The following is a 57,671-nucleotide window of genomic DNA, read 5'->3' on the forward strand; positions in this document are numbered from 1 at the left end:
AGGGCGGGGTCGAGCACGACGTCGTCGCCCTGGACCGTGGGGGCCTCGGGGAAGTGGCAGGCCGTGAGGTGGCCCTCCCGGTTGCCGTTCAGCCGCACCAGCGGGGGCTCCTCGGTGGCGCACCTGTCCTGGGCCTTCCAGCAGCGGGTGCGGAACCGGCAGCCCGACGGCGGGTCGATGGGGGAGGGCACGTCGCCGGCGAGGCGGATGCGCTCCCGCTGCTCGCCGTCGAGGTCGGGCTCGGGTACGGCGGACAGCAGGGCGTGCGTGTACGGATGCCGCGGCCGTTCGTAGATCGACTCCCGGTCGCCGATCTCCACGATCTTGCCGAGGTACATCACCGCGACGCGCTGGGAGAAGTGGCGGACGACGGCGAGGTCGTGCGCGATGAACAGGAACGCGATGCCGAGATCGCGCTGCAGCTCCTGCAGCAGGTTCACGACCTGCGCCTGGATGGACACGTCGAGCGCCGACACCGGCTCGTCCGCGATGATCAGCCTGGGGTTGAGCGCCAGCGCCCGGGCGATGCCGATGCGCTGCCGCTGTCCGCCGGAGAACTCGTGCGGGAAGCGGTTGTAGTGCTCGGGGTTGAGACCGACGATCTCCAGGAGCTCCTGCACCCGCTTGCGCCGCCCGCCCGGCGGCTCGATGCCGTTGATCTCCATCGGGCCGTTGATGATCGTGCCGACGGTGTGGCGGGGGTTGAGCGAGCTGTAGGGGTCCTGGAAGATCATCTGGATCTCGGGCCTGATCGGCTTGAGCCTGCGCCGGGAGTCGTGGGAGATGTCGCGTCCCCGATAGAGGATCTTGCCCGACGTCGGCTCCAGCAGGCGGGCGGCCAGCCGTCCGGTCGTGGACTTGCCGCAGCCCGACTCGCCGACGAGGCCGACGGACTCGCCGGTCCCGACCGTGAGGTCGATCCCGTCCACCGCGTGGACGCTGCCGACCTGATGCTTGATCAGCACGCCGCCCCGGACGGGGAAGTGCTTGACCAGCCCCTGCAGCTCCAGCAGCGTCTCGCTCATGCGTGATCCTCGATCTGGGCGGTGCGGATCTCCGTCTTCTGACGGAGGCTGAGATAACAGGCGTCGCCGTGGCCGGTGGCGGGGGAGATCTCCGGCCGCTGGGTGCGGCAGAGCTCGGGCCCGGCCAGCTCCGGATAGTCGCAGCGGGGGTGGAAGGGACAGCCGGGCGGCGGGCTGAGCAGGCTCGGGGGCGTGCCGCGCACCGGCTTCAGCGGCGCGTCGACCGAGGAGGTCAGGCGGGGCATCGACGAGAGCAGCCCCCAGGTGTAGGGGTGGCGGGGCTCGGTGAGCACCTCGCGCACGGTCCCCCGCTCGACGGCCCGGCCGGCGTACATGACCAGGATGTCGTCGGCCGTGTTGGCGACCACCCCGAGGTCGTGGGTGATCAGGATGACCGCGGTGCCGGTCTGCTGCTGCAGTTCCTTGAGCAGGTCGAGGATCTGCGCCTGCACGGTCACGTCGAGGGCGGTCGTCGGCTCGTCCGCGATCACCAGGTCCGGGTCGCAGACCAGCGCCATCGCGATCATCGCGCGCTGCCGCATGCCGCCGGAGAACTCGTGCGGGTAGTGGTCGACGCGGGTGGCCGGCTGGGGGATCCCGACCCGGCTCAGCATCTCGATGGCCCGCTCGCGCGCCTCCTTCTTGCTCGCGCCGCGGTGCTTGCGGTAGACCTCGCCGATCTGCCGGCCGATCGTGTGGAACGGCGACAGCGCGGTCAGCGGGTCCTGGAAGATCATCGAGATGCGGTTGCCGCGGAGCCTCTCCATCGTGGCCCTGTCGGCGCCGGTCAGCTCCCGGTCCTCCAGCCAGATCTCCCCGCCGATCTTCGTGTGGTCGGGGTCGTGGAGTCCGAGGATCGCGAGGTTCGTGACCGACTTGCCCGACCCGGACTCTCCGACGATGCCGAGCGTGGTGCCCTTCCTCAGGTCGAAGGAGAGGCCGTCGACCGCGTGGACGATGCCGTCCTCGGTGCTGAACTCGACGCTGAGATCGCGCACGGACAGGAACGGCCCCGGGGGCGAGGTGGTCACTTGCTGCTCCAGGTTGCTCATTTGCTCGGCTCGACTCGGCTCAGCTCAGCCGTACCCGCGGGTCGATGACCGCGTAGAGCACGTCTACCACGATGTTCAGGATGACGATGGCCGTCGCGCCCACGATGGTCACGCCGAGCAGCATCGGCAGGTCGGTGTTCTGCACGGCGCGTACGGCGAGCTCGCCGATGCCGTGCAGCGTGAACGTCTGCTCGGTGATGATCGCTCCGCCCAGCAGCGCGGCGAGGTCGACGCCGAAGATCGTGACGATCGGGATCATCGCCCCGCGCCAGGCGAAGCGGAAGAACACCGTCCGGCCCGACATGCCCTTGGCCCGTGCCGTACGGACATAGTCCTCGGTGAGCTGCTCGACCATCTGCGACCGGGTCATGCGGGTGTAGTTGGCGGTGAAGATGATCGACAGCACCACCCACGGGAGCAGCAGGTGGGTGAACCAGCCCACCGGGTCCTCCGAGACGGGGACGTAGGACGGGCGCGGGATCAGCTCGAGCGTGTCCACGAGGTAGAACGCCAGCAGCGGCCCGATGAAGTAGATCTGCAGCGAGGCCCCGATCACCGACGACGAGCTGGCGATCTTGTCGAGCGGCCGCCCGACCTTCCAGGCCGCGAGCATGCCGGTGAGGATGCCGAAGGACAGGATGACCAGCGAGGCCCCGAGCGTGAGGGACAGGGTCACCGGGAAGCGGTCCAGGATGGCGCTGAACACCGGCTCCTGGGTGGCGAAGGAGTAGCCGAGGCAGGGTGCCGGACACGCGCCGAACTGGACGAACTCGCGGCCCATGAAGATGCCGGCCAGCCAGTGCCAGTACTGCACGAACAGCGGCTCGTCCATCCCCAGGTTGTGCCGGATGAGATCCAGCGTCTCCGGACGGCAGATCTTGCCGCAGAAGGCCCGGGCGGGATCGCGGGGGATGGCGTAGAAGAGATAGAACGTGACGGCACTGATGATCATCAGGATCACGAGTGCGCCGAGGATTCGGCGTACCAGAAAGCCGGCCATGGTGTCGTACCTGCTCCAGCGGGCGGATTTTCCGGGGTCGCCGCCCCCGCCGGGACGGAGGCGGCGACCGGATGACGGTTACTTGACCCAGATGTCCAGGGGGGACTGCTCGCCCCAGAGCGGGTCGAACTTGACGCCGCCGAGGCCGGAGCCGTACAGACCGAAGTAGGTCTGGTAGAACTCGGGGATGATCGCGGCCTGGTCCATGATCTTACGGTCGAGCGCGGCCCACGCCTTGCCGGCCTCGACCGGGTCGGTGATCGCGTTGGCCTTGTCGATGCCCTCGTTGATCTCCGGCACGTCGAGGTGGCTGTAGTTCGTGGCGCCGTCGGCGATCTGACGGCCGTCGAACTGCGGCTGGATCGCGGTCGAGCCGGTCGGCCAGTCGGCGGCCCAGCCACCCCAGTAGACGTCGTACTTGTTGTCGACCAGACCGATGGCGTCGTAGTAGGTCGCTGGGTTGAGCGGCTTGGCCACGACCTTGAAGCCGGCCTTGGTCAGCGCCTCCTTGATGGCGACGGTGATCTTCTCCTGGGTCGGCGTCTGGTTGTAGGCGTAGACGATGGTCGGGTTGGGGTCGCCCGACTGCGCGAGGAGCTGCTTGGCCGCCTCGGGGTCGCCCTCCGGCTTCTGCAGCTTGCCGTACAGGTCGAAGGCCTCATAGCCCATCACGGTCGGGCTCATGACGGTCGTGGCGATCTTGCCCGCCGTGACCTCGCCGCCCGCGAGCTGCTGGATCTGCTTGTTCGGCCAGGCCGTGATGAGCGCCTTGCGGACGTTGACGTCGGTGACCCGCTTGGTGTTGATGTTGTAGAAGGTGGTGAACGGGGTCAGGCCCTGCAGGGAGCGCTGCATCGCCTCGGCGTTGCCCAGCACCTCCTGCACCCGCTCCGGCGCGACCGGGTTGTGGAACGTGAACGCCTGCTTGTCCTTGCCGTTGTCGGCCAGGAAGCGCTCGGTCGTCTGCTGCGACTGGTAGCCGAACTCCATGTGCCACTTGTCCGGGTAGGCATGCCGGATCGGGTCGGTGTTCTTGTCCCAGTGCGGGTTGCGCTCAAGGTCGAGCGACTTGTCCGTGACGTGGCTCACGATCTTGTACGGCCCGGAGGAGAACGGGTGCCTGTCGTACTTCTGCTTGGTGTCGTGGGCCTTCGGCACCGCGCCGTAGCCCGTCATCGCCAGCGTGAAGTTGAAGTCGGGGTGGGCGCCGTTGAGGTGGAAGACCACCGTCTTGTCGTCGGGGGTCTCGATCGTGTCGAGTTCCTTGCCGTCGTAGGGGCCCTCGTACTGGTCGCGGAACGGCTTGTCCGCCTCCGGCACCAGCCACTGCTGGGCGTAGGTCGGGCCCTCGGTGATGAAGTCGGCGAACAGGCGCTCGAAGCTGTACTTGATGTCGGCCGAGGTGATGGGGGAGCCGTCCTCCCACTTCAGGCCGTCCTTGAGGGTGAACGTCCAGGTCTTGCCGCTGTCGGTGGTGCTGCCGGTGTCGGTGGCCAGGTCGCCCACCAGCGTGAGGGTGCCGTCGGCGTTGCGCTTGTAGTTCGTGAGCTGACGGGTGAACAGCTCCGACACCGAGGAGTTGTAGTTCAGGTAGACGCGGCCCGGGTCCAGGTGGCTGAAGTCGTCGCGGTCGAGCATGGTGACCGTGCCGCCCGTCTTGGCCTCGGCGATCTCGGGGGCGGGGCCCTTGGAGTCCTCGGCGGTGCCGACCGTGATCGCGCTGACGGCCTTGTTCTCCAGCGGCTTCTGCGAAGAGGTGCCCGCGGCGGTCTCGGGTGCGCCGCCGCCTCCGCCCTTGGCGCAGCCGGCCAGGGCCAGCGCGCCTGCCGCGAGCACGGCGGTCATCGAGGCGATTCGCCTGCTGTGCGATCTCATGTGGTCCTTCCTATGGGGATGGGCGCTGCCGGAGTCAGCGCTTGGTCTTGGGGTCGAAAGCGTCGCGGATGGAGTCTCCGAACAGGTTGAACGCGATGACGAAGATCACCATGGAGACGCCGGGGAAGATCAGGTACGTCACGTCGGAGTGGTAGACGTTGACGCCCACCTGGAACATGCGGCCCCAGTCGGGGGTGGGCTCGGTCATGCCCACACCGAGGAAGCCCAGGCCGGCCTCGGCGCCGACGAACAGCGGGAGCAGCAGCGTGCCCTGGATGATGATCGGCGTCCACAGGTTGGGCAGCAGCTCCTTGAAGATGATCCGGGCCGGCGAGGCGCCGGTCACCCGGGCCGCCTCCACGAACTCCCTCGTGCGCAGCGACAGGACCTGCGAGCGGAGCAGACGGGCGAGTGCGGCCCAGCCGAGGACGGTCAGCACGACGCAGATCGAGACGAACCTGAGCCAGACCGGGGTCTCCTCCTCCGGCAGCACGATGGCGGCCTCGACGACCGGCAGGAAGACGATGAGGAAGAGTTGCTGCGGGAAGGCCAGCAGCGTGTCGATGACCCGGCCGATCACGTAGTCGGTCTTGCCGCCGATGTATCCGGCCGTGATGCCCAGCACCACGCCGAGGACCACCGTGACCAGCGTGACGACCACGGCGATGCTCAGCGAGGTGCGGATGCCGTACACGAGTTGCATGAAGACGTCCCGGCCCAGGCCCGGCTCCAGGCCGAACCAGAATTCGCCGCTCATGCCGCCGTTGGGGGCGATCGGATATCCGAACTCGTTCAGCAGGCCCGGCCGATTCTGCCCGTAGGTGGTGTAGGGGTCCTTGCCGTAGAGCTTCGAGATGACCGGCGCGAGCAGGGCGATCAGAAAGAATGCCAGCACGACCAGGGCCGAGACGACACCGGTCCGGTCGCGCCGGAACCGCCGCCACATCAGGCGGCCGGGCGAGCGGCCGACGATGGCCGGAGCGGACCCTGCCGGATCGGCGGAACCGGCGGTGTCCTCGGTGGTTTCTGCGGCCGCCGGAGAAGGGGCCGAAGAGGGGAACGTCATGGTGCGGTGCTCCCGGGTGGGCCGTCAGCGATCGGATGGGATCTGACTGTAGGGGAACTTTCGCAACTCGATTTCCGGGAGTCAATTGGAAGTCGGGAACATTCCGTCTTTTGTCTGCATTGCTCCCTAAATTAAATCAGCTCGTGCCCTGAAACCCGTTGACCGGCGGAGATGTGTCGTCGAGAATGAGATTTGACTCTATGTATCCATGTCACGAGTTCGTGACATAATTCGGATGAGACAGAGATATCGCATTAGTTGAACGATCAATTGATTGATCGGGCGCCGCCCACCGGCCGGGCGGAGGAGAAAGACCGCCGGCGCGGGCGCCGCATAAGACGGCGACGGCCCCCGGCATGGAACGAGGCCGGGGGCCGAGGGCCGGATGACGTCATTTGACGTCAGGTGACGGCCGTGTTCACCTCGGCGAAGTGGCACGCGACCGGGTGGCCGTTGCCACGGTCGACCAGTTCGGGCTCTTCCTCGGCGCAGATCTCCCGCGCTTTCCAGCAGCGGGTGCGGAATCGGCAGCCCGAGGGCGGGTCGATGGGAGAGGGCACGTCGCCGGTGAGGATGATCCGCTCCCTGCTCCGTTCCGCCGCCGGGTCGGCCGTGGGGGCGGCCGAGAGCAACGCCTGGGTGTAGGGATGCGCGGGCCGGTCATAGAGATCGTCGCGCGGTCCGGTCTCCACGACCTTGCCCAGGTACATCACCGCGACCCGGTCGGAGATGTGCCGCACCACCGACAGATCGTGCGCGATGAACACGTAGGCCAGGCCCAGGGCATCCTGCAGGTCCTCCAGCAGGTTGACCACACCGGCCTGCACCGACACGTCCAGGGCCGACACCGGCTCGTCGAGGATCAGCAGTTTGGGCTGCAGCGCCAACGCCCTGGCGATGCCGACGCGCTGGCGCTGGCCGCCGGAGAACTCGTGCGGGTACCGGTTGCCGTGCTCGGGGCTCAGCCCGACCATGCGCAGCAGCTCGGCGACCTTCTCGCGCCCCGTGGACTTCCACAGGCCGTGGACCCTGAGCGGCTCGGCGATGATGTCGTTCACCGGCATCGTCGGGTTGAGCGACGCGTAGGGGTCCTGGAAGACGATCTGCATGTCACGCCGAACGGCCTGCATCTGTTTGGCCGTCAGCGTGGTCAGCTCCTTGCCGGCGAAGCGGACCGAGCCGGACGTGGGACGGTGGAGCTGCAGCACGGCCCGGCCCGTGGTCGACTTGCCGCAGCCGGACTCGCCGACGACCCCGAGCGTCTCGCCCTTGTCGACATGCAGCGACACCCCGCTGACCGCCTGGATCCGCCCGACGGTCCTGCGCACGATGCCGCCCTTGATGGGGAAGTTCACCACGAGGTCGCTGACCTCGAGCAGTGGCCCATTCTCGGTCAGCACATTCTCGGTCATGAGGCCTCGCCGTTCGTCTTGAACAGTGCTGTCGGGTCGGAGTGCGCGGCCAGCCGGCGCCAGTGATGGCAGGCCGCGTAGTGCCCGCCGATGTCCGTCTCCTCCAGCACCGGCTCGGCCGTCCGGCAGCGCTCGTCGGCGAGCGGGCAGCGCGGGGAGAACGGGCAGCCGGGCGGCAGATTGATCAGTGAGGGCGGTGATCCCTTGATCGGTCGCAGCCGGCCGCCGGACGACCCCGTCGTGGGGATCGAGCCGAGCAGGCCCGCGGTGTACGGCATGCGGGGCGAGGCGAACGTGCGGTCGACGTCGCCGATCTCCACCGGCTTGCCGGCGTACATCACCAGGACGCGGTGGGCCATGCCCGCGATGACGCCGAGGTCGTGCGTGATCAGCACGATCGCGGCGTCCACCGCGTCCTTGACCTCCAGGAGCTTCTCCAGGATCTGGGCCTGGACGGTCACGTCCAGCGCGGTGGTCGGCTCGTCCGCGATGATCACGTCCGGATTGTTGATGACCGCCATGGCGATCATCGCGCGCTGCCGCATGCCGCCGGAGAACTCGTGCGGATAGGCGCGCAGCCGGGCTCCGGCCTGCGGGATGCCGACCAGGTCGAGCATCTCCCTGGCCCGGGCCAGCGCATCCTTCCGGGGGACCAGCTCATGGGCGAGCACCGCCTCGGCGAGCTGGTCGCCGATGGTGTGCACCGGGTTGAGCGCGGTCATCGGATCTTGGAAGATCATGGCGATCCTGCGCCCACGCAGACCGCGGCGCCTGCGCTCCGTCATCTTCAGCATGTCGTCGCCGCGGTAGTGGATGCTGCCGGTGATCCTCGCGCTCTTGGGCAGCAGGCCCATGACCGCCATCGAGGAGACCGACTTGCCGGACCCGGACTCGCCGACGATGCCGAGCACCTCGCGCTCGTGCACGGTGTAGGACACGCCGCGTACGGCCCGCACGAGACCGTCGTCGGTGGGGAAGGAGACCTGCAGGTTCTCCACCTTCAGGATCTCGGCCTCGCCCGGGCGCTTGGAGTCCGACAGGCGCCTGGCGATGTGCGCGCCCTGGGTGTTGGTCGTCGTCATCAGTCACGCACCCGGTTCTGTCGAGGGTCGAAGGCGTCGCGCAGGCCGTCGCCGATGAAGTTGACCGACAGCGCGATCACGACGATGAAGATGCCGGGCCACCAGAACAGCCACGGCCGGGTCACCATCGCGCTGCGGTAGGTCTCGATGAGCAGGCCGAGCGACGTGTCCGGGGGCTTGACGCCGAATCCCAGGAACGACAGCGCCGTCTCCAGCAGGATGCCGGAGGAGATCGCCAGCGTCGCGCTCACGATGATCACACCGAGCGTGTTGGGCAGGATGTGCTTGAAGATGATCCGGGTGGCGGGGGTGCCCACGGCCCGGGCGGCCTCCACGAACTCCTTCTCCCGCAGCGACAGGAACTGGCCTCGTACGAGCCGGCCGACGCTGGTCCAGGTGATCAGGCCGAGCATCAGGGCCAGGAAGTACGGCCCCAGGTTGCCGGCCATCTGGCCGACCACGGCCCCGATGACCAGGACCGGGATCGTGATCATCACGTCGGTGAACCGCATCAGCACCGCCTCGGCCCGGCCGCGGAAGTAGCCGGCCAGGGCGCCGATCACGGTGCCCACGATGGTGGAGATCAGGCCGATGGCCAGCGCCACGATGATCGAGATCTGCGTGCCGCGCATGGTGAGCGCGAAGTAGTCCTTGCCCAGGTTGTCCTGGCCGAACGGGTGCTCGCCGAGGTGGACGCCGGTGCCGCCGAGGAACTCGGGGAGCAGGCTGAGCGTGGGACGGCCCCGGTCCACGAGGGTGCCGGTGCCCGTCCACGACTTGTCCCACCAGCCGGGGATCGGGCCGAAGCCGATCGAGGAGAAGGCCAGGACGAAGACGAAGGTGAACAGGACCAGGCCGAACAGCGCCCCCTTGTGCCGGAAGAACCTGCGGATGACGAGCTGGCGCTGGGTGCGGGCGGTGACGGTCATGCCCTGCGTCTCGACGTCGGGCTGGAGCTGCTCCGTGTTGAGTGTCATCTGTGTCTCCGCTCCGTCAGGACAGCCGGATGCGTGGGTCGAGGAACGCGTAGGCGATGTCGGCGAGCATGTTCCAGAGCACGATGGCGGCGCCCGAGACCAGGAAGAACCCCATGACCGGCATCGGGTCCACCTCTCGGAGCGCCTTGGTGAACATCGATCCCAGGCCGCGCCAGCCGAAGACGTGCTCGGTGACGACGGCGCCGCTGAAGACCGCGGCGAAGTCGAGCGCGAGGATCGTGGTGATCGGGATCAGCCCGTTGCGGAACGCGTGCTTGACGACCACCGTCCGCTCCGGCAGGCCCTTGGCCCGAGCCGTACGGACGTAGTCCTGGTTCATCACCTCGAGCATGCTCGCCCTGCTGTAGCGCGAGTGACCGGCCAGGCCGATCAGAATGAGCGCCAGCGTGGGCAGCAGCAGGTGCATCGAGGTGTCCAGCGAGATGTGCCAGAAGTCACCGGTGTAGTCGGGGGTCTGCGACCCGATCGTGGCCACCGGCCGGCCCCGCACCGAGGCGGCGTAGCTGCCCCAGGCCTGCAGGAGCCGGTCGAAGAAGATCAGCCCGCCGGTGAGCAGCCCGCTGCCGATGGCCAGCGGGACGGCCTGCCGGCTCAGCAGCCCGCCGATCTGGTGTCCCAGCGCCCAGCAGACCACGACGGTGACGGCCGCGAAGCCGAGGATGGACAGCAGGTTCGCGTCGTCCAGCATCGGCTGCAGCGGGTAGTAGAGCAGCGCGCCCACCCCCGCGGCGGCCAGCGCCGCGTACATCGGCTGGAGGTGCTCCAGGCCGGAGATCAACGCCGCCATTCCGGCAGCGGCCGCCAGCGAGACCACGAGGACGAACGGGAAGCCGAGGCCGGGGTCGGCGAACCAGCGGCTCGCGGAGAGGGCGAAGAGGATCACGGCGGTGACGGCGAAGCCGATGCCGAAGGCGGCCAGCTTGCCGCGCCGATCCCCGTGGTAGATCGAGCCCCAGACCAGTCCGGCGAGCACGGCCAGTGCCGCGATGACCCAGGCCGGGATCGTGGGGTCGCGCAGCCAGTCGTTGAACTCGATCGCCAGGTACTGCTTGAGCATCGTCGCCACCCAGAAAACCGGTAGCGAGAAGCAGACGAAAGCTGTGAAAGTAATGCCGTGGTCGAAACTGCTGTACTGACGCAGCGCCGAGATGACGCCGATGGTGACGCCGATGAACGCGCCGAGCAGCGTCGCGACGACCACGAGCTGGAGGGTGGCCGCGGTGGCCTGGCCGAGTTGGGCGGAGACCGAGCTGCCCGCCTTGTCGACGCCGAGGTCTCCATGGAGGATGAGGTCGCCGAGCCAGCCGAGATAGCGGACCGGGATCGGCACGTCGAGCCGCATCGCCTCGATGCGGGCCGCCATCTGCGCCTTGGCCTGCGGAGTCGACTGCTCGCGCAGGTCTTGGAGCGGGTCCCCGGACAGGGCGACCAGGACGAACATGATGAATGTCGCGGCGAGCAGGACGATGGCCGATATGAGCAGCCGCCGCGTGATGAACACAAGCAAGGGTCCCCGACCTCCTGCAGATGACGGGCCGGGCCCACCGGGCCGCCTGGTCAAGGCGTGAGCCGCCGGCGGGCCGGTGGTTCGTGAGGGTGGCGACGCCCGGCCCGCGGACCGGCGCGGCGTCGGCCGGCGCGGGCGCGGGCGTGGGCATCACGCGGGGCCGGGTTCATGGTCGCCCGGCCCCGCGCGTGGTCAGATGGTCACCTGACGCTTGTCACTGCATGGCCCACTGGTGCATGTTCCACGTGACGGAGGCCTGGGACGGGTTGGGCACCACGTTCTGCACCTTGTCGCTCCACGCGGTCAGCTGCGGCTGGGAGTAGAGCGGGATGGTGGCCAGGTCATCCCAGAGGATCTTCTCGACCTGCTTGGTGAGATCGAGGATCTTGGCCGAGTCGGTCTCGCCGAGGAGCTGGTCCAGCAGCTTGTCGACCTCCTTGTTGGAGTAGCAGCCGTTGTTGTTGCCCTTGGCCGAGGGGGTGCACTTGCTCGGCGTCTTGTAGGTGGAGGGCCAGCCGCTGACCAGGGACGATCCGGACCAGCCGAACAGCGCGACGTCGAAGTTGCCGGTGGCGAGGTCGCCGCCGTCGTTGAAGAACTTCTCGTTGCCGGTGTCCTCGATCTCGAACCCGGCCTGGTCGCACGAGGCCTTGATCAGCTCGACGACCTGGGTGCGGCGGGGGTTGGGCTGGTTGTAGCCGATCCGGACCTTCACCTTGGACTTGCCGGCCTCGGCGAGCAGCTTCTTGGCGCCCTCGATGTCGACGGTCTTGTACTTGTCGGCGCCGCTGAAGGCGACCGCCTCGGCGTAACCCGGCTGGAACGGCGCGAGGTTGCGCACGTCCATGGTGGTGGCGTTGGGCTGCTGCGGCTTGATCAGGTTGTCCACGATCTGCTGGCGGGGCACGCAGAGCGCGAAGGCCTGGCGCAGCTTGAAGTCGTCCTTGAACGGGCCCTTGTCGAAGTTGAAGTCCAGGTGGTCGTAGAGGAACTGCTCCCCCGTCTTGACCTGGATCCCGTCCAGGCCCTGGAGCTGGGCCAGGACGTCCGGGTTGGCCTGCGGCTCGATGATGTTGGTCTCACCGTTCTGCAGCGCCTGGACCTGCTCGTCCTGCGGGATGAACCGGATGACGACCTTGTCGGCCTTGGCCGGCTCCCCCCAGTATTTGTCGTTCCGTACCAGAGTCACCGACTGGCCCGGCGCGAAGGAGTCGATGACGTACTGACCGCTGGACGGCAGCAGCTTCTTGTCGGGCAGCGCGCCGTTGAACAGCCAGCCCTTGCTGTAGAACTCGGCGGCCTTCTTCAACTTGGCCTGGTCGCCGGCCTTGACGGCGTCGACGAACTCCTCGACCGTGAGCCCACCCTGCTCCGCGACGATGTGCGCCGGCATGGTGATCATTTCGAGGGCTTCCCAGTCGGCGAACGGGCTCTTGTACTTGAGCGTGATCTCCTTGTCGCCGACCTTGCAGTCGGGCATCTCGGCCCGGCCCCACTGATCGGTGTTGATGTAGGAGAAGTCGGGGAACTTGCCCGAGCCCGTCGCGTAGGTCAGCATCACGTCGACACAGCCGATGTCGGCGCCGTCGGACCAGACCGCCTTGGGGTTGAAGGTGTACTTCACCGTCAGCGGGTCGTCGGAGACCTTCTCGTAGGTCGCCATCTCTTCGTTGCGGCCTACCCCGCCTTCGGGACTGTAGTACCAGACGTCCTGAAGGACCCGGTTGACGACGATGTGGTTCTTCGAGGAGTACTCCTCCGGCGTGAAGCCGTTGTAGGAACTGATCTCCTGCTCGAAGGCGTGGGTGACCGTCTGGTCGCCGGCTGCCGGTGCCTCGGCCGCCGGGCTGGTCGAGTTGGCGGCCGGCTTCTCGGTGCCGCCGCAGGCCGTGAGCAGGATCGCTGCTCCCGTGGCGACCGCGAGGAACCTTACGCCCCTGTGTGCGAATGACACGGACTCACTCCTGGGGGGTCGATCTGTAAGAGCTTTGCGGTCAACTAAGCATCACTTGGCGCGGAGGTTAAGAGGGCGGACCTGAAAGTTGCTGGTCCGATGCGGGGAACATTCCGATTTGTGATCGCTTGGGATGAATTGCGGTTGTGTGTCACAACCCTGTGACGCAACCAGCACCGAATCCTGACAAGACCGATGCGAGACCGCCGCGGAGGCGGCAGTGCAATCCCTCCATAACGGTCACCGTGGCGGGCATGGCACACTGGTTGACGACAGAGCGAGCGTGCTCCGGGGTCGGTGTAATTCCGAACCGGCGGTGACACCCCGTGCGGGTGGCAGTCCGCGACCCGGCCGAAGCCATCGGCCGGTGGACCTGGTGAGATTCCAGGACCGACGGTGAAAGTCCGGATGGGAGGAAGCGCGCGAGCGGGCGACCGTGCCGAGGAGGCGCAGTCGTCCGTCGACGTGATGCGAAGCCGCATCCTCCCCGGAGCCCGCCGTGACGACGCGTCCGGCGCAGGCGGGAGGCAAGAGCGGTGGTCTCTCCTTCACCCATGCCGGGCTTCCCCCGAAGGAGAGTTCAGATGTTCACCGGAATCGTCGAGGAGCTCGGCGAGGTCGTCGCCGTCGAGCTCGGGGGCGGCGGGGGCGAAGGCCCCGGATCGAGAACAGATGGGGGCGGCGATTCGGCGCTGCTCACCGTACGCGGTGAGATCGTCACCACGGACGCCCGCCACGGCGACTCGATCGCCGTCAACGGGGTGTGTCTCACGGTGACCTCCGTCGACGGGGCCGTGTTCACCGCCGATGTGATGAAGGAGACGCTCGACCGCTCCTGCCTCGGCGCGCTGCGGCCCGGTTCCCGGGTCAACCTGGAGCGTGCCGTACGGGCCGACCAGCGCCTGGGCGGGCACATCGTGCAGGGTCACGTGGACGGCACGGGCGTGATCCTGTCCCGCGAGCCCGGCGCCAACTGGGAGACCGTACGGATCTCACTGCCCGCCGATCTCGCCCGCTACATGGTGGAGAAGGGGTCGGTCGCGGTGGACGGCGTCAGCCTGACCGTGGTCGAGGCGGCGGCCGACCGGTTCTCGGTCGGCCTCATCCCCACCACGCTCGGGCTCACCACCCTCGGCGGCAAGCAGCCGGGCGACCCGGTGAACATCGAGGTCGACGTCATCGCCAAGTATGTCGAGAAGCTGACCGCCGGGACACGGGCATGACCGGCGCCGGCTGGTACGAGGTCGGCTTCGACGTGCTGGGGCAGCGCGTGCTGTGGACCGACCTGGTGGGGAACGCCTGCGCGCTGGGGACGGTCTGGCTCGCCATCAGGAAGACGATCTGGACCTGGCCCGTGCAGCTCCTCGGCGCCGTGCTGCTGTTCGTCGCGTCGATCAGCGCGCACATCACGGGCAACGCGCTCAAGCAGGCGCTGTTCGGCGTGCTCGCCGTTTACGGATGGTTCAGGTGGTCGCGCGGCACCCGCGACGGCGCCGCGCTGCCGATCCGGTCGGCGACCGGCCGCGAGCGCACGGTGCTGCTGGCGGTGCTGATCGCCGGGACCGTCGCGGTCGCGCTGCTGTTCACGCTGCTCAACTCCAGGGGGTGGAACGTCTCCTGGGCCCCCTGGCCGGACGCCTACATCTTCGTGGGCAGCGCCGTGGCGACCTGGGCGCAGGGCAGGGCGCTGGTCGACTTCTGGCTGGTCTGGGTGGCCGTCGACGTCGTCGGCGTGCCGCTGGCCTTCCATTCCGGGCTGGTGGTCTCCGGCCTGGTCTACGGCGTGTTCTTCGTGATGGTTCTGATCGGGTTCCGTGACTGGCTGCGCCAGTCGCGCGCCGTGGCGGCGGATACGGAGGCGGTGGCGGCGTGACCGAAGACAAGATCAAGCTGGATCCGATCGAGCGGGCGATCGCCGACATCCGCGACGGCAGGCCCGTCGTGGTCGTCGACGACGAGAACCGCGAGAACGAGGGCGACCTCATCTTCGCCGCGGCCAAGGCGACGCCGGAACTGCTCGCCTTCATGATCCGGCACACCAGCGGCGTGATCTGTGTCGCGATGGAGGGCGCCGAGCTCGACAGGCTCGGCCTGCCGCTCATGGTGCGCGACAACCGCGAGCGCCTCCGTACGGCGTACACGATCAGCGTGGACGCCCGTGACGGGGTGACCACCGGCATCTCGGCGGCCGACCGGGCCAGGACGATCCGTACGCTGTGCGACTCGGCGACCGAGCCGTACGAGCTGGTGCGGCCGGGCCACATCTTCCCGCTGCGCTACCGGGAGGGCGGCGTTCTCGTGCGGCGGGGCCACACCGAGGCGGCCGTCGACCTCGCCAGGCTGGCCGGGCTGTCGGCCGGCGGCGCCCTCGCCGAGATCGTCAACGACGACGGCACGATGGCCCGCCTGCCGAGGCTGCGCGAGTTCGCCGACGAGCACGACCTCGCGCTCGTCTCGATCGAGCAACTCGTCGAGCACCGGCGGCGCTCCGAGCGGATGGTCACCCGGGTCGCCGAGACCCGGATCCCCAACCACTACGGCATGTGGCGCGCGTACGGCTTCGCGAGCGCGCTCGACGGCGGCGAGCACATGGCCCTGGTGTACGGCGATCTCGCCGACGGCGAGAACATCCTGGTGCGGGCGCACTCCGAGTGCCTCACCGGCGACGTGCTCGGCTCGCTGCGCTGCGACTGCGGCGTGCAGCTCGACAACGCGATGCGCCTGATCGCCGAAGAGGGCCGGGGAGTGATCGTCTACCTGCGCGGCCACGAGGGCCGCGGCATCGGGCTGCTGGCCAAGCTCAGGGCGTACGGCCTGCAGGACAACGGCAGCGACACCGTCGACGCCAACATCGAGCTGGGGCTGCCGGTGGACGCGCGGGAGTTCTCCAACGCCGGGCAGATGCTGGCCGACCTCGGGGTGAAGTCGGTGCGGCTGCTGACCAACAATCCGGCCAAGGTGCGCGGCATGGACGGCTACGGCATCAAGGTCCTCGGCCGCGAGCCCATGCCGGTCGCCATGAACCCGTACAACGAGACCTATCTGGCGGCCAAGCGCGAACGGCTCGGCCACCACATTCCCGAAGGAGGCGTCGGATGAGCGGAACCGGGCGTCCGGAGGCCGCGGCCGTGGACGCCGGCGGTCTGACCGTCGGCATCGTCGCGGCCCGCTGGCACGAGGAGATCACCGACAGGCTGACGGCGAGAGCGGAGCGGGCGGCCAGGGACAGCGGTGCGGTCGCGGTCACCGTGCGGGTGGCGGGCTCGCTGGAGATCCCCGTCGTGGCCCAGGCCATGGCCCGGCGCTACGACGCGGTGGTCGCGCTCGGCGCGGTGATCCGCGGGGAGACCGCGCACTTCGACTACGTGTGCGACTCCGTCACCGCCGGTCTCACCAGGGTGGCGCTGGACGAGTCGACCCCCGTAGGGAACGGGGTGCTCACATGTGACACCCTTGATCAGGCGGTCGAGCGGTCCGGCGGGCCCGGCAGCAAAGAGGACAAGGGCTACGAGGCCACTGTCGCGGCCCTGGAGACGGCCCTCGTCCTGCGCAGCCTGACTGTATGAGTGCCGTCTGAGGGAAGGTCGCGTCAATTGGTCACGTCGAAGCCGGGGAGCGGTGCCCGCGCGGCGGGCGGTGGGGCGGTCCGCGGGGTGGGCCGCCGTGGGTGAGCACGTCCCCCCGCAGCTGCCGGTGACCTGGCGTCCCCGGCGCGCCACGATAATCGCGTACGGCATGGCGGTCGTGATGGTCGTCGGCGCGGTCGTCCTGGCGATCATCATGCCGCCGGGCATGTTCAAGCTCGCCGACCGGATCGGCCTGGTGGTGTTCGGCATCCTGGTGGCCGGCCTGCTGCACCTGCTGGGCCGGCTCCGGGTCGAGGCCGACGAACGCGGCATCACGATCGTGAACGCGCTGCGGGTGCACCGCTACGAGTGGCCCGAGGTCCTGGACATCACGATGGAGGAGGGCGATCCCTGGCCGAGGATCGACCTCGCCAACGGGCTCACGGTCGGCGCCATGGGCATCCAGAGCACCGAGCGGACCCGTTCGCGCAAGGCGGTCGCCGAGCTGAGCGCCCTCATCCGCGACCGTGGCGAGGCCCCCGACCACGCCTGAGCGCCCTCATCCGCGACCGCGGCCGGCTGGGCGCCGGCGAAACCCGCCGCGGGCACTTCGGGGGCTCTCCGGTGGAATTCTCTGGCGGATTCGGCCGATGCCCCGCGATCGGCGGCGACGTAGCCTGTGCCTGTGCTGCGGCGGACAATCAAGGCATCTGACATCGAGTCGCCGGCGATGCTGGCGGAGCTCCTCGACGGGCACGACTACCTGGCGGATGAAGGGCTGTCGACCGCGGCGTTCCTGGCGCTGCGGATGGGCCGCCCGCTCTTCCTCGAGGGCGAGGCCGGCGTCGGCAAGACCGAGCTGGCCAAGACCCTGGCGGCGATCCTGGACGCGCCGCTGATCAGGTTGCAGTGCTATGAGGGGATCGACGCGGCCCAGGCGCTCTACGACTGGGACTTCGCGCGCCAGCTCCTGCACCTGAAGGCGGCGGAGGTCACCGGGGCGACCGACGCCGGAGCCCTGGAGGGCGAGATCTACGACCGGCGGTTCCTGGTCGCCCGGCCGCTGCTGCGGGCCCTGGAGACCCAGCCCAGTGTGCTGCTCGTGGACGAGATCGACCGGGCCGACGACGAGTTCGAGGCCTTTCTGCTGGAGGTCCTGTCCGACTTCACGATCTCGATCCCCGAGCTCGGCACGATCCGCGCGCAGACCCCGCCGGTCGTCGTCGTGACCTCCAACCGGACGCGTGAGGTCCACGACGCGCTCAAGCGGCGCTGTCTCTACCACTGGCTGGAGCACCCCGGCTTCGACCGCGAGGTGGCGATCCTGCTGCGGAGGCAGCCCGGCTGCACCGAGCGGCTGGCCGCCGAGGTCGCCGAGGCGGCGGCCCGGATGCGCGGGGCCGACCTGGTCAAGCCGCCGGGGGTCGCGGAGACGCTCGACTGGACCGCCGCCCTGCTCACGCTGGGCGCCACCCGCCTCGACCCCGGCCTGGCCGCCGCCTCCCTCGGCGCGCTGCTGAAGTATCGGGAGGATCAGGAGGCCGTACGGGCCGAATGGGACGGACGCCATGCCTGACATGGGGCCGCCCGTGCCTGACGCGGGGTCGGTGGCCGGGGTGGCGGCGGGGTTCGCCCGCACGCTGCGCGCCGCCGGGGTGGCGGCCGATCACCACCGGGAGCAGAGCTTCCTGCGAGCGCTCGCCCACCTGGACGTCACCAGTGAGCGGGACGTCTACTGGGCGGGCCGCGTCACGCTGTGCGCCGGCCCCGACGACCTGCCCAGGTACGACCGCTGCTTCGCCGCCTTCTTCGGCGGGCGGCGGCCGCCTCCGGCCAGGGCGGCCATGACCGTGACCGTCACCCGCACCGTCGCCCTGCCGTACGACCCGCGCGAGCCGGAGGGCGCGGGCGAGCAGAGCGCGCTGCCCGCGACGGCGAGCGAGGTCGAGGTGCTGCGCAACCGCGACGTGGCGCACCTGACCGAGGCGGAGCGGCGTGAGATCCACCGCCTGCTCGCGCTGCTGCGCGACGAGCGGGAGCGCCGCTCCTCCCGGCGGTTCCGGCCCTCGCACCGGGGCGACCTGGACGGCCGCCGCACGGTCAGGGAGGCGGTCAGGCGCGGCGGCGATGTGGCGCGGCTGCGTCTGCGCGCGCACCGGGACCGGCCGCGCCGGGTGGTCGTGGTCGTGGACGTCAGCGGGTCGATGGCCCCCTACGCCGACACGCTGCTGCGCTTCGCCCACGCGCTGGTGCGCACCGAGCCGGGGGCGACCGAGGTGTTCAGCGCGGGCACCAGGCTCACCAGGATCACCGCCGAGCTGCGGCACCGCGATCCGGATGTGGCGATGGGCGCGTGCTCGGCCGTGATCCCCGACTGGAGCGGCGGGACCCGGCTGGGGGAGGAGCTGAAGGCGCTGCTGCGGCTGCCCCACCCGCGCGGCGCCACCGTCGTGATCGCCTCCGACGGCTGGGAGCGGGGCTCGGCCGACCTGCTCGGCGCCCAGATGGCCCGCCTGTCCCGCATCGCCCATCGGGTGATCTGGGTCAACCCGCACAAGGGCGACCCGGCCTACCGGCCGCTCACGGCCGGGATGCGCGCGGCGTTGCCGTACGTCACCGACTTCGTGGCCGGGCACAGCCTGGCCGCGTACGAGAACCTGGCCGCGCTTCTGGCGGGCCGAAGCGGACGGACGGAACGGGAGGTGGCGGCCGATGCGTGACGTGCTGCCCCAGATCCTCGAATGGTGGGAGTCGGGGGAGCGGTTCGGGCTGGCCACGGTGGTCGGCACGTTCCGCAGCGCGCCGCGCCCGCCGGGCGCGGCCATGGCGGTGCTCGGCACCGAGGTGGTCGGCAGCGTGTCCGGCGGCTGCGTCGAAGGCGCGGTGTACGAGCTGGCGCGTGAGGTCGTGGCCGGCGGGGCGGCGGTGCTGCAGCGGTACGGCGTGAGCGACGACGACGCCTTCGCCGTCGGGTTGACCTGCGGGGGCATCATCGACGTGTTCGTCGAACCCGTCGGCAAGGAGACGTTTCCCGAACTGGGGGAGGTGGCCGAGTCGATCGAGGCGCGGCGTCCGGTCGCCGTGGCCACGATCGTGGCCGGGCCGGGCCCGGTCGGGGCACGGCGCGTGGTGTGGCCGGATCACGCCTCCGGGTCGCTCGGCTCGGCGCGGCTGGACGAGGCCGTGGACGACGACGTGCGCGGCATGCTGGCCCAGGGGTCGACCGGGATGCGGCGCTACGGCCCGCAGGGCGAGCGGCGGCTGGACGACCTGCAGGTGTTCGTCCACTCGTTCGCGCCGGCGCCGCGGATGCTCGTCTTCGGCGCGATCGATTTCGCCGCGGCGGTGGCCCGCGTCGGCAAGTTCCTCGGCTACCACGTCGTCGTGTGCGACGCCCGGCCGGTCTTCGCCACCGCCAAGCGCTTCCCCGAGGCGGACGAGGTGGTGGTCAGGTGGCCGCACGACTACCTGGCGGAGACCGTGGTGGACGGGCGTACGGTCATCTGCGTGCTCACCCACGATCCCAAGTTCGACGTCCCGCTGCTGGAGGTGGCCCTGCGGACGCCGGCGGCGTACATCGGGGCGATGGGCTCGCGGCGGACCCACGACGACCGGCTGGCCCGGCTGCGCGAGGCGGGCCTGTCGGAGGCCGAGCTGGCGCGGCTGCGCTCGCCGATAGGGCTCGACCTGGGGGCCCGTACGCCGGAGGAGACCGCCGTCTCGATCGCGGCCGAGCTGATCAAGCTCCGCTGGGGCGGCTCGGGCGGCTCACTCAGCGAGACGACCGGCCGGATACACGGCGACGGGTGAGGGCCATGGTGGAGGTCGCCGGACTGCTGCTGGCCGCAGGCGGCGGCACCCGGCTCGGAACGCCGAAGGCCGTGGTGGAGTTCGCCGGCGAACGGCTCGCCGAGCGTGGCGTCCGCCTCCTCGCCGAGGGCGGCTGTCATCCGGTCGTCGTCGTGCTCGGGGCCGCCGAGATCCCGGCCGGGAGGGCGGTGACCGTGCGCAACCCCGACTGGACGACCGGCATGGGCTCGTCCCTGCGCGCGGGCCTGCGGTCGCTGCCCGGCACGGCCGCCGCCGTGGTGATCGCCCTCGTGGACCAGCCGCTGGTCCGGCCGGCCGCCGTACGGCGGCTGATCGAGGCGTTCCGGTCCGGCGCCGCCGTCGCCGTGGCGACGTACGGCGGGGCGCCGCGCAACCCGGTGCTGATCGCGCGCGAACACTTCGCCGAGGTGTGCGCGCTGGCCGAGGGAGACGTCGGGGCGCGGCCGTTCCTGCGGGCGCATCCCGAGCTGGTGACCCCGGTGCCCTGTGACGACGCGGGCGATCCGGCCGATGTCGACACTCAGGAGGATCTGCGCCGGATCCGCGCCCGCTATGATCATCCTGATTGAGCTTCCGCTGAGCTCTACTGAGGAGAGTCGAGTGGCAGACCAGGCACAGATCCCCGGCGGGCTCGACGTCACCCGCCCCAACGTGGCCCGGATGTACGATTACTACCTCGGTGGGAAGAATCACTTCCCGGCCGATCGCGCGGCGGCGGAGAGAGTGATCGAGATCTCCCAAGGGCACGTCAGGGAGGCGGTCAGGGAGAATCGCGCCTTCCTCGGCCGGGCCGTACGCTTCCTGGTCCGCGAGCGCGGCATCCGCGTGTTCCTCGATCTCGGCGCCGGGCTGCCCACGCAGGGCAACGTGCACGAGATCGCGTTCGACGAGGCGCCCGACGCGCGGGTCCGCTACGTCGACAACGACCCCGTGGTGGCCGCGCACGGTCGGGCGCTGCTCGCGGGCGACCCCAGGGTGGAGTTCCTGGAGGCCGACCTGCGGCGCCCGGAGGAGGTGCTCGGCGCGTTCGCCTTCGACGGGCCGGTCGGCGTGCTGATGGTGTCCTGCCTGCACTTCGTGCCGGACGAGGAGGACCCGGCCGGCATCGTGGCCAGGTACGCGGCGGCCCTGCCCGCCGGGAGCCACTTCGTGATCTCGCACGTCTGCTCCGACGCCCTGACCGACATCATGGCGCAGACGGGCGGCGTGTACGGTAATGCCAACGCGCCCTTCGAGGCCCGTCCCCGCGCGGCCATCGAGAGGTTCTTCGGCGGCCTCGAACTGGTCGAGCCCGGCCTGGTCCAGCTGCACGAGTGGCGGCCCGAGCCGGACTCGCTGCCGCTGCGGGCCGACATCATGGCGGTGCTCGGCGGGGTCGCACGCAGACCATAAGGGTCGCTCGCAGACCAGAAGGAGAGCGGATGCGGATCGGGATGGCCCTCAACTACGCGGGAGGGTTCAAGGAGACCGTCGCGGAGCTGTCCGACTACGAGAAGGCCGGCCTCGACATCGTGTTCGTGGCCGAGGCCTACAGCTTCGACGCGGTCAGCCAGATGGGGTACATCGCCGCGAGGACCGAGCGGCTCCAGATCGCCTCGGGCATCCTGCCGATCTACTCGCGTACGCCCACGCTGCTGGCCATGACGGCGGCCGGCCTGGACTACGTCTCCGACGGCCGCTTCACGCTCGGCATCGGCGCGTCCGGCCCGCAGGTGATCGAGGGCTTCCACGGCGTGCCGTACACCGCGCCGCTCGGCCGCACCCGCGAGGTCGTGGAGATCTGCCGCAAGGTGTGGCGGCGGGAGCGGCTGGAGCACTCGGGCAAGCACTATTCGATGCCGTTGCCGGGTGGCACCGGCCTGGGCAAGCCGCTCAAGCTGATCAACCATCCGGTGCGGGAGCGGATCCCCATCGTGATCGCGGCGATCGGGCCGAAGAACGTGGAGCTCGCCGCCGAGATCGCCGAGGGCTGGGAGCCGATCTTCTTCATGCCGGAGAAGGCCGCCGACGTCTGGGGCCGGTCGCTGGCCTCCGGCGGGGCGCGCAGGGACCCCGCGCTCGGCGAGCTGGACGTGATCGCCCAGGCGGTGCTGGCCATCGGCGACGACGTGGACGGCATCCTGGAGCTGGGCCGCTCGATGGCCGCCCTCTACATCGGCGGCATGGGCGCGCGCGGCAAGAACTTCTACAACGATCTGGCCCGCCGGTACGGCTACGAGCGGGAGGCCGAGCTGATCCAGGACCTCTACCTCTCGGGCCGCAAGAAGGAGGCGGAGGCCGCGGTGCCGCGGGAGCTGCTGGAGCGGATGTCGCTGGTCGGCCCCGAAGGCCACGTCAGGGAGCGGCTGGCGGCCATGCGCGAGGCGGGCGTCACCACGCTGAACGTGACCCCCGTCGCCCGCACCCACGCCGATCGCGTCCGCCTGATCGAGAAGATCAGGGACCTGGCCGCCTGACCCACCCCCCGGGGGTCCCCCGCCGTGATCTTGCGAATTCTCGCAGGCACGCGCCGCTGGCAGGCACGTCGCGTTCGTGACCTTGCAGTTTCTCGCAGACCTGCCCACTGAGCAGGGAAGACACCTTTAGTGATCTTGCACTTGACCGCTAAGTGCAAGATCGACGAGGGTGTAAGTGCACGTCAGGAGGTATGTCTGCAAGAAACTGCAAGATCACTGGATTGATTTCCGCGGCTCAGCCGGGGTCCCTGCGAGAATTCGCAAGATCACGGGTGGGTCCGGGGGGCGGGGGAGCGAGGGGTTCGTCCAGGCAGGCGGCGAAGATCTGCTCCAGCCGGGCGGACAGCACCTCCGGGTCCGCTCCGCCGACCGTCTCCGGATCGACGAGCCTGCGCAGGGGGCCGGCACCGAGGATGACCATCGTGGCGAGCAGGGCCCGCTCCTCGACGCCGGGGCCGGTCAGCCGCGCCTTGAGCACGTCGACTATGCCGGACTCGACCCGCGCCCGCAGCACCGCCCGGATCTCCGGACTCGCCCCCGCCCGGTCGATCATCCGCGTCAGCGGGTCGCGGCCGCCGAGGCTCAGCCGCCGGGCGACCCGTGCGGCCAGCCGGGCGGGCAGTTCCTCCGGGCCGTCCTCGAGCTCCGACTCCAGCGTGGACCCGCTCGCCAGGACCTTGGCGAACAGATCGACCTTCGACCCGAAGTAGCGGTTGACGAGCGCGGGGTTCGCCTCGGCCGCCGACGCGATCATCCGGATCGTCACGTGGTCGTAGCCGTGCTCGGCGAACAGTTCGCGCGCGGCCGAGAGGATCCGCTCTTCGGTGGCCTCCCGATCTCGTGTCGTCACCTTTCGTAGGTTATCGTGATTTCACGAGTAAACAAGCGTCTACTAGGGGTGTGGCCTGGTAACAGCGGCGGGCCCGGGGAGAGGAGATCGCGTGACCCAGGAGATGGTGCGGGAAACGGCGCCGCGGTCGTACACGCATCGCGAGGTCATGGAGATCCTCTCCGGATTGCTGCTCGCCCTGCTGACCTCGATGATCTCCACGTCCGTCATCGGTACGGCGCTGCCGACGATCGTGGGCGAACTCGGCGGGCAGGAGCAGTACTCGTGGGTGGCCAGTTCGACGCTGCTGACGATGACGGTCTCGACCCCGCTGTGGGGAAAGCTCTCCGACATCTTCGGCCGCAAGCTGATGTTCCAGCTCGCCCTCGGGCTCTTCGTGGCCTCGTCGATGGCGGCCGGGCTCTCGCAGAACATCGGCATGCTGATCGCCGGCCGGGCGGTGCAGGGCATCGGGGCGGGTGGTCTGTCCGCACTCGTCCAGGTGATCCTCGGCGACGTGGTCGAGCCGCGTGAGCGGGGGCGCTACTCGGGCTACGTGGGAGCGGTGTTCGGCGTCTCCACGGTCGCCGGGCCGCTCCTCGGCGGGTTCATCGTGGACACGGAATGGCTCGGCTGGCGCTGGTGCTTCTACGTCTGCGTCCCGCTCGCGCTCGTGGCGTTCATCGTCATCCAGCGGGTGCTGCGGCTGCCGCGCGTGAAGCGGGCCGCCAAGATCGACTGGTGGGGCGCGACCATGCTGACCGGCGGCGCGACCACGCTGATGCTCCTGCTGTCGCTGGGCGGCCACGAGTTCGAATGGGGGTCCCCCTGGACGTACGGCCTGGGCGTGCTCAGCGTGGTGCTGTTCGCCCTGGCGATCCCGGCCGAGCGCAGGGCCGCCGACCCGATCCTGCCGCCGCGCCTGTTCCGCAACCGTACGTTCGTCCTTGCCTCCCTGGCGTCGCTGCTCATCGGCATCGCCATGTTCGGTGTGATGATCTACCTTCCGCAGTACCTGCAGATCGTCAAGGGCCTCACCCCGACCGACTCCGGGCTCATGACGCTGCCCATGGTCCTCGGCCTGTTCCTGGCGTCGATCACCTCGGGCCGGATCGTGACCAGGACCGGCCGGTGGAAGGCGTTCCCGGTGGCCGGCCTGCTGCTGGTGACCGTGGGCATGTGGTCGCTGTCCCGCCTGGAGGTCCGCTCGTCCTTCCTCGTGATCGGGGCCGACACCGCGATCGTCGGCGTGGGGCTCGGGCTGAGCATGCAGATGCTGATCCTCGCCACCCAGAACGCGGTCGAGCGGCGCGACATGGCGGTCAGCACCTCCGGCGTCTCCTTCTTCCGCAGCCTCGGCGGCGCGATCGGGGTGGCGGCCTTCGGCGCGATCCTCACCAACAGGGTGCGGGACGAGCTGGCCGCGATGCTCGCGCACGCGCCCGGTGGGACGGCCGGCCTCGCGCTGGGCACCCCGGACGCGATCCAGCACCTGCCCGCACACGTGCGGGACGTCGTGATCCAGGCGTTCGCCTCGGCGATGCGCACGGTGTTCCTGGTCGGGGTCCCGGCCGCGGTGCTGGGCCTCGTCGCGGTGCTCTGCCTCCGCGAGGCGGTGCTGCGCTCGGGGCGCTCCCGCTCCGAATCCGCGCAGTAGAGTCCAACCGTGTCATATGCCTCACTCCATGCCGCCCGCCGGGCCCGGCTGGCCGCGGCGCTCCCCGAGCACGGCGTCGCCGCCGTGCTCGTCACGTGGCCCGTCAACGTGCGCTACCTCACCGGCCTGTCCAGCTCGAACGCCGCCGTGCTCGTCGGCGCCGAGGGGCAGGCCATGCTCGCCACCGACTCCCGGTACGCGGAGACCGCGCAGCGGCAGTGCCGGGACGTGGAGGTGATCGTCGACCGCGACGTGGCCGGCGCGCTGCTCGCCCGCGCGGGCGCGGCCGGCGGCCTCGCCGTCGAGGCCGACCACATGACGGTGGCCATGTTCGGGCGGCTCGGCGAGCGGCTCGGCGGAGATCCGAGCGCCCGGCTGACCCCGGTCTCCGGGCTGGTCGAGGCGGTGCGCGCGGTCAAGGACGAGCAGGAGATCGACGCGCTGCGCCGGGCCTGCGCGATCACCGATGAGGCGTTCTCGCAGGTCGTCGAGCGGATCGCCCCGGGTGTCACCGAGCGGGAGATCGCCAGGTGGCTGGAGGTCCGCATGACGGAGCTGGGGGCGGACAAGCCGGCCTTCGACTCCATCGTGGCGTCGGGGCCCAACGGCTCGATCCCGCACCACGCGCCCTCGGACCGGCGGATTCGGTCCGGCGACCTGGTGACCATCGACTTCGGCGCCCGCTACGGCGGCTACCACGCCGACATGACCCGCACCGTCGCCGTCGGCCGGCCGGCCGCCTGGCAGCGCGACCTCTACGAGCTCGTACGGCAGGCCCAGCAGGCCGGGTGCCTGGCCGTACGGCCGGGGGCGACGGCGCACGAGGTGGACGCGGCGGCGCGCGGCGTGATCGAGCGGGCGGGGCACGCTGAGCACTTCGAGCACGGGCTGGGCCACGGCGTCGGCCTGGAGATCCACGAACAGCCGTTCCTGGGCCCTGACAGGACCGGTAGACTAGAGGATCGAGTTCCGATCACCGTCGAGCCGGGGGTTTACCTGCCGGGCAGGGGCGGCGTGCGCATCGAGGACACGCTGGTCACGCGTGACGACGGGCCGGAGCTTCTCACACTGACCACCAAGGAGCTGCTCATCTTGTAGGGCAGCCGCATGCGGGAGACCACGTGGCGACGACGAACGACCTGAAGAACGGACTCGTGCTCAAGCTCGACGGCGGAGAGCTGTGGACCGTCGTCGAGTTCCAGCACGTCAAGCCGGGCAAGGGCGGCGCGTTCGTCCGCACCAAGCTCAAGAACGTGCTGACCGGCAAGGTGCTCGACCGGACCTTCAACGCCGGCGTCAAGGTCGACGTGGCCAACGTCGACAAGCGCGAGATGCAGTACTCCTACCTCGACGGCGACGACTTCGTCTTCATGGACACCGAGACCTACGACATGGTCAACGTGCCGCGCTCGGTGGTGGGCGACGCCGCCAACTACATGCTGGAGAACACCACGGCCACGGTCGCGTTCAACGAGGGCAACCCGCTGTACGTGGACCTGCCCGCCGCCGTCGAGCTGACGATCTCGCACACCGACCCTGGCCTGCAGGGCGACCGCTCCACCGGCGGCACCAAGCCCGCCACGCTGGAGACCGGCGCGGAGATCAAGGTCCCGCTGTTCATCACGACCGGCGAGAAGGTCAAGGTCGACACCCGCAGCGGCGAATACCTCGGTCGGGCCTGACGTGTCGGCTCGGGGGAAGGCGCGCCGCCGCGCGCTGGACATCCTCTTCGAGGCCGAAGCCCGCAGAGAGAGCCCGCTCGGCGTGCTGGCCGAACGGGTGGAGCGCTCCGACCCGCCCGTCCACGACTACACGACGAGGATCGTCGAGGGCGTGGTCCGGCACCTGGAGCGCATCGACGAGCTGATCTCGACGTACTCGGAGGGGTGGACCCTGGAGCGGATGCCGGCGGTCGACCGGAACATCCTGCGCGCCGGCACCTTCGAGATGCTCTGGTCGGATGACGTGCCCGAGGGCGTGGTCATCAGCGAGTGGGTACACCTGGCGGGGGAGCTGTCGACCGACGAGTCTCCGCAGTTCGTGAACGGGCTGCTGGCCCGTTTCAAGCAGCTCAAGCCGTCCCTGTCGCTCTGAGCGGCCGTCGCACTGGAAAGAGGCCTCTCGACCTGGAAGCCTGGAAGCCCGTCGCACTGGAAAGCGCCGCCGCGCCCGGCGGCGTGGCCTGTGAACGTAGGAGGCCGCACATGCGTGACGCCACACGGCAGACCGTTGTCTGGGAGGCGCTGCGCGCCGTCCTCGCCCGGCGGTCGGCGGCCGCCGGGCGCGACACGCTCGACATCGTCGACGCCGGGGGCGGCACCGGCGGCTTCGCCGTACCGCTCGCGCGGCTGGGTCACGCGGTGACCGTGGTCGACCCGACGCCCGACTCGCTCGCCGCGCTGGAACGCCGCGCGGCCGAGAACGGCGTGGGCGTCAAGGGCCTGCAGGGCGATGTGGCGGACCTCGGCGACCTGCTGGAACCCGGCGGCGCCGACCTCGTGCTGTGTCACAGCGTGCTGGAGTACGTCGACGAACCGGCGGGGGCGCTGAGCGCCGTCCGCGGCGTCCTCCGCGAAGGCGGCGCGGTCAGCGTGCTCGCGGCCAACTCGGTCGCCGCCGCCGTGCACCGCGCGCTGGCGGGCCAGTTCGAGGAGGCCCGGCGGCTGCTGGCCGAGCCGCCGGGAAGGTGGTTCTCCCGGGAGGCGCTGGCCGGGCTGCTCGCCGCAGCGGGGTTCACCGTGACCGAGGTGCACGGCGTGCGGATCTTCTCCGAGCTGGTGCCCGGCATGACCGCCGAGAGCGATCCCGAGGCGTTGATCGCGCTGGAGCGGGCGGCGGCCGGCCACCCCGTGCTGCGCGACATCGCCGTCCAGCTCCACGTCATCGCCCACAGGTGACGTGCTTTCGAATGGCTGTTCGGGTAGAGTCGATGGTGTGTCCCGGAACCATGTCAGGAGCGGTGGCGAGGCCCGTCGTGCGGCCGTCGACGACGGCTGCCCGATCCTGCACGTGGACATGGACGCCTTCTACGCCAGCGTGGAGCTGCTCGAGCGGCCCGAGCTGAAGGGCACCCCGGTCATCGTGGGGTCGCCGGGCGCGCGCGGCGTGGTGCTGAGCGCCACCTACGAGGCCCGGCGCTTCGGCGTCCACTCGGCGATGCCGATGACCCGGGCCCGCCGGCTGTGCCCGGCTGCGACGATCATCCCGCCTCGTCACGGAAGGTACGCCGAGGTCTCCCGGGGCGTCATGGAGATCTTCAGGACCATCACGCCGCTGGTGGAGCCGATCGCGTCCGACGAGGCGTTCCTCGACGTCGGCGGGGCCCGCCGCAGGCTCGGCCCGCCCGCCGTCATCGCCGGGATGATCCGCGAGCAGGTGGCACGGCGCCACGGCATCACCTGCTCGGTGGGCGTGGCGAGCAGCAAGTTCGTGGCCAAGCTCGCCTCCCGGGCGTGCAAGCCGGACGGGCTGCTGGTCGTCCCGGCCGACCGGGTCGTGGAGTTCCTCCACCCGCTGCCCGTCGGGGAGCTGTGGGGCGTGGGCGAGCGCACGGAGCAGGCCCTCGTACGGCTCGGCATCAGGACCGTGGGGGACCTGGCCCAGGTGCCCGTCGCCACGCTCCGGCGCGAGTTCGGGGCCGTCGGGGCCCACCTGGCGGAGCTGGCCTGGGGCCGGGACGACCGCCCGGTGGTGGCCGACGCCCCCGACAAGAGCATCGGCGGTGAGGAGACCTTCCCGCACGACATCGACGACCCGGAGACGATCAGGCGGGAGTTGCTGCGACTGTCCGAGCGGGTCGCGGCGCGGCTGCGGGCGGGCGGACACGTCGGCAGGACGGTCAGCGTGAAGTTGCGCCGTTCCGACTTCACCACGATCACCCGGTCGCGTACGCTTCGCGAGACGACCGACGTGGCGAAGGAGATCTATGAGACGGCCCGCGCGCTCTACGAGGCCGCAGGGCTGGAGCGGGTGCGCCTCAGGCTGGTCGGAGTCCGGGTGGAGAACCTCCGCCCGGCGGCCACGGCGACCCGCCAGCTCGGTCTGGGCGAGCGGGAGACGGGTTGGCGGGAGGCCGAGCTGGCGATGGACCGGGCCGCTCGGCGGTTCGGACCCGATGCGGTGCGCCCGGCGTCGCTGGTGCGTCGTTCGTTTGATGCAATGGGTCCATGACGTCGCCTCCGGTTTGGCCCGCGTTGGACGTTTTCTTTCGCCTACGTCTACGGGCTCGTATTCTGGGGATAACCGACCGCGAGGTCTGGACACCCCGTGTCGTCTGTAGCCGTTTTCCCCTGAATGGGGCCGTCCTTGGGAGGCGCCGTGCCGCTGTCTGAGCACGAGCAGCGCTTGCTCGACCAGATCGAGCAGGCCCTCTACGCCGAGGACCCGAAGTGGGCCAATAGCGTCCGAACCAGAGATCCGCGCAACCACTACAAGCGCCGCCTGGTCAAGGCCTGGATCGGCTTCGCCCTCGGCGTGGTGATGCTGATGGTAGGTGTCGTGGCGGCGCAGATCCCCCTCGGTGCCGCCGGGTTCGTCGTGATGCTGGCCGCCTGTCTTTGGGGCCTGTCGAGCTGGATGCGCATGAACGGGTTCGGCGATTCCCCATCGGCCGCCCAGCCCCGCGGACGCAAGCCCAGCCGCAAGCAGAGCTTCATGGAGCGGATGGAGGAGCGCTGGCACCGCCGCCGCGACGAGCGCTGATCCCCCCACCCCTTCCCTGACCGAGACCACGAACCCGCCCGCCGCCCCTCCTCCGGGGCGGCGGGCGGGGCCTAACGGCGAGCGAGGGACAGGTCGAAGACCTCGAGAGCTCTCCCGCCGAACGCCCGGATGCGCTGCAGCGTCGACATGGGGGCCAGACCGACCGCCAGCCGCCGCCGCCGTGAGACCCCGCGCGCCAGTCCCCTGCGCACCCGCGTGAGATCGGCCGGCCCGGGGATCGCGTCCCCCGGCGTGCGGGCGTAGCGCAGCCGCTCCTGCGCCGAGACGATCCGTACCACGGACTCGGCCTCCTCGCCGTCCATCCCGTGCCGATCGATCAGCCGCCTGCCCAGCGCACGCGGGCTCTCCCCGGGCTCGCGAGCCAGCCCGAGATCGGTGAGCGCGTCGCACAGCTCGGCCCACGCGGCCTCGACGGCGGGGGCAGGCGCGGCGGCGGCCGCCGCCAGCGCGCGCCGGCGCCGCAGCCGCACCATTCCCCTGATCCCCGCCGGCGTCAGCGCCAGCAGCAGGACGGCGGCCAGACCGGCGCCCACCTTGGCCGCCGTCGACGGTCTCGACGCCAGCGGCACGGGGGAGCCGTCCATGTCCCGGTCGGCCCGGCGCCGGTCCGGCCGGACGGGGTTCGCGGCGTCATCGGTCTCGTCGGTCTCCGCCGCCGAGTCGCGGGAGGGACCGGACGTCGGTGCGGTCGTGGGGGTCACCGGCAGCGTGTACTGCGGCGCCTGGGCGGTGCCCTGGCCGCCGCTGCCGCCGGGGGTCGGCTCGAAGCGCAGCCAGCCGATGCCGTCGAAGTACAGTTCCGGCCAGGCGTGGGAGTCGTGCGTGCGCACGGTCCAGGTATCGCCGGCCCTCGTGCCGCCCGTGTAGCCGGTCGCCACCCTGGCCGGGATGCCGAGCGAGCGCGCCATCACGGCCATCGCGCCGGCGAAATGCTCGCAGTATCCCGTCCGGGTCCCCAGCAGGAAGTCCGTCAGCACGGCCGGACCGCCGCCCCCGACGTCCAGGCTGTAGGTGAAGCCGCCGGTCCTGGTGAACCACTCCTGAAGCCGCACCGCCTTCTCGTACGGCGTGGCGACCCGCCTGGTGACCTCCAGGGCCAGCTCGTGGATCTCCGGATCGAGTGTGACGGGCAACTCCAGATAGGGACTGTCGACGTCCGGATCCACCGCCGGCGTCAGCCTGAGCTGCTCGGTGGTCGGCTCCGGTTCATCGGTGACGACCTGGTAGCTCAGGCCCGCGGCCTCGTCCTCGGTGGAGAAGACCTGCAGCGAGAAGCGGTCGGCCCGCCAGTCGCCGTCCACGTCGACCTGCGCCGGCGGGTACGGCAGGGGCAGGAAGTTGAGCTTGCTGATGTCCTCGCTGATCGAGATCCGGGTCTCCGCCCGGCGTGTGGCGATGCCGGGGCCGAGTCCCGGAGGCGGGGGGAGCGGCCCGGCCGACACCCGGTCCTCCCTGCGCCCCTGCAGCGTGCCGACCCGCCAGGTCGTTCCGTCGAACCTGTCCAGTGAGTAGATGCGCAGGTAGCGGGAGCGGCCGTCGGAGGTGGTGTAGGTCAGCACGGGCTTGTTCTCCGGCTGTCTGAGCTGTCCGCCCAGCTTGACCATCGCGTCGGGCACGCCGATGGTGCCCCCGCCCGGGCCCGAGCCGTTGCCCACGCCGAAGCCGAACAGCGGATCGGGCGACAGCGTCGGCAGCAGGCCGGGGACCAGGATCGCGAGCGCGATGGCCATCACGCCGATCCGCTTGCCCGAAAGCGCCAGGCGGCCCGTGTCGGGAAGCACCCCGCTGCCGGGGGTGAGCCGCGACCGCCGCACGATCACGGCACGGCCCCAGCGGCTCAGCCGTTCCCGGCCGTCCGCCACCAGCAGGCCGACGTACCCGAATGCGCCGATCACGAACGCGGGCCAGCCGATCGGATCGGTCATCACGGCCGCCGGCACGGTGAACAGGGCCAGCATCGGCAGCCCGGCCGTCGCGGCGCGGCGGAGCCGTACCGCGAGGAGATCCACGAAAATCGCGATGAGCCCGACGCCGCCCGCCGTCAGCAGGCAGACCGCGGGGTCGGCCGGCACCGGGGCGGCGTACCGCTGGATGTCGTCGAAGCCCTCGACGAGCAGGAAGAACAGCCGCAGCACCGAGTCCTTGTTGGGGATCACCCGCAGCCACGCCTGATCACCCGCGAAGGCGGCGGTGAGGTAGATCAGCAGCGCGGCCGCCATGATGTGCGACGTCACCCAGGGGGAGGAGGCCCGGTCGCGCGGGGCGAGACGGGACAGCAGCGCTCCCGTCGCCGTGGTCACCAGGACGGCGCCGGCACAGGCCCAGAACCAGGCCCCGCCCTGGAACAGCGGATAGAGCGTGATCGTGACGGCGGCCGTGGCCAGCCCGGCGGCGATGGGTAACTTCATCGGCTGATGCCCGCCCTCCTGTGCGCGGCCTCCGGCCAGACCGCCGCGAGCGACACGCCGGCGGGCAGCCGGATCGTCCGCCATCCGCCGGCGGCCAGTACGTTCTCGGCGGTCTCGCCGGCGTCCTGCCCCGTCGTCCCGGTCTCCCCCGTGACGTCCAGCAGGACCGCGATCCCGGTCACGCCGGGCTGCTTGAGCCGGGCCAGCTCCCGCGCGTCGAGGGAGTCGATCTCTCCAAGCACGGCGACGATCAGGCCGTCGCCGCCGCCCTGCCGCAGCGCCGCGATCCCGTGCTCCATCGACCGGGCCGAGCTGTGCCGTACGACCGAGAGCGCGTCGAGCAGCGACCACGAGGCGCCGGTGTCGGCCAGATGCTGCGCGCCCTGGTCGGTGATCAGGCGCAGGCCCAGTCCGTCACGTGACAGGTGCACGCCGATCGAGGCGGCGGCCGAGACCGCGACCTCGAACGACGATCGGGGGCCGTCGCCCCGGTGGGCGCATCTGCGGGTGTCCAGCAGCAGCGCGCCCCGGCTCTGCCACTGCTGCTCCTCGCGCCTGACCATCAGCTCGCCGTGCCGCGCGGTCGACCGCCAGTGGACCCGGCGCAGGTCGTCGCCCTGGCGGTACTCGCGCGGCGCCACGTCGTCGTCGCCCGCAGCGGCCACCGAGCGGGTACGGCTGTCGCCCCCGCCCGTCCACTCGCCGGACAGCCGCACCGGCGGCAGCGGCACCACCTCGGGGGTGACCACGAGGGTGTCGGTGATCGTGAACGATCTGGTCAGCTCGACCAGCCCGAACGGGTCGGCGATCCGGACCGACAGCGGGCCGATCGGGAAACGCCCCCGCAGTTCGGAGCGCACCTTGTAGTCGATCTCCCGGACGCCGTGCGGCTCCACGCGGTCGAGGACGAACCGCGGGCGGGTGGTGCCCAGCGCGTGCGGGATGTCGTCCTCCACGAGCAGCAGCCCGGTCGGCAGGCGGGTGACGTTCTCCAGCCGCAGCGTGACCGTGCCTTCGCCGCCCGCCTGGACCCGGGACGGATCGAGCCGCCTGGAGCAGGCGAGCCGATACCGGGTCCGTACCACGATCAGCGCCGCGAGCAGCGGCAGCGCGACGATCAGGACGGCCACCCGCAGCAGGTCGTGCTCCCCCAGGAGCAGGGCGCACAGCAGGGCCGCCGCCCCCGAGGCGATGAACGACCGTCCCCGGGAGGTCAGGGCCCTCAATCCGCTCACTTGGCGTCCGGCACGGGTATGTGACGCACCAGGTCGGCGACCACCTGCTCCGGCCGGCGGCGCTGTCCCTGGGCCTCGACGCTCGGCAGCAGCCGGTGCGCCAGGACGGGCACGGCCAGATCCTGCAGGTCGTCGGGGATGACGTAGTCGCGGCCGGACAGCGCGGCGTGCGCCCTGGCGCCGCGCACCAGGTGCAGGGTGGCCCGCGGCGAGGCGCCCAGCCGCAGGTCGGGCGAGTTCCTGGTGGCGGTCACCAGGTCGACGGCGTACTGCTTCACCGCAGGCGAGACGTAGACCGCGCGCACGGCCCGGATCAGCCCCAGCACCTCGGCCGTGGTCGCCACCGGCCGCAGCTCGGCCAGCGGCTGGGCGGCGCCGTGGACGTCGAGCATCTCCAGCTCGGCGGCCGGAGCGGGATAGCCCATCGCGATCTTCGCGGTGAAGCGGTCGCGCTGGGCCTCGGGCAGGGGATAGGTCCCCTCCATCTCGATCGGGTTCTGGGTCGCGATGACCATGAACGGCGGCGCGAGCTCGTAGGTGACGCCGTCCACGGTCACCTGCCGCTCCTCCATGCACTCCAGCAGCGCCGACTGCGTCTTGGGCGAGGCCCGGTTGATCTCGTCGCCCACGACGACGTTGGCGAAGACCGGTCCTGGTTTGAACTCGAACTCTCTGGTCAGTTGGTTGTACGCGCTGACTCCGGTGATGTCGCTGGGCAGGAGGTCTGGGGTGAACTGCACGCGCTTGACGGGACAGTCGATCGAGCGCCCCAGGGCCTTGGCCAGCATGGTCTTGCCGACACCGGGCACATCCTCGATGAGGAGGTGCCCCTCCGCCAGGAGCACGGTGAGGGTGAGGCGGACGACGTCGCTCTTGCCTTCGATCACGGATTCGATCGCCCGGCCGATCCGGTGCGCGATGTCGATGTCCATGTCGATCTCGACGTCGGAGGTTGCTGCCACCGGGCCTCCATAAATGCGGGTTAAACCATACATTTTGTTTCTTGTGGTACAGACCCTATGACCCTGGAGGTTCCCGGGCGAGTTTGTCCACGTCGCACCTTCGTCTGAATCCCGTGACAAAGGCCGTGCGCTTTCCTCTCGTACGGCTTCCCCTGTACCACCGGGGCCGGCGGCCTCCGCGCGCTCCACTTCGCCCCACCCTCATTTACCTGGGAAAACGCGGAGAAAATGACACGCCGACACGGCGTGAATCAGTTGACGGTGGAGAGAAGTGGAGTATGGTGGTGCGCAGTGGAGAGCAGAGGCTGTAGTGCCGAGCGCTCCGCAAGGCGCAGGAGGTGGGTTCGGTGTTCCTCGGCACCCATCCGCTGCGCCTGGATGACAAAGGACGGCTGTTCCTGCCGGCGAAGTTTCGCGAGGAGCTGGCGGAGGGTCTTGTGATCACCAAAGGCCAGGAGCGTTGCCTCTACGTCTTCCCAGTAGAGGAGTTCCAGCGCATCACCGAGGCCCTGCGCACCGCTCCGATGACGGCCAAGGCGGTCCGCGATTACAGCCGTGTGTTCTTCGCCGGGGCGTCGGACGAGACGCCGGACAGGCAGGGGCGGATCACGATTCCGCAGGCCCTGAGGCGGTATGCGGGTTTGACACGTGACTGCACGGTGATCGGTGCGAACACCAGGCTGGAGATCTGGGACACCCAGGGGTGGGAGACCTATCTGGCCGCCCAGGAGCAGGAGTTCTCCGACCTGTCGGAGGAGGTGTTGCCCGGAATCCTTTGATCTGTTCGATCCTTTGATCGAAAGACCCGTCGTGACGTTCGGCGAGGTCTCCACCCGCTCCCATGTGGCGGCAGCTGATGCACCTTCCCCGGTGTCAGATGCCAGGGCCGGCGATGCGGATGGGGACCTGGCCGGACGATATAAAGGGGCCGGACGATATGGGGGGCGGAAGGCGTTGTCGCAAGATCCTGGGCACCCGGGTGGTCACGTTCCGGTCATGATCGGTCGCGTTCTGGAGTTGCTCGCTCCCGCGCTGACCGGGCCGGAGCCGGTCGTCGTCGACGCCAACCTCGGCCTCGGCGGGCACGCGGAGGCGCTGCTGGCGGCCCATCCGGCCCTGCATCTGATCGGCATCGACCGCGACCCCACCGCCATCGAACGGTCCACCGCGCGGCTCGCGCCCTATTCCGAGCGGATCACCCTCGTGCGCGCCGTCTCCGACGAGCTGCCCGAGGTACTGGCCGCGGCCGGACGGCCCCGCGTCCACGGCGCGCTGTTCGATCTCGGGGTGTCCTCTCCCCAGCTCGACGAGGCCGAGCGCGGCTTCGCGTACTCCTATGACGCGCCGCTCGACATGCGGATGGATCCCGGCCAGGAGCTGACCGCCGCCGACGTGGTGAACACATATTCGGTGGCCGAGCTCAGCCGCGTGCTGCGAGACTACGGCGAGGAAAAATTCGCGGCGCGCATCGCGAACCTCGTCGCCAAAGAGCGCGTCGAACATCCCATCATGACGACCAGACGACTTGCCGATCTTGTACGGACGGCGATACCCGCTGCGACGAGGCGCACGGGGGGGAACCCGGCCAAAAGAACGTTCCAAGCCCTGCGCATCGAGGTCAACCAGGAGCTGGCCGCCCTGGAGCGTGCCCTGCCCGCGGCCCTCGACGCGCTGGCACTCGGCGGGCGGGTGGTCGTGCTCGCCTACCACTCACTGGAGGACCGGCTCACCAAGCAGGTCCTCGCGGCGCGAACCAGGGATACCGGTCCCCCCGGGCTTCCGGTCCCGCTCGAGGCTCACCAGCCCCGGTTCCGCCTTCTGACGAGGGGAGCGGAGCTCCCGGACGACGACGAGGTCGCCGACAACCCGCGGGCGGCCTCGGCCCGTTTGCGGGCGGCAGAGAGGATCCGCCAGGGATGAGGACAGCGCAGCAGACACGACCGTCACAGCTCCAGGCACAGCTGAGGACGCAGACGAAGAGCCGGCCCAAGACGCGGCCCACGCCCCGGCCGAAGATCACGCCACGGCCCGAGGGGGAACTCGGGACCATCGGCGTCAGGGCGCCACGCGCGACGACGTCGAGGGTGTCCGCAGCGGTACGTCGGGCGCCGAAGGCGCCGTTCGTCCTGCTCGTCATCGGCCTGATGTGCGGCGGCCTGGTCACCCTGCTGCTGCTCAACGTGACCCTCGCCCAGGGGACGTACAAGGAGAGGGACCTGCGGTCGAGCATCGACCAGCTGCGCGAGCAGGCGGCGCTCGAAGAGAAGCTGGCCCGCAAGGCCGAGCAGCCGGAGGCGCTGACGAGCATGGTTCCGCCCGGACTGGAGCGGGACGACTCGCCGCCGTCGTTCATCACGTCCCGGCCGGTGGACGGGACCAGGTGAATCCGGGCGGGAGCAGGCGTCCGCCGCGACAGGGGGGCGGGGGACCGGTCGACGGTCGTCCGCCCCGGCCGCCGCGCCCGCCCGGCCCGCCCCGTACGGCGCAGCCGCCGAAATCCCAGCCTCCCAAGTCACAGCCTCCCAAGCCGCAGTCGCCGAAATCCCAGCCGCCGAAAGCACAGCCTCCCAAGCCGCAGCCGTCCCGGTCGCAGGCCCAGAAGCCGCAGCCCGGCGGACAGCCGTCCCAGGGCGCCCAGCGGGGCGCCCAGCGGAAGGAGCGGCAGGGGTCCGCCGGCGGTCCGCCCCGCGGCTCCGGAGCGGAGCGCGCGGCCGGGCCGGAGCGCGGAGCACGGCGTGCCCCCGGATGGCGGCGCGGCTCCGGGACACCGCGCGCGCCCGGACCGAAGCGCCGGTCGGCGCCGCCTCCGCCTCCGCCGCGGCCGCCCGCCACTCTGCGGCTCAGCGATCCCGCGCGGCGGCTGAACGCCGGGCTGGTCGCGATGGCGTTCGTGCTGTCCCTGCTCGCCGGGCGGCTGGTGCAGCTGCAGGGGCTGGACTCCAAGGTGCTCCAGGCGAGGGGCGCCGACCAGCGCGTGCAGCCGGAGAAGCTGCCGGCGCGGCGCGGCTCGATCACGGACATCGCGGGGCACGAGCTCGCGGTGACCGTCGAGGCCCGGGAGATCTACCTCGATCCCAAGGAGGTCGACCCCGCCAAGCGGGACCAGGTCGCCACCACCCTCGCCACCGAGCTGAACCGCCCGAAAGAGGAGATCGACGCCAAACTGGCCAAGACGACCTCGCGGTACGCGGTGGTCGCCCGAGGTGTCGACCCGCTGCGCGCCAAGAAGATCATGAGCTACGGGTTCAGGGGGGTGGGCGCCAAGCGGACCTACCACCGGGACTACCCGGGCGGCAGTCTCGCGGGCGGCATCATCGGGTTCGTCGGCGTCGACGGGTACGGCCTGGCCGGGCTGGAGAGCGCCTACGACGAGGTGCTGGCGGGCCGTGACGGCGAGCAGACCTTCGAGCTCGGCGGGGAGCGGCAGCGGATCCCGCTGACCCGCAGCACCCGGCAGGAGCCGGTGCCCGGCCGCGACGTCCGGCTGACCATCGACAGGGACGTCCAGTGGGCCGCGCAGGAGGCGATCGCCGAACAGGTGAAGGCCTCTCGGGCGAGCAGCGGCAGCGTGATCGTCATCGACGTGCGCACCGGCCAGATCGTGGCCATGGCCAACGCGCCCGAGGTCGACCTCGAGCACTGGCAGGACAGCACGCCGCAGGATCGGCGCAACCGGTCGGTGGCGGAGGTGTTCGAGCCCGGCAGCACCAACAAGGTGATCGCGGCCGCGGCGGCGATCGAGTCCGGCGCGGTCAGGTCCGACACCGTGTTCCGCGTGCCCGACCGCATCCAGTGCGCCGACAGGCAGCTCAAGGACGCGCACCCGCACCCGCCCGAGCGGCTCACCTTCGCCGGGATCATCGCGGAGTCGAGCAACGTCGGCACGATCATGGCGGCGGAGCGGATCAGCAGCCAGCGGCTGTACGAGATGTTCCGGGCCTTCGGGTTCGGCGCCAAGAGCGGCGTCGGCCTTCCGGGTGAGGAGGCCGGCCTGCTGCCGGACTGGCAGAGCTGGTCCGGCAGCCAGCGCTGCACGATCGCCTACGGACAGGGCATCTCGGTCACCGCGCTGCAGATCGCCAGTGTCTACCAGACGATCGCCAACGGCGGGGTGCGGATCACCCCCTCGATCGTCGCGGGCACCACCGACGAGCACGGCAAGTTCGTGCCCGCCCCGGCGCCGAAGCGGACCCGGGTGATCAGCGAGCGCACCGCCCGGGACATCTCGCTCATGCTGGAGGCCGCCGTCGGGCTCGACGGCACGGGAACGGAGGCGGCGATCCCCGGCTACCGGGTCGCGGGCAAGACCGGCACCGCGATGCGATATGACCAAGAATGCGGGGGATACTGCGGGTATACGGCGACGTTCGTCGGCTTCACACCGGCGGACCAGCCGCGGCTGATGGCCCTCGCCGTCATCCAGGATCCGAAGAAAGGTCACTACGGCGGCACCGTGGCCGCCCCCGTGTTCAGGGATGTCATGACATTCGCGTTGAAGACCAGGAAGATCCCTCCGACGGGTACGAAGACGCCCGACGTCGTCCTCCGTGCCGGTCGGTAAGGGGTACGCTCTCGCCGTGCGTCCCCCGTCCTCGATGCGTCCCACCGCCGTGGCGGCCCGCCCGCTGTCCGGGCTCGCGGCCCTGCTCGGCGTGGCCGGCGCCGTGCCCTCTCCCGGAGCCAGAGCGGTCCGCGGGACGGTCACCGGCGTCTCGATCGACTCCCGCCGCGTCCGGCGCGGCGACCTCTACGTGGCGCTGCCCGGGAGCTCCTCGCACGGCGCCGATTTCGCCGCCGACGCGCTCGCCTCCGGCGCGGCGGCGATCCTCACCGATCCCGCGGGTCGCGATCGCGCGGCCGCGACCGGCCTGCCCGTGCTCGTGGTGCCCGACCCGCGCGCGCTGCTCGGGCAGGTCGCCGGATGGGTGTACGGCAGGGCGGCCGACGGCATGACGGTCATCGGCGTCACCGGCACCAGCGGCAAGTCGACCACCAGCTACCTGCTGGAGGCCGGATTGCGCGCGGCGGGCCACCGGACCGGCCTGGTCGGTGGCGTGGAGATCCGCGCGGGCGAGCTGCGGCTGACTCCCGAGCTCACGACTCCGGAGGCGAGTGACCTGCAGGCGCTGTTCGCGCTGATGCGCGAGCAGGGGGTCACGGCCGCCGCCATGGAGGTCTCGAGCCACGCCCTCGTCAAGGGCCGGGTGGACGGCATCTCCTACGATGTGGCGATCTTCACCAACCTGTCGCAGGACCATCTGGACTTCCATCGCGACCTGGACGACTACTTCGCCGCCAAGAGGCGCCTTTTCACCCCCGAGTTCTCCCGCGTCGGCGTGGTGAACGTCGACGACGCCCACGGCCGCGAGCTGACCGGCCTCGCCAAGATCCCGATCACCACGTTCTCGGCTGCCGGGGCCCCGGAGGCCGACTGGCGGGCCGCCGACGTACGCCTGGGGACCGACGGCAGCTCCTTCCGCGTGGTCGGCCCCGGCGGGGTCGAGGTGGACGCCACCGTGGCCATGCCCGGGCCGTTCAACGTCGCCAACGCGCTCGGCGCGCTGGTCGCGCTGGTGGAGGCGGGGATCCCGCCGCAGACCGCGATGTCCGGCATCGCGATGTTCGGCGGCGTACCCGGCCGCATGGAGCGGGTGCCGGGGCCGGGGGACCTCCAGGTGATCGTCGACTACGCTCACAAGCCGGGGGCGGTCGAGTCGGTCCTGCGCTCGCTGCGCGCCGTGCTCGGATCAGGAGCGGGGCCGGAGGCACGGGCACGCGGCCGGCTCACGATCGTGCTCGGGTGCGGCGGTGATCGAGACCGCGGCAAGCGGCCGATGATGGGCGAGGCCGCCGCCCGGCTCGCCGATGTGGCGATCCTCACCAGTGACAACCCGCGCAGCGAGGATCCCCTCGCGATCCTGGCCGCGATGCTGGAGGGGGCGCTGCGGGTGCCGCCGGACGAGCGGGCCCACGTGATCATGGAGCCGGACCGGGAGGCGGCCATCGACCTGGCGATTTCCGGTGCCGCGCCCGGAGATGTGGTAGTTGTGGCGGGCAAGGGGCACGAGCAGGGCCAGTACGTCGGGGGCAGGGTCATCCCCTTCGACGATCGTGACGTGGCCGCGCGGGCCATCACGCGGGCCATCGCACGGAGAGAGAGCAGGAAAGACGCATGATCCCGTTGCCGCTGGCCCGGGTGGCCGAGATCACCTCGGGCGCGCTGAACGGCATGGCAGACCCCGGGACCGTGGTCCGGGGACCCGTCGTGATCGACTCGCGGGCCGCCGAGCCGGGCTCGCTGTTCGCGGCGGTCAAGGGCGAGCGGGCCGACGGGCACGACTTCGCCGGGCAGGCGTGCGCGGCCGGAGCGGTCGCGGTGCTCGCGTCCCACCCGGTGGAGGCCCCCGCCGTGATCGTGAGCGACGTGGTGGCCGCCCTCGCCGACCTCGCCGCCGCCGTCGTGGCCGAGCTGAACGGGGCGGCGGAGCCCGGCGGGCCCGGTGTCACGGTGGCCGGGGTGACCGGATCGCAGGGGAAGACCACGACCAAGGATCTGCTGGCCGCCCTCGCCGCCCGGATCGGGCCGACCATCGCGCCGGTCGGGTCGTACAACAACGAGATCGGCCACCCGCTGACCGTGCTCAAGGCCGGCGCGGAGACCCGGTTCATGGTCCTGGAGCTCAGCGCGCGCAACGTGGGCCACATCGCCTACCTGGCGAGGATCGCCCCGCCCCGGATCGGGGTGGTGCTCAACGTGGGCGCGGCCCATCTCGGGGTCTTCGGGAGCCGCGAGGCGATCGCGCAGGCCAAGGGCGAGCTGGTCGAGGCGCTGCCCGACGACGGCGTGGCCGTGCTGAACGCCGACGACCCCCTCGTCAGCGCGATGGCGGACCGGACGAGCGCCAGGGTGAGCTATTTCGGCCGCTCGCGGCGCGCGCACGTGCGCGCCGAGGGAGAGACGCTCGACGGGCGCGGCCGGGCCTCGTTCACGCTGCGCACGCCGACCGGGTCCGCGCCGGTGCGGCTGCGGCTGCACGGCGCGCACGCCGTCGACAACGCGCTCGCCGCCGCCGCTGCGGCGTACGAGCTGGGGCTCCCGGTGGCGACGATCGCCGAGGAGCTGTCGCTGGCCGAGCCGCGCAGCCGCTGGCGCATGGAGGTCACCGACCGGGCCGACGGCGTCACCGTGATCAACGACGCGTACAACGCCAGCCCGGACTCGGTCCGCGCGGCCTTCGCCGCCCTGGCCGCCATCGGCTCGGGACGGCGGCGGTTCGCCGTGATCGCCGCCATGCGGGAGCTCGGCGAGTACGGCGCGACGCTGAACGAGGAGTTCGGCCGGCTCGCCGCCGAGGCGGGCCTCGCCGGTCTGATCGTGGTGGGGGAGGACGCCGAGCCGGTGTTGGCCGGCGCGCGGGCGGCGGGCCCGGGCGCGCGCCATGCCCCCGACGCTGCGGCGGCCGGGGCGGAGCTGGCCGGTGCGCTGGCGCCGGGCGACGTCGTGCTGGTGAAGGGGCCGCGTGCGGCCGGGCTCGAACGGGTCGCAGCGGCGATCCTCGGAGGTGAAGCGCGGTGAGGAACATCCTCATCGCGGCGGCGGTCTCGCTGCTGCTCTCCATGGTCGGCACGCCGCTCGCGATCCGGCTGTTCGCCCGGCGCGGCTACGGTCAGAACATCCGGGAGGAGGGGCCCTCAGGTCACTACGACAAGAAGGGCACCCCGACCATGGGCGGCACGGTGATCGTCATCGCCGCGCTGATCGGCTACTTCACCGCGCATCTGACGAGCATGCTGTCGCTCAACACCGACCCGCCGACGGCCTCGGGACTGCTGGTGCTGTTCCTGATGACCGGCCTGGCCGTGGTCGGCTTCCTCGACGACTTCATCAAGATCTACAAGCAGCGGAGCCTGGGCCTGCGCAGCGGCGCCAAGGCCGCCGGGCAGCTCGTGGTGGGCGCGATCTTCGCGGTGCTGGTGCTGCGGTTCCCCAACGCCTACGCCGTCACGCCGGCCGAGACGCGGCTGTCGTTCCTGCGGGACTTCGGGCCGTCGATCGGCGTCATCGGCTTCATGATCTGGGTGCTGTTCTTCATCGTGGGCTTCTCCAACGCGGTGAACCTGACCGACGGACTGGACGGCCTGGCCTCGGGCGCCACCTGCCTGGTCCTCGCGGCGTACGTGCTGATCGGCAACTGGCAGCTGCGCAACAGCTGCGCGACGGTCGGCTTCGGGCCGAACTGCTACTGGGTGCGAGATCCGCTGGATCTCGCCGTGGTCGCGGCCGCTGTGCTCGGCGCCTGCCTGGGATTCCTGTGGTGGAACGCCCCGCCCGCCAAGATCTTCATGGGGGACACCGGCTCGCTGGCGCTGGGCGGTGTGATCGCCGGCCTCGCCTTCACCACCCGCACCCAGCTCCTGCTGGTCATCCTGGGCGGGCTGTTCGCCATCATCACGATGTCGGTGATCATCCAGGTCGGCTTCTTCAAGATGACCAGGAAACGGGTGTTCCGAATGGCCCCCCTCCAGCACCACTTCGAGCTGTCCGGATGGGCCGAGACCACCATCGTGGTGCGGTTCTGGCTGATCGCGGCGCTGTGCGTGGCCGGCGGTCTCGGCCTCTTCTACCTGGAATGGGTGCCCAAGTAGTGAGCGTCGTCGTCGCAGGTCTGGGGATCTCCGGCACGGCCGCGGCGCGGGCGCTGGCCCGCCGCGGCGAGCATGTCGTCGTCCTGGAGTCGGCCGAGGGCGAACGGCAGCTGGCCGCGGCCGCCGAGCTCGCCCCGCTCGGCGTGGAGGTGAGGTTCGGCGAGCAGGACGACCTGCCGGAGGGCACGTCGCTGGTCGTCGTCTCGCCCGGCTTGCGCCCCGATCATCCGCTGGCGGCCGCCGCGCATCGCGCCGGGATCGAGGTGATCGGCGAGGTGGAGCTGGCCTGGCGGCTGCGCGACGGCGCGGGCGGGGCCCCCTGGCTGGCGATCACCGGTACCAACGGCAAGACCACCGTCGTCCGGATGCTGACCGCGATGCTCACGGCCGCCGGGCATCGGGCGCTCGCCGTCGGCAACGTCGGCGTGCCGATCGTGGCGGCGGTGGACGGAGACAGGGCGGCGGGCGGAGAGCCGGCGGCGGAGCGCGGGGCCGGGCCGTACGACGTGCTTGCCGTCGAGCTGTCGAGCTTCCAGCTCCACTGGTCGGGGAGCCTCGCGCCGCTCGCGGCCGTCGTGCTGAACGTCGCCCCCGACCACCTCGACTGGCACGGCTCCATCGAGGAGTACGCGGCGGCCAAGGCGCGGATCTACGCGGACGCCCGGATCGTGATCTACAACGCCGACGACGAGTGGTCGACCACGCTGGCCGCGCCCTATCGGGGGGTGGGCTTCACGCTCGGCGTGCCGCGTCCCGGGCAGCTCGGCGTCGTGGAGGACCTCCTGGTCGACCGGGCGTTCACGGCCGACCCCGCCCACGAGGCCGCCGAGCTGGCGAGCCTGGCCGACGTGCGGCCGTTCGCGCCGCACAACGTCGCCAACGCGCTGGCCGCCGCCGCGCTCGCCCGGGCCTACGGCGTGCCGCCGGAGGCCGTACGGCGCGGCCTGGCGGAGTTCGTCCCCGATCCGCACAGGATCGCCCACGTGGCGACCGTGCGCGGGGTCGACTACGTCGACGACTCCAAGGCCACCAACCCGCACGCCGCCGCCGCCTCGCTGGCGGCCTACCGGTCCATCGTGTGGATCGCCGGCGGCCTGCTCAAGGGAGCGGAGGTCGACGAGCTCGTACGGCAGGCCGCCCCGCGCCTGCGCGGCGCCGTACTGCTGGGCGCCGATCGCGACCGTGTGCGCGAGGCGTTGGCGCGACACGCGCCGGATGTCCCCGTGGTCGACGTGTCCGGGCAGGACACTGGGGTGATGGACCGCGTCGTGACCGAGGCAGCCGCCCTCGCCGCCCCCGGCGACACCGTGCTGCTGGCCCCCGCCGGGGCGTCGCTGGACATGTTCACGAGCTACGGGGCGCGTGGGGAGGCCTTCACCGCCGCGGTGCACCGCCTGGCGGAACGATGACCGCGGCGGAGACGGGAGCAGAGCCTCGGGCGGACGGCCGTTCCGGGCACCGCTCCGAGGGGCGGCTCGCCGCGCTGCGTGAGCTGCTGAACCGTCCGCTGGTGTCGTACTACCTGGTGCTCGGGTGCAGCGCGCTGCTGCTCGCGCTCGGCCTGATGATGGTGCTGTCCGCCTCCAGCATCGAGGCGCTGCAGGAGACCGGCAGCCCGTTCTACTGGTTCATCAAGCAGTCGACCTCGGTGGCGATCGGCATCCCGGTGATGTGGATCTGCTCCCGGCTGCCGCAGCGGTTCTTCCGGCTGGCCGGCAACCCGCTGATGGGCGTCTCGATCCTCGGCCTGGTCATGGTGATCTTCATCGGTCAGGAGGTGCTGGGCGCGCAGCGGTGGATCTCCATCGGGCCGTTCTCGGTCCAGCCCTCGGAGCCGGCCAAGCTCGCCCTGGTGCTGTGGGGGGCCGACATCCTGGCCCGGCGGGCCCGGGGCGGCCGGATCGAGTGGCGGCACCTGCTGATCCCGCTGATGCCCGGACTCGCGCTGCTCGCGGTGCTGGTGCTGATCGGCCGCGACCTCGGCACGACGCTCGTGCTCATGATGATCTTCCTGGCGCTGCTGTGGGTGGTCGGGGCGCCCCTGCGCCTGTTCGGCGGGATCCTCGCGCTGCTCGCGCTCGCCGCCGCTATGATGATCGTCGTCACGCCCTGGCGGATGGAGCGCCTGGCGGGCTTCATCAACCCATGGGAGCACGCCCAGGACGAGGGGTTCCAGGCCGTCCAGGGGCTGATAGCGATCGGCTCGGGCGGTTGGTTCGGTCTCGGCCTGGGCGCGAGCCGCCAGAAATGGGGCCATGTGCCGCACGCGGAGAGCGACTTCATCTTCTCGATCCTGGGCGAGGAGCTCGGCCTGATGGGCACCCTCGTGGTGGTCGCGCTGTTCGGCCTGCTCGGCTATGCCGGGCTGCGCATCGCCTCGCGGGTGAACGACCCGTTCATCCGGCTGTGCTCGGCGGCCGTCGTCGCGTGGATCGCCGGACAGGCGATCGTCAACATGGGCGCGGTGATCGGAGTCCTGCCCATCACGGGCATCCCGCTGCCGCTGGTCTCGTACGGCGGGTCCGCGCTGTTGCCGACGCTCGCCGCCCTTGGCATGTTGTTGTCGTTCGCCAAACGGGAGCCCGGGGCGGCGGCGGCCCTGGCCGCACGTGGACCCGGACTCGCCGCCCGGGCTCTAAGCTGGCTTGGCCTGGGTGGCCGCCCGAGGCGTGAGATGACGCGGAACAGAGGAGTGACATGAGGGTGGTCCTCGCCGGCGGCGGGACGGCCGGCCATATCGAACCCGCGCTCGCGCTGGCGGACGCGCTGCGCCGGCAGGACCCGGCGATCGGGATCACCTGCCTCGGCACGGAGCGCGGCCTGGAGACCCGGCTGGTGCCGGAACGCGGCTATGAACTGGCCCTGGTGCCCGCGGTGCCGCTGCCGCGCTCGCTCACGCCGAAGCTCCTCACCGTGCCCGGCCGGCTCGCCGGGGCGATCGGCACGGCGGCCGGCATCCTCGACCGCGTCGGCGCCGACGTGCTGGTCGGCTTCGGCGGCTACGTCGCGACGCCCGCCTACCTCGCGGCGCGGCGGCGCGGCGTCCCGATCGTCGTGCACGAGGCCAACCCCCGCCCCGGTTTGGCCAACCGGCTCGGCGCCCGGCTGACCGACCACGTCTTCACCGGCCATCCGGACACCCCGCTGCAGAACGCGCAGTACATCGGCATCCCGCTGCGCCGCCAGATCGCCGGTATGGACCGGCTGTCGCTCGGCGACAAGGCCAGGTCGTACTTCGGGCTGGAGTCCGACCGGGTGACGCTGCTCGTGTTCGGCGGATCGCAGGGCGCCCGCTCGATCAACCAGGCCGCCCTGGCGGCCGCGCCCCGGCTGCGGGCCGCCGGCATCCAGGTGCTGCACGTGGTCGGGCCGAAGAACACGATCGAGGTGGAGCCCCCGCCGGGCGACCCGCAGTACGTGATCCTTCCGTACATCGACCGCATGGACCTGGCCTACGCCGCCGCCGACCTCGTGCTGTGCCGCAGCGGCGCGATCACCTGCGCCGAGCTCACCGCCGTCGGACTGCCCGCGGCGTACGTGCCGCTGCCGCACGGCAACGGCGAGCAGCGCCTCAACGCCCAGCCCATCGTGCAGGCGGGCGGCGGGATCATGATCGACGACGCGGACCTCTCCGCCGAGTGGATCATCCAGACGCTGCTGCCCATTCTGAACGACCCCGAGCGTGTCGTGGCGATGTCCGAGGCGGCCTCCCGCATGGGCCGCGCGGACGCCGACGCGACGCTCGCCAGTAAGGTTCTGGAGATCGTTTCCCGATGAGTCTCGTCAAGCTCGTGGACCCCGTGCCGGCTGCTGATCTGGGGCGGGTGCACTTCATCGGCATCGGCGGCGCCGGGATGTCGGGCATAGCCCGGATCCTGCTCAAGCGCGGGGTCCCCGTGTCGGGCAGCGACGCCCGGGTCTCCGACATGCTCGACGAACTCCGCGGGCTGGGTGCCGACATCCACGTCGGCCACGCCGCCTCCCACGTCAAGAACGCGGACACGGTCGTCGTGTCGACCGCGATCCGCGACTCCAACCCGGAGCTGGGGGAGGCGCTGCGCCGGAACCTGCGGGTCATCCCGCGCGCCGCCGCGCTCGCCGCCGTGATGGCGGGCCGGACCGGCATCGCCGTCGCGGGGACGCACGGCAAGACCACGACCAGCTCGATGCTCGCCGTGGCGCTGCAGAAATGCGGTGAGGATCCGTCCTACTGCGTGGGCGGCCGGCTCGTCACCACCGGCCTCGGCGCGGACGACGGGACCGGCGAGGTCTTCGTGGCCGAGGCGGACGAGAGCGACGGCTCGTTCCTCATGCTGACGCCGGAGATCGCGATCGTGACCAACGTCGAGGCCGACCATCTCGACAACTACGGCGACCCGCAGGCCGTGCACGAGAGCTTCACCCGCTTCGTCGAACGCGTCGGCGCCATGCTGGTGATCTGCGCGGACGACCCGGGCGCTGCGGCACTGGCGCCCCTCGCCCGGGCGCGCGGCCTGGAGGTCGTGACGTACGGCGAGGCCCCGGACGCGGACTTCCGCGCCGTCGAGATCACCCCGCGCGGCCTGGAGGTCGAATTCCACGTGGCCGGGCACGGCGGCGTCCGCCTGGCCGTGCCGGGACGGCACAACGCCGTGAACGCCACCGCGGTGATCGCCGTGGCGCTCCGCCTCGGCCTGCCGTTCGACGACGTCAGGGAGGGCCTGGCCGCCTTCACCGGGGCGAAGCGGCGGTTCGAGGCCAAGGGCGAGGCGGGGGGCGTGTCCGTGTACGACAGCTACGCCCATCATCCGACCGAGCTCACCGCCGACCTGCGCGCCGCCCGTGACGTGGTCGCCGGCGCCGGACGCGTGATCGCGGTCTTCCAGCCCCACCTCTACTCGCGCACCAGGTTCTTCGCCGCCGAGTTCGGCACCGCGCTCGGCCTCGCCGACGAGGTCGTCGTGCTCGACGTGTACGGCGCGCGGGAGGATCCGGAGCCCGGGGTCTCGGGCGCGCTGGTCGCGGGCAAGGTGCCGCTGCCCACGGAACGGGTGGTGTACGCGCCCGACCGTGCGTCGGTGCCCGCCCTCGTGGCCGGCCGGGCCCGCCCCGGCGACATCGTGCTCACCATGGGCGCGGGCGACGTCACGGATCTCGGCCCCCGCATCGTCGCGGAGCTGTCGGCCAGGTGACCTTTCTCACGCCGGCCTTCCTCAAGGGAAGCAGGACCGTCCGGCGTACGGCCCTGGCGGTCCTGCTCATGGCCGCGGTCGTGGGCGCGGCCACCTGGGTGGTGTTCCACTCGCCGGTGCTGGGCGTGCGGCAGGTCGAGATCATCGGCAACACCGTGGTGTCCGCGCAGACGCTGCGCGCGGCCGCCGCCGTGCGCGCCGGCACTCCGCTGGCGACCGTGGACGTCGACGAGGTGGGGAGCCGGGTGCGCGCCGTGACCGAGGTGGAGTCGGCGCGGGTGGAGCGGGAGTGGCCGGGAACGCTACTGATCACCGTGGTCGAGCGCACCCCGGTGGCCGTCGTGCCCGTGGCCGAGCCGGCGGCGCATGAGACGGCGGCGGATGAGCGGCCCGCCGACGGCTCGGCGGCGAACGGGAGTGCAACGAACGAGGCGAGGGCGAGCGAGGTGTACGCAATCGTGGACCGCTTCGGGGTGATCCTGGATCGGGTGGCCGTAGCCCCGCCGCGGTTTCCGGTGCTGCGGGTGCAGCGGCCCGATCCCGGCGATCCGGCGCTGCGCGCCGCGCTCGCCGTACTGGAGGCCCTGCCGGACGACCTGCGGGTGAACGAGGTCCGCGTGCCGTCCGTCCGGTCCATCACGTTGAAGCTCGCCGACGGCCGGACCGTCCTTTGGGGCGACGCCGGGCGGGCGGCGGAGAAGGGCCGCGCCCTCGCCGCCGCGCTGGCGGAACCGGGGACGTTCTACGACGTGACCAGCCCCCGGGTGGTGACGATCAAGTGAGAAATCTCACGGGAGGGAACGGGACGGCTCGCGACACGCCGGACGACCTTCCGGCGCGGTGAGTTGACCCTGAGGGATCGGCAACCCTACTGTCCGTATCAATCCTCAGGTTGACATAACTCTAAATCTCAACTTGAGGGTGAGAGTTGAAGACAGCGCGGGCCTGGCCCGTGTGGAACGCAAACGAGCGGAAAGGCCCCTCGTCGTGGCAGCACCGCAGAACTACCTCGCGGTCATCAAGGTCGTAGGCATCGGCGGCGGCGGAGTCAACGCCGTCAACCGGATGATCGAGGAGGGACTCAAGGGCGTCGAGTTCATCGCCATCAACACTGACGCCCAGGCGCTGCTGATGAGTGACGCCGATGTGAAGCTCGATGTCGGGCGTGAGCTCACCAGGGGCCTGGGCGCCGGAGCCAACCCCGAGGTGGGCCGCAAGGCGGCCGAGGACCACCGAGAGGAGATCGAGGAGGTCCTCAAGGGCGCCGACATGGTGTTCGTCACAGCGGGAGAGGGCGGTGGCACGGGCACGGGCGGCGCGCCCGTCGTGGCCCAGATCGCCCGCTCGCTGGGCGCGCTGACCATCGGTGTGGTGACCCGGCCCTTCAGCTTCGAGGGCAAGCGCCGGGCCATGCAGGCCGAGGCGGGCATCGAGACCCTCCGCGAGGAGGTGGACACGCTGATAGTGATTCCGAACGACCGCCTGCTGTCGATTTCGGACCGGCAGGTCAGCGTGCTCGACGCCTTCAAGGCCGCCGACCAGGTGCTGCTCTCCGGTGTCCAGGGCATCACCGACCTGATCACCACGCCCGGCCTCATCAACCTCGACTTCGCCGACGTGAAGTCCGTCATGTCCGGCGCAGGGTCGGCCCTCATGGGCATAGGGCACGCGCGAGGTGACGACCGGTCGGTCGCCGCGGCCGAGATGGCAGTGTCCAGCCCGCTGCTGGAGGCCAGCATCGACGGCGCGCACGGCGTCCTGCTGTCCATCGCCGGCGGCTCCGACCTCGGCCTCTTCGAGATCAACGAGGCGGCCCAGCTCGTCTCCAACGCGGCCGCGGCGGACGCCAACATCATCTTCGGTACGGTCATCGACGACGCGCTCGGCGACGAGGTGCGGGTGACCGTGATCGCCGCAGGGTTCGACGAGCCGGCCCCGGCCAAGCCGGCGGTCACACCGCTGTCCCGGGCCCAGCAGTCCCGTCCCGCCTCGCCGCCGCCTGCCGCCCCGCCCGCGCCGCCGGCCTCCCGGCCGACTCTGGCGGCCGCCCCCGCGCCCGCTCCGGCTCCCGCGCCGCCACCGGTGGCCCCGGCGCCGCCGGCTCCCGCGCCGAAGCCGGAGCCTGAGCCGCAGGTCGAGCAGATGCCATCGAGCGGGGCGTCCACCGGCGCCGGGACCGCTGCGAGCGCCGGCTCCGCTCCGGGGAACACCGGACCGGGCGGCGCGGGTTCCGCGAACACCGGGAACACCGGCCCGCTGTCGATCCCGCGGCCCGCGCCCGAGCCGCCGACGCCGATCACCTCCCGGGTCAACCGGCCGGGCCCCCGCGTCCCGGTCGTGTTCGAGGAGCAGGAGGAGGAGCTCGACGTGCCGGATTTCCTCAAGTGAGTCTCGCGTGAGACGAGAGGAGATCAAGGCGGGTCTGGCCGAGGTCGAACGGCGGATCGAGGAGGCGTGCCGGGCCGCCGGCCGGCACCGGTCGGAGATCACGCTGATCGCGGTGACCAAGACCTATCCCGCCTCGGACGTACGGGTCCTGAACGAGCTCGGCGTCCGCGACATCGGGGAGAACCGGGACCAGGAGGCGGCCGCCAAGGCGGCCGAATGCGCCGATCTCGATCTGACCTGGCATTTCATCGGTCAGTTACAGACGAACAAGGTCCGCTCTGTCGTGTCCTACGCCGACGTGATCCACTCCGTGGACCGGCCCCGGCTGGTGACGGCACTCGCCCGTGAGGCCGTCCGGGCCGGACGGGAGATCGACTGCCTCGTCCAGGTCACGCTGGACTCCGTCGCCGGCCGGGGCGGGGTCGGGCCGGAGGAGGCCCGGGCGCTCGCCGCCGGCATCGCGTCCGCCGAGGGCCTGCGCCTGCGCGGGGTGATGGCCGTCGCCCCGCTCGGCGGGGACCCCGCCGAGGCGTTCGCCCGGCTGCGCGAGATAGCGGAGACCATCCGCAAGGAGCACCCCGGGGCGGACGTCCTCTCGGCGGGGATGAGCGGGGATCTCGCCCCGGCGATCGCGCACGGCGCGACACATGTGCGGGTCGGTACGGCGTTGCTCGGCCGTAGAAAGGCCATCGTCGGGTAATGTCCCCCAAGCGGACCTTGGTGTCCCAATAGGGACCTTGAAGGCACCAGATAAGCGGGAGGACGACGAGCGATGGCCGGCGCGATGCGCAAGATGGCGGTCTACCTCGGTCTCGTGGAGGACGACCGCTACGAAGACAGGTACGCGGCCGAGTACGGCCCCGACGAGGACTACGCGGACGAGGACTACGACTCGTCGCGCCGCGAGGACACCACTGAGACGGCCGTCCCGGCGCCTCGTTCCTCGACGCCGGTCCTGGAGCGCCGTACGACCGACCTGGCGCGCATCACGACCCTGCATCCGCGCACGTACAACGAGGCGCGCACCATCGGCGAGCACTTCCGGGAGGGCACGCCGGTCATCATGAATCTGACGGAGATGGTTGACAGCGACGCGAAGCGGCTCGTCGATTTCGCGGCGGGTCTCGTCTTTGGCCTACACGGCAGCATCGAACGTGTTACGAACAAGGTGTTCCTGTTGTCTCCCGCCAACGTCGAGGTGACCGCCGAGGACAAGGCCAGAATCGCGGAACGCGGCTTCTTCAATCAGAGCTAGAGTTCCATCATGAACAGTGACCAGATGGAGGCGGGGCCGGGCCGTGGGGATCATTAGAGAACTCGTGGTCTTCGCCCTCTACATCTTTCTGCTTCTGCTGATCGGCAGAATGATCATAGATACGGTGCAGGCGTTCGCCCGCAACTGGCATCCCTCCGGGGTGGTGTTGGTGCTGGCAGAGGTCATATACACCGTGACCGACCCTCCTCTCAGGTTCCTCCGCCGTTTCATTCCGCCCCTCAGGTTGGGTACGGTGGCCTTTGACCTGAGCTTCACAGTGCTGTTCATTGTGATCTTGGTCTTGATCCAAGTCGTGTAGCGCTTCGTTGATCGGGTGCCGTTCGACCGGACAGAGACTCCAAGCGCGCCAAGGAGACCCAAAATGCCGTTGACGCCCGCTGATGTGCGGAACAAGCAGTTCAGTACCACCAGGCTCAGGCCGGGGTACGACGAAGAGGAGGTCGATGCCTTCCTCGACGAGGTCGAGGCCGAGCTCGACCGTCTCATTCAGGAGAACGAGGAGCTCCGTGCGAAGCTGACCGAGTGCCTGCGGGGCAAAGTCCCGGGAGGCATGGGCATGGCGGGTTCACCGCAGATGGCCCCGGCCCCGGTCTCCGAACCCAAGCCGGAGATGATGGTCCCCCAGCCGGAGCCCATGAAAGCCCCCGAGCCTCCCCGCCCGGAGCCGGTCCCCGTCGGTATGGGCATGCCTCCCGCTGAGGACAACATGGACACCGCGGCCCGTGTGCTGGCCCTCGCCCAGCAGACGGCCGACCAGGCCATCGCGGACGCGCGGCGCGAAGCGGACGAGACGGTGACCCGCGCGCGGCGCGAGGCCGACGACATCCTCGGCAAGGCCCGCCGCCAGGCTGAGCAGATCATCGGCGACGCCCGTGCCCGGGCGGAGACTCTGGAGCGTGACGCGCAGGAGCGGCACCGACAGGCCATGGGCACGCTGGTGCAGACCCGCGACGAGCTCGAGCGCAAGGTCGAGGAGCTGCGCAGCTTCGAGCGTGAGTACCGCAGCCGCCTCAAGCTGTACCTGGAGAACCAGCTCGCCGAGCTGAACGTCTCGGCCGAGGGCAGCGGCGGGTTCCCGATCGTCAGCGGCGCACCCGCGATGGCCCACGCGGTCGCTCCGGGTCCCCAGCCGATGGCGGGCGGTCCGAACCCCTTCGCGCAGGAGGCTCCCCAGCACTCCGGCGGCTTCCCGGGCGCCGACGGCCCGCACAACGACCGTCGGTAAGGTTCGCGCCCCCCTTCCCCGACCGCGAACCCGGTAACTCGGAGTCCCCCCGTGATCCTCATCAGTGCCGCTCTGGTTCTCGCCGCCATCGTCCTGCTCATCGCGGGCGTGGTGCTGGCGAAACCGTTTCTCGTGATGTGGTCGATCGTGATCAGCGTGCTGTCCGCGGTCTGCCTGTTGATCGGGGCTCTGCTGAGGCGCCACGAGCTGTTCCCCGCAGGCGGGCGTGCCGCCGTCGGGCCTGTCAACACCCCCCAGGGTCCCTCCGTTCCCCCTCAGTTCCCGAACGCCGTCGCGCACACCGGCGCCATGCCGGTCGGTGCGATGCTCGGTGGGACGCCTGGGCAGCTCCCTCATCACGGGGCGGTCGCCATTCCACCCTCGGCGCCGGTCCCCGCCCCGGCCACCATGCCGGTGGCCGCGCCGGTCACCCGCCCGCCGGTCCCGGCGGCGCGCGGGTTGGGCTCCGACTCGATCGTGCTGGTGATCCCCGGCCGCAGGCGGTTCCATCTGCCGAACTGCCGCCAGCTCGCGGGACGCGAGGTCGAGGAGCTCACCGTCGAGGAAGCCCGCGAGGAGGGCTTCACCCCATGCACCACGTGCCAGGCCGAAGGCCACAGGAGCCCGGAGGCGGCTGAGACCGCCGAGAGTCCGATGGTCGGGCCGATGCCCGAGACCGCCGGACATCCGGAGCGCGGAAAGACCCCGGACGGCCGAGCCGCTCGGGATGACCACAAGACTTCACAGCGCGTTGACGGCTCGGCGGGCGAGACCGTCGACACCGCCCCGGAGGCCGAGACCCCGGAGAGCGCCGCGCGTACGGCGGACCCCGGTGGTACGGACGACCCCGGCGGCCCGCAGCGGCCCGGTGATACCGGCGAGCCCGGCGGTACGGACAAGTCCGGCGACGTCGGCAGGTCCGGTGGCGCAGACCGGTCCGCCGCGAACGAGCCCGGTAACACGGCAAAGCCCGACGACACGGCCAAGCCCGGTAACTCAGCCAAGCCCGGCGGAGCCGACGTTCCCACCAAGGACCCCGAGAGCACCGTCGGTTCGGATGCCGATGAGCCGGATCCCGCCGACACCGCCGAGTTCCCGGCGGTGGTGACCAAGCCGGCCGGATCGGTCGATCGGTCGTCGACGGCGGCCAAGACCACTCCGGCGGAGACCTCCGCGAAGACCCCGGCTTCCCCCGAGCCCAAGGCCTCCGCCGCAGCCGAACCGATCGACTGGTTCAAGCGGCCCGGCCCCGCCTCCGCGGGGAACGCCGCCACAGAGCCGGTGGAGCCGGCCGAGACCGCGGAAGCCGGGCGCGCCGGCCTCCCGGCCCCGGCAGGCTCCACCTCTACTTCACCTTCGGCGTCGACCGCCTCGACCTTCGCCTCCGGCGTCACGGTGCGGGTGATGGTCGGCACTCGGCGCTACCATCGCGCCGAGTGCCCACTGCTGCGTGCCGCCGATAAGGCCGACATCGAGACGATGCCCGGGCAGGAGGCCGAGTCGGCCGGACTGACCCCCTGCTCGGTCTGCGCCGTTACGCCTTCCTGAGCCGGAAGACGAGGCCGAGGTCGGGCTCCTCGTGCGGGGGGAGCGTCTCGTCGGGCGCACCCTCGGTGAAGCTCACCGCGAGGACTTCGTCGGCGACGCTCTGTCCGCCGTCGCGCAGCGCCCGCGCCACCTCGCCGTCGGCCGACCACCACAGCTCGATCCGGTCCGTGATCGACAGGCCCGTCGACTTGCGCGCCTCCTGAACCAGTCGGATCACCTCGCGGACCACGCCGGCCCGGCGCAGCTCATCGGTGATCGTCAGGTCCAGCGCCACCGTCTCGCCCGTGCCGGTGTCGACCGCTCCGGTCTCCACGGCCCAGCCCGTCCTGGGCTGCTCAGTGATGATCACATCGTCCGGGCCGAGCTCGACCGCGCCGAGTTCCGCGATCTCCACCGCCACGGCGGCGCCGGACCGGATGGTCTTGGCCAGGTCCGTGGGGTCGGCGGCGGTCACAGCGGCGGCCACCTGCTTGGTGTGCGAGCCGAAGCGCCTGCCGAGGGTACGGAAGTTCGGCTTCACGGTGAACGTCACCAGGTCGGCCGAGAACGTGGACAGATCCTCCAGCCGCTGGACGTTCAGCTCCTCCGCGATCAGCCGGCGGAGGTCGTCGGGGAGCGCGGACCAGCCGTGCGCGCCGATCAGCGCCCGGCCGAGCGGCTGCCGTGTCTTCACCGACGACGAGGCGCGGGCCGACCGGCCCAGCTCGACGAGCCTGCGCACGAGGGTCATCCGCTCGGACAGCTCGGGGTCGAGCAGGGCGGTGTTCACCTCAGGCCAGGTCGCCAGATGGACCGACGGCGCGGCCTCGCCGTCGCGCAGCACGTCCCACACGTAGTCGGTGATGAACGGCACCAGCGGCGCCATCAGCCGGGTGACGGTCTCCAGGCACTCGTACAGCGTGGCGAACGCCGCGGCCTCCCCGGACCAGAACCTGCGCCGGGACCGCCGGACGTACCAGTTGGACAGGTCGTCCAGGAACTCGGTCAGCCGGCGTCCGGCCCGCGCGGTGGCGAACTCGTCCATCGACTCGGTGACCTCGGCCACGGTCCGGTGCAGCTCGGCCAGCGCCCATCGGTCGATCAGCGGGCGTTCGCCGTACGGCGGGGCCTCGGCGAGCCGCTTCGGCGACCACGACTCGGCATTGGCGTACAGGGTGAAGAACGAGGTCGTGTTCCAGTAGGTGAGCAGGACCTTCCTGACGATCTCCTCAAGCGCGGCGTGGCCGATCCTGCGGGGCGCCCAGGGGGAGCCCGAGGTCGCCATGTACCAGCGGAGGGAGTCCGCGCCGTGCTGGTCCATGAGCGGCATGGGCTGGAGCACGTTGCCGAGGTGCTTGCTCATCTTGCGGCCGTCCTCGGCGAGGATCAGGCCGAGGCACAGCACGTTCTCGTACGACGACCGGTCGAAGACCAGCGTGCCGACCGCCATCATCGAGTAGAACCAGCCGCGGGTCTGGTCGATGGCCTCGCAGATGAACTGGCCCGGATACGACTTCTCGAACACGTCGGCGTTGACGTGCGGCGCGCCCCACTGGGCGAACGGCATCGCGCCCGAGTCGTACCACACGTCGATGACGTCGGGCACCCGCCGGGCCTGCGCCTCACAGGTGGGACAGGGGAACGTCACGTCGTCGACGTACGGCCGGTGCGGGTCCAACGCCGTCAGGTCGCGGCCGGCGAGCTCGCCCAGCTCCTTGAGGGAGCCCACACAGGTGACGTGGTCTTCCGGGCAGGTCCACAGCGGCAGCGGGGTGCCCCAGTAGCGGGACCGCGACAGCGCCCAGTCGACGTTGTTACGCAGCCATTCGCCGTACCGGCCGTGCTTGATCGTGTCCGGGAACCAGTTCGTCCGCTCGTTCTCGGCGAGCAGCCTCTCCTTGATCGCGGTCGTCCTGATGTACCAGGAGGGGAGCGCGTAGTAGAGCAGCGGAGTGTGGCAGCGCCAGCAGTGCGGGTAGCTGTGCTCGAAGTGGCCGCCGCGGAAGAGCAGGCCGCGCTCGCGCAGGTCCGCCGTGAGCGCCTCGTCGGCGTCCTTGAAGAACGTCCCGCCGACCAACGGCACGTCCGGCAGGAAACGGCCGTCCGGCCCGACCGGGTTGACCACCGGCATGCCGTACCGCTTGCAGACGGCCATGTCGTCGGCGCCGAAAGCGGGCGCCTGGTGGACCAGGCCGGTGCCGTCCTCGACCGTGACGTACGTGCCGAGCACGACGTAGTGCGCGTCCTCGATGTCGACCAGGTCGAACGGCCGGGTGTAGGTCGTGTGCTCCAGTTCGGCGCCGGAGAAGGCGGCCAGCACCTCGGCGTCCTCGCCGAGGACCCGCGTCAGCAGCGGCTCGGCCACTACCAGCACCTCGTCGCCGTGCCTGGCGGCCACATAGGTGACGTCCGGGTGTACGGCGACCGCGGTGTTGGACACGAGGGTCCACGGGGTGGTGGTCCAGATCAGCAGCGAAGCGCCCAGCTCGGCCAGCGGACCGGAGGTCGCGGGCATGCGTACGAACACCGACGGGCTGGACACGGTCTCGTACCCGCCCGGCTGGCCCAGCTCGTGGTCGGACAGGCCGGTGCCGCAGCGCGGGCAGTAGGGCGTGATCCGGTGATCGCGGAACAGCAGCCCCTTGTCCCAGATGACCTTGAGCGACCACCAGACGGCCTCGACGTACCGGGGGTCCATGGTGCGGTAGGCCTGGGACATGTCGACCCAGTAGCCCATCCGCTCGGTCATCTCCTCGAACGCGTCGACGTGCCGCAGCACCGACTCGCGGCACTTGGCGTTG

Annotated in this window: 51 protein-coding genes and 1 riboswitch (1 of these 52 running past the window's edge); of the genes, 36 read left to right on the top strand and 15 right to left on the bottom strand. The window is 70.8% G+C overall.

Features of this window, described 5'->3' with window-relative positions; all coding sequences use genetic code 11:
• The 10 genes from AP234_RS29380 to AP234_RS29425 all read right to left on the bottom strand — a co-directional run.
• Positions 1 to 1,025, bottom strand: a 1,025-nt coding sequence (locus tag AP234_RS29380; protein WP_055483010.1) for an ABC transporter ATP-binding protein, incomplete at its 3' end; no start/stop codon positions are given.
• A complete protein-coding gene (locus tag AP234_RS29385) occupies positions 1,022 to 2,056 on the bottom strand; it encodes an ABC transporter ATP-binding protein (RefSeq protein WP_235558443.1) in 1,035 nt (344 codons plus the stop codon). The genes AP234_RS29385 and AP234_RS29380, both read right to left, overlap by 4 nt.
• Before the next feature lie 40 nt (positions 2,057 to 2,096).
• Positions 2,097 to 3,077: an ABC transporter permease gene (locus AP234_RS29390; RefSeq protein ID WP_055483012.1), complete on the bottom strand. Its 981-nt coding sequence runs from the start codon at positions 3,075 to 3,077 to the stop codon at positions 2,097 to 2,099.
• Positions 3,078 to 3,155: 78 nt separating this feature from the next.
• Entirely contained in the window at positions 3,156 to 4,952 is a 1,797-nt protein-coding gene (locus tag AP234_RS29395; RefSeq protein ID WP_055483013.1) for an ABC transporter substrate-binding protein, read from the bottom strand.
• 34 nt (positions 4,953 to 4,986) lie between these two features.
• Entirely contained in the window at positions 4,987 to 6,018 is a 1,032-nt protein-coding gene (locus AP234_RS29400; protein WP_083502549.1) for an ABC transporter permease, read from the bottom strand.
• A gap of 401 nt (positions 6,019 to 6,419) precedes the next feature.
• Entirely contained in the window at positions 6,420 to 7,430 is a 1,011-nt protein-coding gene (locus AP234_RS29405; protein WP_055483014.1) for an ABC transporter ATP-binding protein, read from the bottom strand.
• The gene (locus AP234_RS29410) at positions 7,427 to 8,512 is read right to left on the bottom strand and encodes an ABC transporter ATP-binding protein (protein ID WP_055483015.1); all 1,086 of its coding nucleotides are present in this window, start codon (positions 8,510 to 8,512) and stop codon (positions 7,427 to 7,429) included. The genes AP234_RS29405 and AP234_RS29410 overlap by 4 nt, the downstream gene beginning before the upstream one ends.
• On the bottom strand, positions 8,512 to 9,489 hold the full coding sequence (locus tag AP234_RS29415) for an ABC transporter permease (protein ID WP_055483016.1): 978 nt from the start codon (positions 9,487 to 9,489) through the stop codon (positions 8,512 to 8,514). The genes AP234_RS29410 and AP234_RS29415 overlap by 1 nt, the downstream gene beginning before the upstream one ends.
• Positions 9,490 to 9,505: 16 nt before the next feature.
• Entirely contained in the window at positions 9,506 to 11,011 is a 1,506-nt protein-coding gene (locus AP234_RS29420) for an ABC transporter permease (protein WP_235558453.1), read from the bottom strand.
• A gap of 220 nt (positions 11,012 to 11,231) precedes the next feature.
• The gene (locus tag AP234_RS29425) at positions 11,232 to 12,971 is read right to left on the bottom strand and encodes an ABC transporter family substrate-binding protein (protein WP_055483018.1); all 1,740 of its coding nucleotides are present in this window, start codon (positions 12,969 to 12,971) and stop codon (positions 11,232 to 11,234) included.
• A gap of 279 nt (positions 12,972 to 13,250) precedes the next feature.
• Positions 13,251 to 13,397, top strand: a riboswitch (FMN riboswitch).
• 158 nt (positions 13,398 to 13,555) lie between these two features.
• Between AP234_RS29425 and AP234_RS29430 the strand changes: the two genes are divergently transcribed.
• The 11 genes from AP234_RS29430 (at position 13,556) to AP234_RS29480 (ending at position 22,824) form a co-directional block, all read left to right on the top strand.
• Positions 13,556 to 14,194, top strand: coding sequence for a riboflavin synthase (locus tag AP234_RS29430; RefSeq protein WP_055483019.1), 639 nt, complete (start codon positions 13,556 to 13,558; stop codon positions 14,192 to 14,194).
• A complete protein-coding gene (locus tag AP234_RS29435; RefSeq protein WP_055483020.1) occupies positions 14,191 to 14,844 on the top strand; it encodes a nicotinamide mononucleotide transporter family protein in 654 nt (217 codons plus the stop codon). The genes AP234_RS29430 and AP234_RS29435 overlap by 4 nt, the downstream gene beginning before the upstream one ends.
• Positions 14,841 to 16,070 carry a bifunctional 3,4-dihydroxy-2-butanone-4-phosphate synthase/GTP cyclohydrolase II gene (locus AP234_RS29440; protein ID WP_055483021.1) on the top strand — a complete coding sequence of 410 codons (1,230 nt, stop codon included), beginning with the start codon at positions 14,841 to 14,843 and terminating at the stop codon, positions 16,068 to 16,070. The genes AP234_RS29435 and AP234_RS29440 overlap by 4 nt, the downstream gene beginning before the upstream one ends.
• Positions 16,067 to 16,537, top strand: a complete 471-nt coding sequence (ribH, locus tag AP234_RS29445; RefSeq protein ID WP_055483022.1) for a 6,7-dimethyl-8-ribityllumazine synthase — start codon at positions 16,067 to 16,069, stop codon at positions 16,535 to 16,537. Before AP234_RS29440 ends, ribH begins: the two co-directional genes overlap by 4 nt.
• 97 nt (positions 16,538 to 16,634) lie before the next feature.
• Positions 16,635 to 17,090 carry a PH domain-containing protein gene (locus AP234_RS29450; RefSeq protein WP_055483071.1) on the top strand — a complete coding sequence of 152 codons (456 nt, stop codon included), beginning with the start codon at positions 16,635 to 16,637 and terminating at the stop codon, positions 17,088 to 17,090.
• A gap of 177 nt (positions 17,091 to 17,267) precedes the next feature.
• The gene (locus tag AP234_RS29455; protein ID WP_055483072.1) at positions 17,268 to 18,113 is read left to right on the top strand and encodes an AAA family ATPase; all 846 of its coding nucleotides are present in this window, start codon (positions 17,268 to 17,270) and stop codon (positions 18,111 to 18,113) included.
• A 13-nt stretch (positions 18,114 to 18,126) separates the two neighbouring features.
• Positions 18,127 to 19,257, top strand: a complete 1,131-nt coding sequence (locus AP234_RS29460; RefSeq protein WP_235558447.1) for a VWA domain-containing protein — start codon at positions 18,127 to 18,129, stop codon at positions 19,255 to 19,257.
• On the top strand, positions 19,250 to 20,347 hold the full coding sequence (locus tag AP234_RS29465) for an XdhC/CoxI family protein (RefSeq protein WP_055483024.1): 1,098 nt from the start codon (positions 19,250 to 19,252) through the stop codon (positions 20,345 to 20,347). The genes AP234_RS29460 and AP234_RS29465 overlap by 8 nt, the downstream gene beginning before the upstream one ends.
• 5 nt (positions 20,348 to 20,352) lie before the next feature.
• Positions 20,353 to 20,937 (top strand): nucleotidyltransferase family protein, encoded by a 585-nt coding sequence (locus AP234_RS29470; protein WP_055483025.1) that lies wholly within the window; start codon positions 20,353 to 20,355, stop codon positions 20,935 to 20,937.
• 31 nt (positions 20,938 to 20,968) lie between these two features.
• A complete protein-coding gene (locus tag AP234_RS29475; RefSeq protein WP_055483026.1) occupies positions 20,969 to 21,760 on the top strand; it encodes an SAM-dependent methyltransferase in 792 nt (263 codons plus the stop codon).
• A gap of 29 nt (positions 21,761 to 21,789) precedes the next feature.
• On the top strand, positions 21,790 to 22,824 hold the full coding sequence (locus AP234_RS29480) for an LLM class F420-dependent oxidoreductase (RefSeq protein WP_055483027.1): 1,035 nt from the start codon (positions 21,790 to 21,792) through the stop codon (positions 22,822 to 22,824).
• 235 nt (positions 22,825 to 23,059) lie between these two features.
• Here AP234_RS29480 and AP234_RS29485 read toward each other — a convergent pair whose 3' ends face one another.
• Positions 23,060 to 23,674: a TetR/AcrR family transcriptional regulator gene (locus AP234_RS29485; RefSeq protein WP_063843132.1), complete on the bottom strand. Its 615-nt coding sequence runs from the start codon at positions 23,672 to 23,674 to the stop codon at positions 23,060 to 23,062.
• A 103-nt stretch (positions 23,675 to 23,777) separates the two neighbouring features.
• Between AP234_RS29485 and AP234_RS29490 the strand changes: the two genes are divergently transcribed.
• The 7 genes from AP234_RS29490 (at position 23,778) to AP234_RS29520 (ending at position 30,011) form a co-directional block, all read left to right on the top strand.
• On the top strand, positions 23,778 to 25,310 hold the full coding sequence (locus tag AP234_RS29490) for an MDR family MFS transporter (protein WP_055483073.1): 1,533 nt from the start codon (positions 23,778 to 23,780) through the stop codon (positions 25,308 to 25,310).
• 9 nt (positions 25,311 to 25,319) lie between these two features.
• Positions 25,320 to 26,408, top strand: a complete 1,089-nt coding sequence (locus AP234_RS29495) for a M24 family metallopeptidase (RefSeq protein ID WP_055483028.1) — start codon at positions 25,320 to 25,322, stop codon at positions 26,406 to 26,408.
• A 23-nt stretch (positions 26,409 to 26,431) separates the two neighbouring features.
• Complete coding sequence (gene efp, locus AP234_RS29500; RefSeq protein WP_055483029.1) at positions 26,432 to 26,992, top strand: elongation factor P; 561 nt, start codon at positions 26,432 to 26,434, stop codon at positions 26,990 to 26,992.
• A 1-nt stretch (position 26,993) separates the two neighbouring features.
• Positions 26,994 to 27,404, top strand: coding sequence for a transcription antitermination factor NusB (gene nusB / locus AP234_RS29505; protein WP_055483030.1), 411 nt, complete (start codon positions 26,994 to 26,996; stop codon positions 27,402 to 27,404).
• A gap of 110 nt (positions 27,405 to 27,514) precedes the next feature.
• On the top strand, positions 27,515 to 28,207 hold the full coding sequence (locus AP234_RS29510; RefSeq protein ID WP_055483031.1) for a methyltransferase domain-containing protein: 693 nt from the start codon (positions 27,515 to 27,517) through the stop codon (positions 28,205 to 28,207).
• A gap of 37 nt (positions 28,208 to 28,244) precedes the next feature.
• Positions 28,245 to 29,480: a DNA polymerase IV gene (gene dinB / locus AP234_RS29515; RefSeq protein ID WP_055483032.1), complete on the top strand. Its 1,236-nt coding sequence runs from the start codon at positions 28,245 to 28,247 to the stop codon at positions 29,478 to 29,480.
• A 147-nt stretch (positions 29,481 to 29,627) separates the two neighbouring features.
• Positions 29,628 to 30,011, top strand: a complete 384-nt coding sequence (locus AP234_RS29520) for a DUF3040 domain-containing protein (RefSeq protein ID WP_055483033.1) — start codon at positions 29,628 to 29,630, stop codon at positions 30,009 to 30,011.
• A 71-nt stretch (positions 30,012 to 30,082) separates the two neighbouring features.
• On the opposite strand, the gene AP234_RS29525 is transcribed toward AP234_RS29520, so the two are convergent.
• From AP234_RS29525 to AP234_RS29535, 3 genes are read right to left on the bottom strand one after another with little or no spacing between them, the layout of a single operon-like run.
• Entirely contained in the window at positions 30,083 to 32,440 is a 2,358-nt protein-coding gene (locus AP234_RS29525) for a transglutaminase TgpA family protein (protein ID WP_055483074.1), read from the bottom strand.
• Positions 32,437 to 33,675, bottom strand: a complete 1,239-nt coding sequence (locus AP234_RS29530) for a DUF58 domain-containing protein (RefSeq protein WP_055483034.1) — start codon at positions 33,673 to 33,675, stop codon at positions 32,437 to 32,439. The genes AP234_RS29525 and AP234_RS29530 overlap by 4 nt, the downstream gene beginning before the upstream one ends.
• Positions 33,672 to 34,607 carry an AAA family ATPase gene (locus AP234_RS29535; protein ID WP_055483075.1) on the bottom strand — a complete coding sequence of 312 codons (936 nt, stop codon included), beginning with the start codon at positions 34,605 to 34,607 and terminating at the stop codon, positions 33,672 to 33,674. The genes AP234_RS29530 and AP234_RS29535 overlap by 4 nt, the downstream gene beginning before the upstream one ends.
• A 377-nt stretch (positions 34,608 to 34,984) precedes the next feature.
• On the opposite strand from AP234_RS29535, the gene mraZ reads away from it, so the two are divergent.
• The 18 genes from mraZ (at position 34,985) to AP234_RS29625 (ending at position 54,891) form a co-directional block, all read left to right on the top strand.
• Complete coding sequence (mraZ, locus tag AP234_RS29540; RefSeq protein WP_055483035.1) at positions 34,985 to 35,416, top strand: division/cell wall cluster transcriptional repressor MraZ; 432 nt, start codon at positions 34,985 to 34,987, stop codon at positions 35,414 to 35,416.
• Positions 35,417 to 35,633: 217 nt separating this feature from the next.
• Positions 35,634 to 36,557, top strand: coding sequence for a 16S rRNA (cytosine(1402)-N(4))-methyltransferase RsmH (gene rsmH, locus AP234_RS29545; protein WP_083502553.1), 924 nt, complete (start codon positions 35,634 to 35,636; stop codon positions 36,555 to 36,557).
• Positions 36,554 to 37,021 (top strand): hypothetical protein, encoded by a 468-nt coding sequence (locus tag AP234_RS29550; RefSeq protein WP_055483037.1) that lies wholly within the window; start codon positions 36,554 to 36,556, stop codon positions 37,019 to 37,021. The genes rsmH and AP234_RS29550 overlap by 4 nt, the downstream gene beginning before the upstream one ends.
• Entirely contained in the window at positions 37,018 to 39,198 is a 2,181-nt protein-coding gene (locus tag AP234_RS29555) for a peptidoglycan D,D-transpeptidase FtsI family protein (RefSeq protein ID WP_083502554.1), read from the top strand. Before AP234_RS29550 ends, AP234_RS29555 begins: the two co-directional genes overlap by 4 nt.
• Before the next feature lie 34 nt (positions 39,199 to 39,232).
• Positions 39,233 to 40,813, top strand: a complete 1,581-nt coding sequence (locus AP234_RS29560; RefSeq protein WP_055483077.1) for a UDP-N-acetylmuramoyl-L-alanyl-D-glutamate--2,6-diaminopimelate ligase — start codon at positions 39,233 to 39,235, stop codon at positions 40,811 to 40,813.
• Positions 40,810 to 42,213, top strand: a complete 1,404-nt coding sequence (locus tag AP234_RS29565) for a UDP-N-acetylmuramoyl-tripeptide--D-alanyl-D-alanine ligase (RefSeq protein WP_055483038.1) — start codon at positions 40,810 to 40,812, stop codon at positions 42,211 to 42,213. Before AP234_RS29560 ends, AP234_RS29565 begins: the two co-directional genes overlap by 4 nt.
• A complete protein-coding gene (mraY, locus tag AP234_RS29570) occupies positions 42,210 to 43,283 on the top strand; it encodes a phospho-N-acetylmuramoyl-pentapeptide-transferase (protein WP_083502555.1) in 1,074 nt (357 codons plus the stop codon). The genes AP234_RS29565 and mraY overlap by 4 nt, the downstream gene beginning before the upstream one ends.
• A complete protein-coding gene (gene murD / locus AP234_RS29575; RefSeq protein WP_055483039.1) occupies positions 43,268 to 44,692 on the top strand; it encodes a UDP-N-acetylmuramoyl-L-alanine--D-glutamate ligase in 1,425 nt (474 codons plus the stop codon). The genes mraY and murD overlap by 16 nt, the downstream gene beginning before the upstream one ends.
• Positions 44,689 to 45,984, top strand: coding sequence for a putative lipid II flippase FtsW (ftsW, locus tag AP234_RS29580; RefSeq protein WP_055483040.1), 1,296 nt, complete (start codon positions 44,689 to 44,691; stop codon positions 45,982 to 45,984). The genes murD and ftsW overlap by 4 nt, the downstream gene beginning before the upstream one ends.
• The gene (gene murG, locus AP234_RS29585) at positions 45,981 to 47,060 is read left to right on the top strand and encodes an undecaprenyldiphospho-muramoylpentapeptide beta-N-acetylglucosaminyltransferase (RefSeq protein WP_055483041.1); all 1,080 of its coding nucleotides are present in this window, start codon (positions 45,981 to 45,983) and stop codon (positions 47,058 to 47,060) included. The genes ftsW and murG overlap by 4 nt, the downstream gene beginning before the upstream one ends.
• Complete coding sequence (gene murC, locus AP234_RS29590; protein ID WP_055483042.1) at positions 47,057 to 48,454, top strand: UDP-N-acetylmuramate--L-alanine ligase; 1,398 nt, start codon at positions 47,057 to 47,059, stop codon at positions 48,452 to 48,454. Before murG ends, murC begins: the two co-directional genes overlap by 4 nt.
• Positions 48,451 to 49,236 carry an FtsQ-type POTRA domain-containing protein gene (locus AP234_RS29595; protein WP_055483043.1) on the top strand — a complete coding sequence of 262 codons (786 nt, stop codon included), beginning with the start codon at positions 48,451 to 48,453 and terminating at the stop codon, positions 49,234 to 49,236. The genes murC and AP234_RS29595 overlap by 4 nt, the downstream gene beginning before the upstream one ends.
• A gap of 205 nt (positions 49,237 to 49,441) precedes the next feature.
• Positions 49,442 to 50,842, top strand: a complete 1,401-nt coding sequence (gene ftsZ, locus AP234_RS29600) for a cell division protein FtsZ (RefSeq protein WP_055483044.1) — start codon at positions 49,442 to 49,444, stop codon at positions 50,840 to 50,842.
• Positions 50,843 to 50,849: 7 nt separating this feature from the next.
• Entirely contained in the window at positions 50,850 to 51,542 is a 693-nt protein-coding gene (locus AP234_RS29605) for a YggS family pyridoxal phosphate-dependent enzyme (RefSeq protein WP_055483045.1), read from the top strand.
• Positions 51,543 to 51,614: 72 nt separating this feature from the next.
• Entirely contained in the window at positions 51,615 to 52,097 is a 483-nt protein-coding gene (locus tag AP234_RS29610) for a cell division protein SepF (RefSeq protein ID WP_055483046.1), read from the top strand.
• A 43-nt stretch (positions 52,098 to 52,140) separates the two neighbouring features.
• Positions 52,141 to 52,416: a YggT family protein gene (locus AP234_RS29615; protein WP_055483047.1), complete on the top strand. Its 276-nt coding sequence runs from the start codon at positions 52,141 to 52,143 to the stop codon at positions 52,414 to 52,416.
• A gap of 63 nt (positions 52,417 to 52,479) precedes the next feature.
• Positions 52,480 to 53,343 (top strand): DivIVA domain-containing protein, encoded by an 864-nt coding sequence (locus AP234_RS29620; RefSeq protein WP_055483048.1) that lies wholly within the window; start codon positions 52,480 to 52,482, stop codon positions 53,341 to 53,343.
• Positions 53,344 to 53,394: 51 nt separating this feature from the next.
• The gene (locus tag AP234_RS29625; RefSeq protein WP_055483049.1) at positions 53,395 to 54,891 is read left to right on the top strand and encodes a hypothetical protein; all 1,497 of its coding nucleotides are present in this window, start codon (positions 53,395 to 53,397) and stop codon (positions 54,889 to 54,891) included.
• Here the strand turns inward: AP234_RS29625 and ileS are convergent.
• Positions 54,878 to 57,671: the 3' portion of an isoleucine--tRNA ligase gene (ileS, locus tag AP234_RS29630; protein ID WP_055483050.1), read on the bottom strand. 368 nt of this gene lie beyond the right edge of the window; only the last 2,794 of its 3,162 coding nucleotides appear in the window; its start codon lies beyond the right edge, outside the window; it ends in the stop codon at positions 54,878 to 54,880. The two genes, AP234_RS29625 and ileS, sit on opposite strands and share 14 nt — an antisense overlap.

It is taken from the genome of Sphaerimonospora mesophila (assembly GCF_001417795.1).
Lineage (GTDB): Bacteria > Actinomycetota > Actinomycetes > Streptosporangiales > Streptosporangiaceae > Sphaerimonospora > Sphaerimonospora mesophila.

Bases quoted from the DNA above. Each gene is read 5' to 3' on its own strand.
- AP234_RS29390 (WP_055483012.1), bottom strand. From the start codon at position 3,077: ATGGCCGGCTTTCTGGTACGCCGAATCCTCGGCGCACTCGTGATCCTG.
- AP234_RS29395 (WP_055483013.1), bottom strand. From the start codon at position 4,952: ATGAGATCGCACAGCAGGCGAATCGCCTCGATGACCGCCGTGCTCGCG.
- AP234_RS29400 (WP_083502549.1), bottom strand. From the start codon at position 6,018: ATGACGTTCCCCTCTTCGGCCCCTTCTCCGGCGGCCGCAGAAACCACC.
- AP234_RS29405 (WP_055483014.1), bottom strand. From the start codon at position 7,430: ATGACCGAGAATGTGCTGACCGAGAATGGGCCACTGCTCGAGGTCAGC.
- AP234_RS29410 (WP_055483015.1), bottom strand. From the start codon at position 8,512: ATGACGACGACCAACACCCAGGGCGCGCACATCGCCAGGCGCCTGTCG.
- AP234_RS29415 (WP_055483016.1), bottom strand. From the start codon at position 9,489: ATGACACTCAACACGGAGCAGCTCCAGCCCGACGTCGAGACGCAGGGC.
- AP234_RS29430 (WP_055483019.1), top strand. From the start codon at position 13,556: ATGTTCACCGGAATCGTCGAGGAGCTCGGCGAGGTCGTCGCCGTCGAG.
- AP234_RS29435 (WP_055483020.1), top strand. From the start codon at position 14,191: ATGACCGGCGCCGGCTGGTACGAGGTCGGCTTCGACGTGCTGGGGCAG.
- ribH (WP_055483022.1), top strand. From the start codon at position 16,067: ATGAGCGGAACCGGGCGTCCGGAGGCCGCGGCCGTGGACGCCGGCGGT.
- AP234_RS29455 (WP_055483072.1), top strand. From the start codon at position 17,268: ATGCTGGCGGAGCTCCTCGACGGGCACGACTACCTGGCGGATGAAGGG.
- AP234_RS29465 (WP_055483024.1), top strand. From the start codon at position 19,250: ATGCGTGACGTGCTGCCCCAGATCCTCGAATGGTGGGAGTCGGGGGAG.
- AP234_RS29470 (WP_055483025.1), top strand. From the start codon at position 20,353: ATGGTGGAGGTCGCCGGACTGCTGCTGGCCGCAGGCGGCGGCACCCGG.
- AP234_RS29480 (WP_055483027.1), top strand. From the start codon at position 21,790: ATGCGGATCGGGATGGCCCTCAACTACGCGGGAGGGTTCAAGGAGACC.
- AP234_RS29490 (WP_055483073.1), top strand. From the start codon at position 23,778: ATGGTGCGGGAAACGGCGCCGCGGTCGTACACGCATCGCGAGGTCATG.
- AP234_RS29510 (WP_055483031.1), top strand. From the start codon at position 27,515: ATGCGTGACGCCACACGGCAGACCGTTGTCTGGGAGGCGCTGCGCGCC.
- AP234_RS29525 (WP_055483074.1), bottom strand. From the start codon at position 32,440: ATGAAGTTACCCATCGCCGCCGGGCTGGCCACGGCCGCCGTCACGATC.
- AP234_RS29535 (WP_055483075.1), bottom strand. From the start codon at position 34,607: ATGGACATCGACATCGCGCACCGGATCGGCCGGGCGATCGAATCCGTG.
- rsmH (WP_083502553.1), top strand. From the start codon at position 35,634: ATGATCGGTCGCGTTCTGGAGTTGCTCGCTCCCGCGCTGACCGGGCCG.
- AP234_RS29550 (WP_055483037.1), top strand. From the start codon at position 36,554: ATGAGGACAGCGCAGCAGACACGACCGTCACAGCTCCAGGCACAGCTG.
- AP234_RS29560 (WP_055483077.1), top strand. From the start codon at position 39,233: ATGCGTCCCACCGCCGTGGCGGCCCGCCCGCTGTCCGGGCTCGCGGCC.
- AP234_RS29565 (WP_055483038.1), top strand. From the start codon at position 40,810: ATGATCCCGTTGCCGCTGGCCCGGGTGGCCGAGATCACCTCGGGCGCG.
- murD (WP_055483039.1), top strand. From the start codon at position 43,268: ATGGGTGCCCAAGTAGTGAGCGTCGTCGTCGCAGGTCTGGGGATCTCC.
- ftsW (WP_055483040.1), top strand. From the start codon at position 44,689: ATGACCGCGGCGGAGACGGGAGCAGAGCCTCGGGCGGACGGCCGTTCC.
- murG (WP_055483041.1), top strand. From the start codon at position 45,981: ATGAGGGTGGTCCTCGCCGGCGGCGGGACGGCCGGCCATATCGAACCC.
- murC (WP_055483042.1), top strand. From the start codon at position 47,057: ATGAGTCTCGTCAAGCTCGTGGACCCCGTGCCGGCTGCTGATCTGGGG.
- AP234_RS29610 (WP_055483046.1), top strand. From the start codon at position 51,615: ATGGCCGGCGCGATGCGCAAGATGGCGGTCTACCTCGGTCTCGTGGAG.
- AP234_RS29620 (WP_055483048.1), top strand. From the start codon at position 52,480: ATGCCGTTGACGCCCGCTGATGTGCGGAACAAGCAGTTCAGTACCACC.